Annotated in this window: 39 protein-coding genes (2 of these 39 running past the window's edge); 27 read left to right on the forward strand and 12 right to left on the reverse strand. The window is 66.3% G+C overall.

Annotation, left to right across the window (positions count from 1 at the left end; genetic code table 11):
- From ACR42D_RS04305 to ACR42D_RS04320, 4 genes are all read right to left on the reverse strand, one after another.
- Positions 1-1365, reverse strand: partial view of an amylo-alpha-1,6-glucosidase gene (locus tag ACR42D_RS04305; RefSeq protein WP_484565633.1) — the 5' portion only. Its footprint begins 594 nt before the window's first position; the window shows 1365 of its 1959 coding nt (coding positions 1-1365); the start codon lies at positions 1363-1365; its stop codon lies beyond the left edge, outside the window.
- A gap of 216 nt (positions 1366-1581) precedes the next feature.
- Positions 1582-4716, reverse strand: a complete 3135-nt coding sequence (locus tag ACR42D_RS04310; protein ID WP_484565634.1) for a transporter substrate-binding domain-containing protein — start codon at positions 4714-4716, stop codon at positions 1582-1584.
- 214 nt (positions 4717-4930) lie between these two features.
- Positions 4931-8032, reverse strand: a complete 3102-nt coding sequence (locus ACR42D_RS04315; protein WP_484565635.1) for an efflux RND transporter permease subunit — start codon at positions 8030-8032, stop codon at positions 4931-4933.
- Positions 8032-9240: an efflux RND transporter periplasmic adaptor subunit gene (locus ACR42D_RS04320; RefSeq protein WP_484565636.1), complete on the reverse strand. Its 1209-nt coding sequence runs from the start codon at positions 9238-9240 to the stop codon at positions 8032-8034. The genes ACR42D_RS04315 and ACR42D_RS04320 overlap by 1 nt, the downstream gene beginning before the upstream one ends.
- Positions 9241-9616: 376 nt before the next feature.
- On the opposite strand from ACR42D_RS04320, the gene ACR42D_RS04325 reads away from it, so the two are divergent.
- From ACR42D_RS04325 to ACR42D_RS04335, 3 genes are read left to right on the forward strand one after another with little or no spacing between them, the layout of a single operon-like run.
- Positions 9617-10540: a 4Fe-4S dicluster domain-containing protein gene (locus ACR42D_RS04325; protein WP_484565637.1), complete on the forward strand. Its 924-nt coding sequence runs from the start codon at positions 9617-9619 to the stop codon at positions 10538-10540.
- Complete coding sequence (gene nrfD / locus ACR42D_RS04330) at positions 10530-11693, forward strand: NrfD/PsrC family molybdoenzyme membrane anchor subunit (protein WP_484565638.1); 1164 nt, start codon at positions 10530-10532, stop codon at positions 11691-11693. Before ACR42D_RS04325 ends, nrfD (ACR42D_RS04330) begins: the two co-directional genes overlap by 11 nt.
- A complete protein-coding gene (locus tag ACR42D_RS04335; protein WP_484565639.1) occupies positions 11693-13855 on the forward strand; it encodes a tetrathionate reductase family octaheme c-type cytochrome in 2163 nt (720 codons plus the stop codon). Before nrfD (ACR42D_RS04330) ends, ACR42D_RS04335 begins: the two co-directional genes overlap by 1 nt.
- A 71-nt stretch (positions 13856-13926) precedes the next feature.
- On the opposite strand, the gene ACR42D_RS04340 is transcribed toward ACR42D_RS04335, so the two are convergent.
- The gene (locus ACR42D_RS04340; protein WP_484565640.1) at positions 13927-14346 is read right to left on the reverse strand and encodes a hypothetical protein; all 420 of its coding nucleotides are present in this window, start codon (positions 14344-14346) and stop codon (positions 13927-13929) included.
- A gap of 72 nt (positions 14347-14418) precedes the next feature.
- Here ACR42D_RS04340 and ACR42D_RS04345 point away from each other — a divergent pair, with 72 nt between their 5' ends.
- From ACR42D_RS04345 to ACR42D_RS04365, 5 genes are all read left to right on the forward strand, one after another.
- Positions 14419-15753: a LuxR C-terminal-related transcriptional regulator gene (locus tag ACR42D_RS04345; RefSeq protein ID WP_484565641.1), complete on the forward strand. Its 1335-nt coding sequence runs from the start codon at positions 14419-14421 to the stop codon at positions 15751-15753.
- 123 nt (positions 15754-15876) lie between these two features.
- The gene (locus tag ACR42D_RS04350) at positions 15877-16449 is read left to right on the forward strand and encodes a TorD/DmsD family molecular chaperone (RefSeq protein WP_484565642.1); all 573 of its coding nucleotides are present in this window, start codon (positions 15877-15879) and stop codon (positions 16447-16449) included.
- Between the two features lie 35 nt (positions 16450-16484).
- Complete coding sequence (locus tag ACR42D_RS04355) at positions 16485-18731, forward strand: molybdopterin-dependent oxidoreductase (protein WP_484565643.1); 2247 nt, start codon at positions 16485-16487, stop codon at positions 18729-18731.
- A gap of 10 nt (positions 18732-18741) precedes the next feature.
- Positions 18742-19302, forward strand: a complete 561-nt coding sequence (locus tag ACR42D_RS04360) for a 4Fe-4S dicluster domain-containing protein (RefSeq protein WP_484565644.1) — start codon at positions 18742-18744, stop codon at positions 19300-19302.
- Positions 19303-19304: 2 nt separating this feature from the next.
- Positions 19305-20102 (forward strand): dimethyl sulfoxide reductase anchor subunit family protein, encoded by a 798-nt coding sequence (locus ACR42D_RS04365; protein WP_484565645.1) that lies wholly within the window; start codon positions 19305-19307, stop codon positions 20100-20102.
- 138 nt (positions 20103-20240) lie between these two features.
- Here the strand turns inward: ACR42D_RS04365 and ACR42D_RS04370 are convergent, their stop codons facing one another.
- A complete protein-coding gene (locus ACR42D_RS04370) occupies positions 20241-22310 on the reverse strand; it encodes a sigma-54-dependent Fis family transcriptional regulator (RefSeq protein WP_484565646.1) in 2070 nt (689 codons plus the stop codon).
- A gap of 319 nt (positions 22311-22629) precedes the next feature.
- Here ACR42D_RS04370 and ACR42D_RS04375 point away from each other — a divergent pair, with 319 nt between their 5' ends.
- From ACR42D_RS04375 to ACR42D_RS04400, 6 genes are all read left to right on the forward strand, one after another.
- On the forward strand, positions 22630-23976 hold the full coding sequence (locus tag ACR42D_RS04375) for a dihydrolipoamide acetyltransferase family protein (RefSeq protein ID WP_484565647.1): 1347 nt from the start codon (positions 22630-22632) through the stop codon (positions 23974-23976).
- 9 nt (positions 23977-23985) lie between these two features.
- A complete protein-coding gene (locus ACR42D_RS04380; RefSeq protein WP_484565648.1) occupies positions 23986-24411 on the forward strand; it encodes a Lin0512 family protein in 426 nt (141 codons plus the stop codon).
- Positions 24412-24429: 18 nt separating this feature from the next.
- A complete protein-coding gene (locus tag ACR42D_RS04385) occupies positions 24430-25389 on the forward strand; it encodes a thiamine pyrophosphate-dependent dehydrogenase E1 component subunit alpha (protein WP_484565649.1) in 960 nt (319 codons plus the stop codon).
- 43 nt (positions 25390-25432) lie between these two features.
- Complete coding sequence (locus tag ACR42D_RS04390; RefSeq protein ID WP_484565650.1) at positions 25433-26404, forward strand: alpha-ketoacid dehydrogenase subunit beta; 972 nt, start codon at positions 25433-25435, stop codon at positions 26402-26404.
- Between the two features lie 64 nt (positions 26405-26468).
- Positions 26469-27461, forward strand: a complete 993-nt coding sequence (locus ACR42D_RS04395) for an NAD(+)/NADH kinase (RefSeq protein WP_484565651.1) — start codon at positions 26469-26471, stop codon at positions 27459-27461.
- A gap of 12 nt (positions 27462-27473) precedes the next feature.
- Entirely contained in the window at positions 27474-27782 is a 309-nt protein-coding gene (locus ACR42D_RS04400; RefSeq protein ID WP_484565652.1) for a DUF6506 family protein, read from the forward strand.
- 146 nt (positions 27783-27928) lie between these two features.
- On the opposite strand, the gene ACR42D_RS04405 is transcribed toward ACR42D_RS04400, so the two are convergent.
- From ACR42D_RS04405 to lplA, 3 genes are all read right to left on the reverse strand, one after another.
- Positions 27929-28318, reverse strand: coding sequence for a hotdog domain-containing protein (locus ACR42D_RS04405; protein ID WP_484565653.1), 390 nt, complete (start codon positions 28316-28318; stop codon positions 27929-27931).
- A 112-nt stretch (positions 28319-28430) separates the two neighbouring features.
- Positions 28431-28757 (reverse strand): carboxymuconolactone decarboxylase family protein, encoded by a 327-nt coding sequence (locus tag ACR42D_RS04410; protein ID WP_071546257.1) that lies wholly within the window; start codon positions 28755-28757, stop codon positions 28431-28433.
- 191 nt (positions 28758-28948) lie between these two features.
- Positions 28949-29926: a lipoate--protein ligase gene (gene lplA, locus ACR42D_RS04415; protein WP_484565654.1), complete on the reverse strand. Its 978-nt coding sequence runs from the start codon at positions 29924-29926 to the stop codon at positions 28949-28951.
- A 177-nt stretch (positions 29927-30103) separates the two neighbouring features.
- On the opposite strand from lplA, the gene ACR42D_RS04420 reads away from it, so the two are divergent.
- The 9 genes from ACR42D_RS04420 (at position 30104) to ACR42D_RS04460 (ending at position 46660) form a co-directional block, all read left to right on the forward strand.
- Complete coding sequence (locus tag ACR42D_RS04420) at positions 30104-30898, forward strand: MBL fold metallo-hydrolase (RefSeq protein WP_484565655.1); 795 nt, start codon at positions 30104-30106, stop codon at positions 30896-30898.
- Between the two features lie 84 nt (positions 30899-30982).
- Positions 30983-32824, forward strand: coding sequence for a sensor histidine kinase (locus tag ACR42D_RS04425; RefSeq protein ID WP_484565656.1), 1842 nt, complete (start codon positions 30983-30985; stop codon positions 32822-32824).
- Complete coding sequence (locus ACR42D_RS04430) at positions 32817-33464, forward strand: response regulator (protein WP_484565657.1); 648 nt, start codon at positions 32817-32819, stop codon at positions 33462-33464. The genes ACR42D_RS04425 and ACR42D_RS04430 overlap by 8 nt, the downstream gene beginning before the upstream one ends.
- Positions 33465-33693: 229 nt before the next feature.
- Entirely contained in the window at positions 33694-34413 is a 720-nt protein-coding gene (locus ACR42D_RS04435) for a 4Fe-4S dicluster domain-containing protein (protein WP_484565658.1), read from the forward strand.
- The gene (gene nrfD / locus ACR42D_RS04440) at positions 34406-35377 is read left to right on the forward strand and encodes an NrfD/PsrC family molybdoenzyme membrane anchor subunit (RefSeq protein ID WP_484565659.1); all 972 of its coding nucleotides are present in this window, start codon (positions 34406-34408) and stop codon (positions 35375-35377) included. Before ACR42D_RS04435 ends, nrfD (ACR42D_RS04440) begins: the two co-directional genes overlap by 8 nt.
- Positions 35370-38450, forward strand: a complete 3081-nt coding sequence (locus tag ACR42D_RS04445; RefSeq protein WP_484565660.1) for a molybdopterin dinucleotide binding domain-containing protein — start codon at positions 35370-35372, stop codon at positions 38448-38450. The genes nrfD (ACR42D_RS04440) and ACR42D_RS04445 overlap by 8 nt, the downstream gene beginning before the upstream one ends.
- A 190-nt stretch (positions 38451-38640) precedes the next feature.
- Entirely contained in the window at positions 38641-39213 is a 573-nt protein-coding gene (locus ACR42D_RS04450; protein ID WP_484565661.1) for a TetR/AcrR family transcriptional regulator, read from the forward strand.
- 236 nt (positions 39214-39449) lie between these two features.
- Positions 39450-42899, forward strand: coding sequence for an acyl-[ACP]--phospholipid O-acyltransferase (locus tag ACR42D_RS04455; protein WP_484565662.1), 3450 nt, complete (start codon positions 39450-39452; stop codon positions 42897-42899).
- A gap of 527 nt (positions 42900-43426) precedes the next feature.
- Positions 43427-46660, forward strand: coding sequence for a PAS domain S-box protein (locus tag ACR42D_RS04460; RefSeq protein ID WP_484565663.1), 3234 nt, complete (start codon positions 43427-43429; stop codon positions 46658-46660).
- Here the strand turns inward: ACR42D_RS04460 and ACR42D_RS04465 are convergent.
- Positions 46645-48528: a response regulator gene (locus ACR42D_RS04465; RefSeq protein WP_484565664.1), complete on the reverse strand. Its 1884-nt coding sequence runs from the start codon at positions 48526-48528 to the stop codon at positions 46645-46647. The two genes, ACR42D_RS04460 and ACR42D_RS04465, sit on opposite strands and share 16 nt — an antisense overlap.
- Positions 48529-48742: 214 nt before the next feature.
- Between ACR42D_RS04465 and ACR42D_RS04470 the strand changes: the two genes are divergently transcribed.
- From ACR42D_RS04470 to ACR42D_RS04485, 4 genes are all read left to right on the forward strand, one after another.
- Positions 48743-50632, forward strand: a complete 1890-nt coding sequence (locus tag ACR42D_RS04470) for a methyl-accepting chemotaxis protein (RefSeq protein ID WP_484565665.1) — start codon at positions 48743-48745, stop codon at positions 50630-50632.
- 9 nt (positions 50633-50641) lie between these two features.
- A complete protein-coding gene (locus ACR42D_RS04475) occupies positions 50642-51181 on the forward strand; it encodes a chemotaxis protein CheW (RefSeq protein ID WP_484565666.1) in 540 nt (179 codons plus the stop codon).
- Between the two features lie 50 nt (positions 51182-51231).
- Positions 51232-54147: an ATP-binding protein gene (locus ACR42D_RS04480; RefSeq protein ID WP_484565667.1), complete on the forward strand. Its 2916-nt coding sequence runs from the start codon at positions 51232-51234 to the stop codon at positions 54145-54147.
- A 62-nt stretch (positions 54148-54209) separates the two neighbouring features.
- On the forward strand, positions 54210-56147 hold the full coding sequence (locus ACR42D_RS04485; protein WP_484565668.1) for a sigma 54-interacting transcriptional regulator: 1938 nt from the start codon (positions 54210-54212) through the stop codon (positions 56145-56147).
- Between the two features lie 88 nt (positions 56148-56235).
- On the opposite strand, the gene ACR42D_RS04490 is transcribed toward ACR42D_RS04485, so the two are convergent.
- Both ACR42D_RS04490 and ACR42D_RS04495 read right to left on the reverse strand, forming a co-directional pair.
- Positions 56236-57519, reverse strand: coding sequence for an MFS transporter (locus tag ACR42D_RS04490; protein ID WP_484565669.1), 1284 nt, complete (start codon positions 57517-57519; stop codon positions 56236-56238).
- Positions 57520-57597: 78 nt separating this feature from the next.
- Positions 57598-57671, reverse strand: partial view of a nickel pincer cofactor-dependent isomerase, group 22 gene (locus ACR42D_RS04495; protein WP_484565670.1) — the 3' end only. The gene runs 1255 nt beyond the window's last position; 74 of the gene's 1329 nt are visible here — the last part of the coding sequence; the start codon falls outside the window, past its right edge; the stop codon is at positions 57598-57600.

Here is a 57671-nt window from a genome sequence, read left to right on the forward strand (position 1 = left end):
CTCCAGGAAGAAGCGCAGCGCGTTGTACCACAGGGCGTTGATCTCCACGGCCGCCCCGTGGCGCGGGGTGACCGGACGGCCGTAGGCCTGTGCGTCCATCCAGGTCAGCTGGGTGTGCTCGTTGCCCGCGAACAGCAGCCCGTCGTGGTCGAGCCCGCACAGGGGCACGCGGCCGTCCAGGTGCGCGGCCACGATGTCGCGCAGGGCCGGGTAGACCTTGTCCATGACGAATTTCCCGCTGCCCTTGGCCTTGAGGTATTCCTGCACGGCCCAGAAGAACCACAGGGAGGCGTCCACCGAGTTGTAGGCCAGGTGGTCGGAGTTCTGGTCCAGGTAGTTGGGCAGCAGCCCGTCGCGGGCCAGCCCGGCGTAGGCGGCCAGGACCTCCTCGCCGAACTCCCTGCGCCCGGCGTGGAAGGTCAGGCCGGGCAGGGCGATCATGGTGTCGCGGCCCCACTCGCCGAACCAGTGGTAGCCCGCGATGACCGAGGCGAACCCCGAGGTGTTGCGGATGAGGAACTGCCCGGAGAAATACTTGAGCCACTGCACGGACTTGCTGCGGTCCTTGCAGGCCTCGAACTCGGCCTCGCGCCGGGCGATCTCCTTCTTGCGCAGCCGTTCCAGGTTGCCCAGCGGCTCCACGGACGCGGCGAAGATCACGGGCTTGCCCTTTTCCAGCCGGGTCTCGAACATGCCGGGGCAGAACAGGTCCTCCTGGTAGTCGAAGCCGCGCGCCCGCTCCATGAGGTACTCGACGTTGTAGACCCACTTGGGGCCGGGGAAGAACTCCGAGGCCCGGTTGGTGCCCATGTACAGGGGCGGCATGGACTCGTAGGGCTGGATCTTGCGGCCGTTCTTCTCGGGGTAGGACTTGGGCCGCAGGAACATGTTCTCGCGGGTCAACGTGTGGATGTCCCGGTAGGGCATGAGCGGGCGCAAGCGCAGGGCGGGCTTGACCTTGCCCTCGAGCAGCTCGAAGCAGACCAGCACGGTGTTCTTGCCGTGGACCATGAGAAAGGATTTGCGGATGAGCGCATCGCCGATGCGGTAGGTCGTGGACGGATAGAGGCCCTGGTCGAAACCGTCCGCGAACTGGTGACCGGTGGGATGGTACACGCCCGGATACTTGTTGGACGAGAGCAGGAACTCGCGGTCGTTGGCCAGGACCGAGGTCTCCAGCTTGGAGAGCAGGACGAACCGTCCCTTGGGCTGCTTGAGGGCCGCGATCAACAGGCCGTGGTACTTGCGGGTGTGGCAGTTGATGACGGTGCTGGAGGCGTATCCGCCCAGGCCGTTGACGTCGATCCATTCCTTCCGGGTCGCCGTCTCGGTGTTGACGCAATCATCTCTGGAAATGTGCAGCATGATGACCACCTGTGAAAAAAAAAAGAGGTTGAGAAGATGGGAGCTGCCCCGGGAAGGGGTATTTCCGATTATTCAACTTGATAGAAATTCTCCGCCAGTTGCAAGGGAAAAATGGCGGCCGGAATGATTATTTTCACAATGGTACGAAAACGGACGGAACACGCGGGGCGAATCGCCCCGGATGCGTCCCGCGAAGCGGGAAAACACCGTGGAAAGCTACATGAAAGTCCGCCGGATGGCGCTTTCCAGGTCGGTCTTGTCCAGGGGCTTGGCGATGTAGTCGGTCATGCCCTCGCCCAGGAAATTCTCGCGGTCGCCCTTCATGGCGTAGGCGGTCATGGCGATGATCGGGATCGTTGTCTTGTCCGGCCCGACCTCGCCCTCGCGGATGGCCCGGGTGGCCTGCACCCCGTCCATGACCGGCATCTGGATGTCCATGAGGACCAGGTCGAAGGGCTCGCCGCGCAGGGCGGTCAGGGCCATCTCGCCGTTGTTCACGGCACGGACCCGGTGGCCCATGCGTTTGAGCAGGCCGGACACGGCCAGGCTGTTGACCTTGTCGTCCTCGGCCAGGAGGATGTTCAGGGAGGGAGGCGGCTGCGGGGTGTCGGAGAGCCGGGCCACGGTCTCGGCCGCGCTCTCCTCGGCCGAACGCAGGGGCACGCACAGGCAGAACGTCGTGCCCAGGCCGGGCGTGCTGTCCACGGCCATGGTCCCGCCGAGCAGGCCGATCATGCGCTTGGAGATGGCCAGCCCCAGTCCGGCCCCCTGGAAATGACGGGTGAAGCCGCTGCTGACCTGGGTGAAGTGCTCGAAGATGGAGCCCAGCTTGTCGTCCGGGATGCCGATGCCGGTGTCCGTGACCGAGAAGAGCACGTGGACCATGCCGGGCTGCTGCCTGGGCAGGACCGAGACCTCCACGCCCACCCGGCCTTCCTCGGTGTACTTGACCGCGTTGCCGATGAGATTGATGAGGATCTGCTGGAGGCGGGTGTCGTCGCCGAAAAGCCGCTCGGGCAGGTCGCCGGGCACGTCGAAGTCCAGGGTCAGCCCCTTGGACCGGGCGGCCACGGCGAACATCTGCTCCAGCCCGGCCATGATGTCCTTGAGGTTCAGGGGCTCCTCGCGGATGTCCAGCTTGCCGGCCTCGATGCGCGACAGGTCGAGGATGTCCGTGAGCAGCCGGGTCAGCCGCTTGCTCGCCTCGATGCCGTAGGCCGCGTACTCGGCCTGCTCCTCGGTCAGGTCCCCGGCGCGCAGGAGCTGGAGCATGCCCATGATGCCGTTGAGCGGGGTGCGTATCTCGTGGCTCATGTTGGCCAGGAATTCGGACTTCACCCGGCTGGCGGACTCGGCCAGCTCCTTGGCCTCGACCAGGGCCCTGGCCGTGTTTACCCGGTCCGTGACGTCGGAGAAGATGGTCGCGAACCGGCCCGGGGCCGGGCAGAACGCGCTGACGTTGAAGTACTTGCCCATGTCCGAGGCGTAGTGTTCGAAGACGATGGGCTCGCCGGTCAGGGCCACCTTGCCGTAGGTCTCGACCCAGTAGGATTCGATGTCCGGGAAGACCTCGCGCATGGTCCGGCCCAGGATGTCCTCGACCTTGATTCCGGTCAGCCGCTCGAAGGCCGGATTGGCCCGCAGGAAGCGGAAGTCCACGGGGGTGCCCGCCTCGTCGCAGATGATCTCGTGGGAGGCGAATCCGTCGAGCATCCTGTTGAACAGCAGTTGGTATTCCGCCTCCATGAGGTGCTGGCGGGTGACGTCGCGGTGGATGGAGGCCACGGTCTGGACCGCGCCGTCCGCGTCCAGCTCCGGGAAGAGCCGCCAGTCGAACTGGAACGACCGGCCGTTCCACTCGGCGCGGAACTCGGTCTCGATGGGGTCGCCGGTCTCGAACACCCTGGCGATGTGCTCGTCCAGGAACCGGGAGAGATCCTCGGGCAGGCCCAGCTCCCGGTTGGTCTTGCCGATGAAGTGCGAGGGGGGGAGGCCCGAGTATTTCTCGATGTTCTCCGAGACGAAGCAGCGGCGCAGCTGCCGGTCGTAGCGCATGACGATGTCCGGCATGTTGGTGATCAGGGTGCGGTACAGGTTTTCGCTCTCGTGCAGGGCCTCCTCGATGCGTTTCATCTCGGAGATGTCCATGGCCGCGGCCAGGACCACCGGGGAACCGTCCATGTCCCGGAAGGGGACGTTGTGGACGAGCAGGGGAACGCCGTCCGGGCCCCGGGTCTCCCAGGTCAGGGCCCGGCCCGACTGGAGGACCTGCTGGACCCGGCACGGCACGCACGGCACGGGTTCGCCGTACAGGACTTCGTGGCAGGGCCTGCCGGTGTCCTTGTCGTGGCTGCAGCGGAAGTGCTCGTTGGCGAAGGTGATCTCGTGGTTCCCGGTCTGCAGGTAGACGGACAGGGGCAGGTGGTCCAGCAGGGAGTGCATCCACTCGCGGCTCCTGGCCACCTGGGCCTCGGCCCGCTTGCGCTGCTCGACCTCCTCGCGCAGGTGCGCGGTCCTGCTGTTGACCTGGACCTTGAGGAAGACCAGGCCGCCCATGGCCATGAGCAGGGCCACAGGCAGGACGAAGACCAGGGACTGGCGGGCCACCTCCATGAAGGACGGCTCGGGCCGGGGCAGGATGGGGCCGAACCACTTGATGTACAGCCGGTCGTAGGTGCCGTTGCTGAAGACCGTGGCCAGCCCCTCGTTCAGCCGGGCCAGCAGGGCGTGGTCGCCCTCGTGCACGGCCAGGCAGAATTTCTGGACGAATCCGGTCATGGTCACGCCGTCGGGGCGCAGGGTCGGGTCCAGGGGGGCCGGGCGCACGTCCTCGATGTTCTTCAGGCCGAGCTTCTTGATGATCTGCCAGCCGACCACCTGCTGTACCAGGACCGCGTCGTAGCTCCCCTTGGAGAGCAGGGTCATGGCCTCGCCGTAGCTTTCGGTCAGGATGAGTTTCCCGGCCAGGTGCTTGCGTTCGGCGTATTCCTGGGCCGTGTCCCCGCGCATGACCAGGACCGTTTTGTCATGGAGGTCCGCCTCGCCCCGGATGTCTCTGGTCCCCTTGCGCACGAAGATGGAGCCGTGCATCTGGAGGTAGGGGATGGAAAAGTCGAAGTATGCGTCGCGCTCCGCGGAGTAGGAGACCAGGGGCAGGACGTCGAGCTCGCCGTCGGCCAGCGCCCGCTTAATCTCGGCCCAGGGCGCGGTCTTGAAGTCGACCCGAAGCCCGGCCTCGCTGGCCACGGCCTTGAGCAGCTCCACGGAGAAGCCGTCGGCCGTGCCGTCGGGCAGGGCCAGGGCGAAGGGGGGATAATCGAGCTCGCTGGCGGACCGGAGGATCTTGGGCACAGTGTCTCCGGACGCGGCGGCCGGGACTGCCGCAAGGCAGGCCAGCGCCGCCAGGAGAACGGTGCACAGGATGGAGCGAGAATGACCCATATGGTTGCCGCCGATACCGTTTCAAGGAGACTCTATTTATTATCTCCATAATAGGGCAACTTTCGTCGGGGTCAAATTATAATTACAGGCGGGAAGACCGACGCTCGGAAAAGGGCGGGGGATTCTATTCCTGTTCGGCCCGCCGCCCGGACCGGCCGAAGAGCCGGTTGAGCCGCTGCTGGGCCGCGTCCAGGTAGGTGTAGTAGACCGGGGTGAAGTACAGGGTCAGCAGCTGGGAGACCAGCAGGCCGCCGACCACGGCCAGGCCCAGGGGACGCCGGGCCTCGGCCCCCGCGCCCAGGCCGAGCGCGATGGGCAGGGTGCCCATGAGCGCGGCCATGGTGGTCATCATGATCGGCCGGAAGCGGATGAGCGCGCCCTCGCGGATGGCCGAGGCCGCGCCCTGGCCGTGCTCGCGCTGGGCCTCCACCGCGAAGTCGATCATCATGATCGCGTTCTTCTTGACGATGCCGATGAGCATGATGATGCCCACGAACCCGTAGATGTTCAGGTCCAGGCCGAAGAGCATCAGCGTGAGCAGCGCGCCCACGCCCGCCGACGGCAGGCCGGACAGGATGGTCAGCGGATGGACGAAGGATTCGTAGAGCACGCCGAGCACCAGGTAGATGACCAGGATGGCCATGACCAGCAGGACCCACAGGCCGCGCATGGAGTCTTGGAACGCCTGGGCCTCGCCCTGGAAGCTGGTGGACACGGACGCGGGCACGACCTCGGCGGCAAGCGTGGATACCGCGTCCACGGCCGAGCCGAGCGACTCGCCCGGCTCCAGGTTGAAGGAGATGGTCGCGGACGGCAGCTGGCCCGAGTGGTTGACGGACAGCGGCCCCACGCCCAGCCCCCACCTGGCCAGGGTCTCAAGGCGCACGAGCTTGCCGTTGCCCGAGCGCACCGAGAGCATGGCCAGGGCGTCCGGGTTGGACTGGTACTCCGGGGCCAGCTCCATGATCACGTCGTAGGTGTCGGTGGGCGCGTAGATGGACGATATCTTGCGGTTGCCGAACGAGGTGGACAGGGCGTCCTCGATCTGGAAAGCGGAGATGCCCAGCGCCGAGGCCTTGTCGCGGTCGATGTCGATGTTCAGCTCCGGGTTGTCGAACTCCATGTCCGAGGAGATGTCCTGGATGCCGGGCAGCTCCTGCATGCGCTTTTCCATGTCCGCCGCGGCCTTGAAGAGCAGGTCGGTTTCCGGGCTCTGCAGGGTGTACTGGTACTGGCCCTTGGAGCTGCGCCCGCCGATGCGGATGGCCGGGGGGTTGGACACGTAGGCCCGTATGCCCGGCACCTGCGAGAGCTTGGCCCGCAGCCGCTGCTGCACGGCGTCTATGGGGCCGCGCTCGCTCCTCGGCTTGAGGTCGACCATCAGCCGCCCGGAGTTGCCGCCCCGGTTGGGGCCGCCCCCGCCGACCACGGACATGTAGTTCTCCACGGCCGGGTCCTTGGCCAGGATGGTCATGAGCGCCTGCTGGCGCCGCTTCATGATGTCGAAGGCCACGCCCTGCTCGGCCTCGGTGCGGACGATCAGCCGCCCGGCGTCCTCGGTGGGCAGAAAACCCTTGGGGATGGCCCGGAACAGGACCACGGTCAGGGCCAGGACCAGGATGGAGGCGAGCATGGTCAGCCGGTGGTGCCTGAGGGTCCAGTCCAGGGTGCGGGCGTAGACGTCGCGCAGCCCGTTGAAGCCGCGCTCGAACAGATTGAAGAGCCTGCCGTGGCGCTGCTCTCCCGTGTGCGGCTTGATGATCAGGCCGCACAGCATGGGGGTCAGCGTCAGGGAGACCAGCCCGGAGATGAGGATCGAGGCGCAGATGGTCACCGCGAACTCGTGGAACAGGCGGCCCACGATGCCGCCCATGAAGAGCACGGGCAGGAACACGGCGGCCAGCGAGATGGTCATGGACACGATGGTGAAGGCGATCTCCCTGGAGCCGTCCATGACCGCCTCCAAGGTCGACTTGCCCATCTCCCCGTGGCGGACGATGTTTTCGAGCATGACGATGGCGTCGTCCACCACGAAGCCCACGGACAGGGTCAGGGCCATGAGCGAGATGTTGTTCAGGGAGAACCCGTAGAGGTACATGACCGCGAAGGTGCCGATGACCGACATGGGCAGGGCCAGGCTCGGGATGATCGTGGCCGACAGTCTGCGCAGGAAGAGAAAGATGACCGTGATGACCAGGGCCACGGTGAGCAGCAGGGTGAACTGGACGTCCTCGATGGACTCCTTGATGGATTCGGAGCGGTCGTAGAGCACGTTGAGGTCGATGGCTGCGGGCAGCTGGGCCTGGAAGGAGGGCAGCAGGGCGCGCACGGCCTGGACCACCTCCACGGTGTTGGTGCCGGGCTGGCGCTGGATGGCCAGGACCATGCCGGGCTGGCCGTTGTACCAGTTGCGCCGCCTTGTCTGCTCCACGGAGTCGAAGACGTGGGCCACGTCGGACAGGCGCACGGGCGCGCCGTCGCGCCAGGCCACCACCAGGGGCTTGTAGTCCCCGGCGTTCATCAGCTTGCCGCTGGACCGGACGATGTATTCGCGCACCGGGCCGGACACGGTGCCCACGGGCAGGTTGACGTTGCCCTTGCGCACGGCCTCGGCCACCTCGTCCACGCCCAGTTCCATGGCCGAGAGCTTTTCGGGCGAGAGCTGGATGCGCACCGCGTACTTCTGGGAGCCGTAGACCATGACCTGGGCCACGCCGTTGACCATGGAGATGCGCTGGGCCATGAAGTTCTCAGCGTACTCGTTGACGTCGGACAGCCGCATGGTCGGCGAGGAGAGCGAAAGATAGAGGATGGGCGAGTCCGCCGGGTTGACCTTGCGGAAGCTCGGCGTGGAGGTCATGTCGTCGGGCAGCCGCCTGAGCGCCGTGGTGATGGCCGACTGCACGTCCAGGGCCGCGTCGTCGATGTTCCGCTCCAGGTCGAACTGCAGTGTGACGCGCGTACTGCCCAGGCTGGAGATGGAGGTCATGGAGTCCAGGCCCGCGATGGTCGAGAACTGCTTCTCCAGCGGCGTGGCCACGGACGAGGCCATGGTCTCGGGGTTGGCCCCGGAGAGCTGGGCCGAGACCTCGATGGTCGGGAAGTCCACGCTGGGCAGGTCGCTGACCGGCAGCCGCAGGTAGGCCATGACGCCGAAGACCAGGATGGCGATCATGACCAGGGAGGTCATGACCGGACGGCGGACGAAGATGGCGGACGGGTTCATTATTGCCCGTCCCTGGCCGGTCCCTTGCCCGCGCCGTCGCCCTTGCCGTTTTTGATGGATACCCTGGCCCCGGGGCTCAGCCCCACCTGGCCGTCCAAAACCACCAGCTCGCCGGGCTCGATCCCGGAGTCGATGACCGTGCGCCTGCCCACGATGTGGGAGGAGGCCACTTTCCTGGCCTCCACGGTGCCGGACGCCGGATCGTCGCCGGTCTTGACCACGTACACGTACGGGCCCTCCATGCCCTGGAGCACGGCCCCGGTGGGCAGGAGCAGGGCCCCTTTCAGGGTGCGCAGGGTCAGCTCCACCCGGGCGAACTGGCCGGGCCAGAACCGGGTGTCGTCATTGGGGTAGGAGGCCAGCAGCCGGATGGTGCCGGTGGTCGTGTCCACGGCGTTGTCCACGGCGGCCAGATCGGCTTCGACCGGCGTGGAATTCGTGCCGGACGGGGTGATTGACACGCGCATGGGGCCCTGCCTGCGGCGCTCCATGATCTCGCCCAGGTAGCGCTCGGGCAGGGTGAAGGAGACGTTGATCGGCCGGATCTGGTTGATGACGCACAGGGTGCGGTCGTCGTTGGCCTTGATGACGTTGCCCACGTTGACCCGGACGATGCCCACGCGCCCGGATATGGGGGCGCGGATGGCCGCGTAGTCGCGGTCCAGGCGGGCCTTTTCCAGGGCGGCCTCGTTCAGCCGGATGGTGTTCTCCAGGGACGTGGCCTCAGCGAAAGTGTTGTCGTACTGCTCCTGGGCGACCACGTTCAGGTCGCGCAGCCTGGAGTAGCGGCGCAGGTCCTCCTTGGCCTTGTCCAGGTGGGCGCGGTCGCGGTCCAGCCGGGCCTGGGCCTCTTTCACGGCCAGGTCGAAGGACCGGGAATCCACCTGGAAGAGCAGGTCGCCCGCCTCCACGTCCTGGCCGTTCTGGACGAGCTGTTTGTCGATGATGCCGCCCACCCGCGACTTGACCTCCACCGAGGCCAGCGGGGTGACGTTGCCCACGGCGGACAGGGTCACGGGCACGTCCTCGCGCACGGCGGCCACGGCCGTGACCGGGACCACCCGTTCGCGCCGAACCTTCTTTTCGTCGCCCCCGCAGGCCGTGAGCAGGCAGGCCAGGAGCAGGCAGAGCAGCCCGGCGGACGCCGGGCCGGGGACCCGGCTTCGGGTCCGTTTTCCGGCGTGTTCAGGAAAAAGCGAGCGAGGCACGTGCCCTCCAGGTCGGCAGCCCCGCAAGCGGCGGGAGCCGGATGTCCGCCCGGCCGCCGAAGGGTGGCGGGCGGTTGTTCGGTTCACACTGTCCGCGTTTATAATTGCAAAGAATAGCAAACACAATGGGTCTTCGCGCCGGAATATGGGGCGGGGTGTTCCGCACATGTCACCGCGCGGAGAATCAGCTTGTGAATACGGCTGGTTGACGCGGTCGGGAGCGCCCCTCCCGGCCGCTTTTTTTGGGCCGGTGCGGCTCGGCGCGGACGGATTGTTTCGCCAAAAGTTGATCACGATCAATGTGAGGACCGAAAAATTCCCCTACATTATATTCGTGAATAGCCAATAACGGCTCGGAATGTAAGGAGGTATAGTGATGAAAATTTCCCGCAGAGGATTTCTGGGGACGGTGGGGCTCGCGGGGGCGGCCTCGACCATGCCCGGGAACGCGCAGGCGTGGCAATCCAAGGCCCCGCCCGATCCCTACGGCTGCCTGGTGGACCTGACCCGGTGCATGGGGTGCCGCAAGTGCGAACAGGCGTGCAAGGAGGTCAACAACCTGCCCGAACCCGCCGTGAAGTTCGATGACCTGACCATCCTGGACGCCAAGCGGCGGCCGGACCAGAACGCGTTCACGGTCATCAACCGGTACTACCCCGGCCGCATCGACGAGCGCGACAAGCTGGTGCCCACCTACGTCAAGGTCCAGTGCATGCACTGCCAGGACCCGGCCTGCGTCTCGGCCTGCATCACCGGGGCGTTGACCAAGAAGGAAAACGGGGCCGTGCACTACGACGTGAACAAGTGCATCGGCTGCCGCTACTGTATGGCCGCGTGCCCGTTCGAGATCCCGGCCTACGAGTACGACCGGCCCATTTGGCCCAGGGTGCGCAAGTGCACCTTCTGTTTCGAGCGCATCTCCAAGGAAGGGGGCAGGCCCGGCTGCGCCTCCATCTGTCCGGTGGAGGCCATAACCTTCGGCAAGCGCTCGGAGCTGCTGCGCCTGGCGAAAAACCGCATCGAGGGCGATCCCGGCAAGTACGTGGACCACATCTACGGCGAACACGAGGTGGGCGGCACGAGCTGGCTGTACATCTCGGGCGTGGATTTCAAGAAGGTCGGCTTCCAGGAGCTGCCCGCCCGGCCCATGCCGCAGACCACGGAGACCATACAGAGCGCGCTGTTCAGCTATCTGTGGTCGCCCCTGGCCCTGTTCGGGGTCCTGGGCGCGGTCATGGGCGTGACCTCGCGCAACCGCGACGCCGAAAGCCCGAACAAGGAGGACGGCCATGACGCATAAGCCGCAACCCGTTGACCGGCCGTTCTGGACGCCGGGCGTGCTGGCCATGCTGGCCCTGATGATCGCGGCCGGAGCGACCCTCATCGTCCGCTATACCTACGGGCTGGCGGCCGTGACCAACCTGAGCAACCATTACCCCTGGGGCATCTGGATCGGCCTGGACGTGGCCTCGGGCGTGGCCCTGGCCGCGGGCGGGTTCACCACCGCCTTCCTGGCCCACATCCTGGGCCGCCACTACTACGAGGCCGTGACCCGGCCCGCGCTGCTGACCGCCGCGCTGGGCTATACCTTCGTGGCCCTGGCCGTGTTCTTCGACATCGGCCGTTCCTGGGCCATCTGGAAGCCGGTCATATACCAGAACCACACCTCGGCCCTGTTCGAGGTGGCCATGTGCGTCATGGCTTACGTGACCGTGCTGTGGATCGAGTTCATCCCGGTCCTGGCCGAACGGCTGGGCGAGAGGATCAGGCTGCTGGCGTTCCTGGACCGCATCCTGGACAAGACCATGTGGGTCTTCATAATCCTCGGGGTGGTGTTGTCGTGCATGCACCAGTCGAGCCTGGGCACCCTGATGGTCATCGCGCCGACCAAGACGTCGCCGCTGTGGGCCACGCCGCTCCAGCCGCTGCTGTTCCTGACCTCGGCCTTTGCCGTGGGCTATCCCATGGTCATCGTGGAGACGACCATCGCCACCTCCTCGCTCCGGCTTGAGTCGGAGATGAACGTGCTCACGCCGTTGTCGCGGATCACCATCCTGCTGCTCGGCGTGTACATGGCCCTCAAACTCGGCGATCTGGTCTCGCGCGGGGCGTACGCGACGCTGCTGGACGGTTCGGCCCAGAGCAATTCCTTCCTGGTGGAGGTGGGGCTCGGCGTGGTCCTGCCGTGGATCATGCTCCTGTTCCCGGCGGTGCGCCGTTCGCGCCGACTGCTGTTCATGGCGGCGTTGTTGATCGTTTCGGGCGTGATGCTCAACCGGTTCAACGTGTTCGTGGTTTCGTTCAAGGCTCCGTACGCGAACCATCCATACTACCCGGCCATCGGCGAGATTCTCGTCACCGCCGGGGCCGTGGCCACGATCTTCTTCCTTTACCGGTTGATCGTGACCTGGTTCCCGGTGCTCTCCGCCCAACGACAGGAGGTGTCCCGATGATGAGTAAGCAAAGCTGGCTGTTCGCGGCAATCGCCCTGGCCGTGCTTTTGGGTCTCGCCGTGTGCGGCTCTGCCGCGCTCGCGCCATCCGCGGACGCCGGGACCGGGCCTGTCGAGAAGTCCCGCAAGGACCGGATGCCAAGGCCGGACGGGTGGACGCCCGCCGATCAGGTCAAGGCCGAGGAGGAGGCGAGAAAGGAGCATCCGTTCGTCAAGCACGTGCTCATGGAGGACCTGCCCCTGCGCCAGCAGCGTCTGCGCGGGCTCGGCCTGGGGCTCAAGGACGTCAAGCGCAGCTACATGCTCCTGGACAGCCCCTATGTGGACACCTACGCGCGCAAGTACGAACCCGTGCGCTTCATGCACGCCAAGCACGCGGCCGCCCTGGACGGCGACTGCGCGGCCTGCCACCACCTGCGCCCGGCGGACGCGAGCCAGCCCGAGACCGTGGCCTGCCGCGCCTGCCATCAGGACAACCGCCAGGAAGAGGGCAGGGAGCGCATCGGGCTCAAGGCCGCCTACCACATGCAGTGCATGAACTGTCACGAGAAGATGAAGAAGGGGCCGGTCAGCTGCGTGGGCTGCCACGCCAAGCGCCCGACGGACCACCGGGAACTGGTCATGCTCCCGGAGAACCCCACGCCCCAGCAGGTCACGAAGGAGTGTCTGCGCTGCCACGAGCAGGCGGGCGAGGACATGCTGACCACGGCCCACTGGCTGTGGCGCGGCCCGTCGCCGTACACGGTGGAGCACCGTAAAAGCGTCATGTCCGGCAAGGGTACGACGACCCTGAACAACTTCTGCCTGTCGGTCCTCAGCAACGAGAAGCGCTGCACCTCCTGCCACGCCGGATACGGCTGGAAGGACGACACCTTCGACTTCTCCAACCAGGAGAACATGGACTGCCTGGTCTGCCACGACACCACGGGCAGCTACAAGAAGGCCCCGCCCGCGGCGGGCATGCCCGACCCCAAGGTGGACATGGTCTACGTGGCCCGGAACGTCGGCCCGAGCAGCCGCAAGACCTGCGGCGTCTGCCACTTCAGCGGCGGCGGGGGCGATGCGGTCAAGCACGCGGACATGTCGGCCCAGCTCTTCTGGCCGGACCGCAACTGCGACGTGCACATGGGCGGCTACGACTTCCAGTGCGTGGAGTGCCATCAGACCCGCAACCACAAGATATCGGGCCGGTCCACTTCCGTGCCCGTGTCCGAGGGAACCCGGTCGTGCGAGGACTGCCACACGTCCCGGCCGCACTATGGCGACAGCCTGCTGGACCACCACCTGAACAAGCACTGCGAGACCGTGGCCTGCAACACCTGCCATTCGCCCATCTACTCCAAGTGCGCGGCGACCAAGACCTGGTGGGACTGGTCCACTGCGGGCGACAAGCAGCGCGAGGTGCGCAAGGACAAGTACGGCAAGCCGGACTACTCCTGGATGAAGGGCGACTTCCGCTGGAAGGAGGCGGCCAAGCCGGTCTATGTCTGGTTCAACGGGTACATGGAGCGCCGCCTGCTGGGCGATCCGATTGAACCGGCGGCCAGGGGATTCCGGCCCGGCGAACACCCGACCCCGGCGCAGAAGGCCGACATGGTGGTCACGGACATCACCCGGCCCGTGGGTTCGCTCGCGGACCCGCGCTCCAAGATCACGCCGTTCAAGATCATGTCCGGCATTCAGCCTGCGGACGCGGTAAACCGGTACCTGCTGGTGCCGCACCTCTTCCCCTATGACAAGGAGGACAAGGCCGCCTTCTGGAAGGGCACCGACTGGCAGGCCGCGTTCAAGGAGGGCATGGCCAAGGCCGACCTGCCCTACAGCGGCGAGTACATGTGGGTGTCCACCAACATGTATTGGCGGATCGAGCACGAGGTCATGCCCAAGGAGCACGCTCTGTCCTGCGTCCAGTGCCATGACAGTCTCAAGGGCGACAAGACCTGCGACCGGTGCCACCAGGACACCCGGGACGCCAGGTTCCGCGAGCTGACGGAAAAGGGCGCGGACTTCGAACTGCTCCGGATGATGGGCCGCGACGTGGGCGAACTGATCGGCAAGTCGGACTACATCGACTTCAAAAAGCTCGGCTACAAGGGCGATCCGATCCTCTACGGTGGCCGCTTCACCAAGCTGCCGCTGGGCCAGGGACCGGCCGCGAAGTAATCGGCGTCAACGTAAACAAAAAGGCCCGGAGTCGCATGACTCCGGGCCTTTTCGCGCTCGGGCCGGGCGGTCTACGGGGCCACGTCCAGGTCCAGTTCGGCCTCGATGAGCGGCTTGGCGCTGACCCCGCCGCAGCTCCCCTTGCTGATCTGGTTGAGCAGGATGAGCACGCGGTATCGGCCTGGCTCGGCAAAGGTCATGACCGTCTCGGGATAGCCGGGCCGGACCTCGGGCTTGGCCCCCTCGGGGCGGACCGGGAACTCCACGTTGATGGCCGCGTAGGCCCCGGCCGGGAGTTCGTATCCCTTGAGGTCGAAGACCGCCCTGACCGGCTGCCCGGCCTTGAGCGGCCCGGCCAGGCGGACCTCGCCGCCGGGCACGGCCGAAGTGGTCCGGTCCGCGAGGGCGGGGACGGACAGGAGCGCGGCCCAGGCAAGGGCCAGGACGGCGCAGACCGTGAACAGGGCGGACAGGGGGCGTCGGTTTCTCATGGCTTGATCATACGCCCGGTCCGGTATATTGCAAGGCATGGGTATCCACTGGGTATATACACGGGAGGGGAGATGAAGAACCGGTCCGGCGAACAGCGGCACCACTGGGACCTGCTCCTAGACATGGCCCGGGAGGAGGACTATTTCCTCGCGCGCTGGTCCGTGCGCATGGAGCAGGCGGGCTACCTGGAGCACACCACGGCCAAGCGGGCCGACTGCCTTCAGGCGCTCGACGATTTCCTCGCGCCCATGCGGCTGCACCGGGACATGGGGCTGCCCAACCCGGATTTCCCCTGGCTCCTCCGCCACGAGGGCGAGTGGGGCAAGCCCCAGATCGAGTCCGCCCGGCGTCACCGCATGCGCGGCATCACCGCCGACATGTATCTCGGCTGTTTCAAGACCTTCATCCACAGCTTGGTGGACGTGCTCGAGAAGATGGAGGGCTCGTTCGAGAGCAAGGTCCTGGCGCGGCGTCACGTCAAGCTCTACGGCGACGCCCTGGAGGTCCTGTTCGTGCGCGACTGGACGCGCATCCTGCCGGACCTGGCCGCCCGGAAGCTCGATGAGGCCAACCGTCTGCTGACGCTGGAGAAGTGCCGCTACGAGAACATCCTGGACGCCTCGTCCGAACTCATCCTGGTGGTCGACGGCGACGGCCGGGTGATCCAGGCCAACCGGGCGGTCCTGGCCGTGCTGGACCGGGCGGACGTCATTGGCGCGCCGGTCTGGGACGTTTTATCCGTGGAGGGGCAGTCCGTGGAGGACCTGCTCAAGTACTACCCGGCGGGCATGTCCTGCGAACTGAGCCCCTTTGACGAGGCCGTGGTCTACCGCATGCAGATCAATTCCATCGGCAGCGTGTCCATGGCCAGCGACGAGTACATGATCATGCTGACCAACATCACGGCCCAGGCCGTGCAGCGCGAGACCCTGGAGCGGGTGGTCTCCGAGCGGACCGAGGCCCTGCGCCTGGAAAAGGAGCAGCTCGAGGAGATGAACATCACCCTGCGCAACGTGCTCCAGTCCATCGACCGCGAGCGGGAGCAGCTGCTCGGCGAGGTCACGGCCAAGGTCAACAATTTGGTCCTGCCCGCCCTGGAACGGATCGAGAACGAGGACGACGCGGCCATCCGCCGGGGCTACCTGACCGTGGCCAAGGACCAGCTGGCCCGGCTTGCGCCCGGCAGCGGCGGCTCGGACCCCCTGCTGCTCAAGCTGACCCACATGGAAACCCGCGTGGCCCAGTTCATCCAGGCCGGGCATCCGTCCAAGGAGATCGCGGAATCCTTGAACATCTCGGTGGAAACGGTCCAGACCCACCGCAAGAACATCCGGCGTAAGCTCGGCCTGCACGGCAAGAGCGTCAGCCTGTACGCCCACCTCAAGACCCTGGGGCTGACCGCCTGATCCGGCCACAGAATGGGTAGCCGTGCCTACCCATTCTATCCCCACTTTCCCGTCTGTTGCCCTCCGGCGAGATTATCATACTGATTATTCGTGGATGCAGTATGTTTTATATGGAGGGAAATAATGACGGACCATGCACACATCCGTAACGGGGCCCGGGCCCTTCGGGATTTCTTCGCGTCCAGGGACGCCGAAGACCTGAAGCGCGCCTCGGCCGCCGTTTCCGAACACTTTCATCTGACCGTGGCGGACGGCACCGACTGGACCGGCGCGGAGTACGACTTCAATCGGCTCTTTGTCGGGCCCATGGCCGTTTTGGCCCCGCCCTACGCCTCGGCCTACCAGACCGAACCGGCGCTCATGGGCGAGCCGACCCTGGCCGTGCGCGACGCCTACCGCGCCCTGGGGCTGATGGTCCCGGACCAGGGGCGGACCCCGGACGACCATCTGGCCTTTGAACTGGACCTGGCGGCGGCAATGCCTGGGCCGGACGAGGAAGGGAACGGCGACCGCGACGGCCTGATGTGCGCGGTCCGGAACTGGCTTCTCAGCGAACACCTGCCCGGCTGGGTCCCGGCCTTCATTAAGGCCGTCAGGGCGCAGCCGGACGTGAGCGCGCCGGTGCGCATGGCCGTGGACGCGCTCGACAACTGGATCGAAACCGTCCGGCCCGCGGCAAGGGCCGGAGAGGCATAGGGGAAATCTTTCAACGTGATCTGGAGGAGGATCATATGACAGCGAAAAAATGTATGTTCAGCAGACGGCGCTTCCTGCAAGGAACCGCCGCAGCGGGCGCGGCGGCTCTGTTGCCGTGCTCCCTGCTGGTGCCGGGCAAGGCCGAGGCGGCCGCGTTCCGCGAAGGCGACTACCAGACCTTCCGCAACGCCTGCCCCCGCAACTGCTACGACACCTGCAGCATCAAGACCTATGTCCAGGACGGGGTCGTCAAGTTCATCGAGGGTGCGTCCGAATCCACCTTCACGAACGGCGGTCTGTGCGTGAAGGGCTACGCCTACACCAGACGCCCCTACAGCCCGGACCGGGTCAAGTACCCCATGGTCCAGGACGGACGCCGCTCCGGCAAGTGGCGGCGGGTCTCCTGGGACGAGGCCCTGGACATGATCGCGAAGAAGATGCTCAAGCTCAAGGAGGAGGACGGCAGCCTGCTCGGCCTGGGCATGACCAAGTATTCCGGCAACTTCGGCATTACCAATTACGGTGTGGAAGGGATGATGTCCTCGCTCGGCTACACCACCCGCTTCGTCGGCACCCCGTGCTGGCCGGCCGGCATCGACGCCCAGAACTACGACATGGGCAACATGTGGTGCAACGACCCCGAGGACATGGTCAAGGCCAAGTACGTCATCGTCTGGGGCGCGAACCCGGCCTGGTGTTCGGTCCACTCCATGAAGTACATCATGGAGGCCAAACGGCGCGGGGCCAAGGTCGTGGTCGTGGACCCGGTCTTCACCCAGACCGCGGCCAAGGGCGACGTCTACTGGCAGCCCAAGACCGCCTCGGACGGGGCGCTGGCCCTGGGCATGGCCCGGCACATCCTGGACAAGGGGCTGGTGGACCAGGACTTCGTCCACACCCACGGCCTCGGGTTCGACGAGTTCGCCGACTACCTGCGCAGCAACGTGACCGTGGAGTGGGCCGCCGAGCAGTCCGGCATACCGGCCAGGGACATCATGGAAGTGGCCGAGGAGTTCGCCACCGCCGACCCGGCGACCATCTGGATCGGCTACGGCATGCAGCGCCACACCAACGGCGGGGCGTCCGTGCGCTCCATCGACGCCCTGGTGGCCATGACCGGCAACGTGGGCAAGGAAGGCGGCGGCGCGCGCTACGGCCACCTCCAGACCTGGGGCTTCAACTACCACGCCCTGATCCAGAAGCAGCCCGAGGGCTCCAAGGGATTCATGGGCGGCGCGGCCAAGGGCGAGTTCGACTTCACCAGCGGCTCGGGCGCGAGCTACACCGACCGCACGGTGAACATCAACAAGACCGCCCAGGCCATCCTGGACACCGCGGACCCGGCCATCCGCATGCTCTGGGTCTCCTGCAAGAACCCGTTCGGCCAGGACTTCGACCGGCCCAAGCTGGAGAAGGCCTTCGACAAGCTGGAGATGGTCGTCACCGTGGACCAGTTCTTCAACGAGACCGTGGCCAACTCCGACATCGTCCTGCCGGTGACCACCCTGTTCGAGGAATGGACGGTCAACGTCTCCTATTGGCACTACTGGCTGTCGGTCAACGAGCAGGCCATCAAGCCCATGTTCGAGACCAAGTCCAACATCGAGATCGCGGCGGCCCTGTCGAAAAAGATGAACGAGCTGTCCCCCGGCTCCTGTACCTTCCCCCAGGACATCGACACGAAGGAGTGGATGGCCAAGGAGTTCAACCAGGGCATCTACGACATGTTCGGCATCAGCGACTGGACCGACCTGCGCAACGGCCCGGTCAAGGCCAGGCTCAAGTCCTCGGCGGCGTGGAGCGACAAGAAGTTCGCCACCCCGTCCGGCAAGTACGAGTTCAAGTCCGCGCAGTGCGCGGACAACGGCCACAAGGCGTTGCCCGAGTTCAAGGCCGGGCGCGAAAGCTACGACGAATTCCGCCTGCTCACTCCGCATACCAAGTTCGGGCTCCACTCCCAGTTCGTCAACCTGGACTGGATGCACGAGTACAACAAGGAGCCGTACGTCTACATGCACCCCAAGGCGGCCGCCGAGAAGGGCATCGGTGACCTGGACATGGTCCGCGTGTTCAACAAGGTGGGCGAGCAGAAGGCCCGGGTCAAGCTGACCGAAAACGTGGCCGTGGACTGCCTGCTCATGTACGAGGCGTGGTTCGGACGGGGCAACGACTACAACGTCCAGAACCTGGTGGACGACGAGTCCGCCGACATGGGCGCGTTCAAGGCCGGAGCCCCGGGCGTGGCCATCCACGACCAATTCGCCAACGTCGAGCGGGCCTAGGAGGACAGTGATGAAAAAGCAATACGCGTTTCTGGTCGATACCGAGCGGTGCATAGGCTGCTTCACCTGCGCCATGGCCTGCCGCAATTACTACCATCAGGTGGAGGGCGTGGTCTGGCGGCAGGTCCATCCGCTGAGCGAGGAGATTTACCCCCATCGCGAGCGGGCCTTCCTGTCGCTCTCCTGCAACCACTGCGAGAACCCGGCCTGCCTGAACGTCTGCCCGGTGGAGGCGTACACCAAGCGGGAGGAGGACGGCGTGGTCGTCCACCATCAGGAGAAGTGCATCGGCTGCGGCAACTGCATCCGCTCCTGCCCCTACGGCGCGCCCAAGTACAACCCGGTGGAGAAGCGGGCCGAAAAGTGCAGCCTGTGTCATGAACGGCTGGACGCGGGGCTCGACCCCGCCTGCGTGCAGGCCTGTCCCACGGACGCCCTGCGGCTGGTCGACCTGGCCGAGTTCGAGCGGACCAACGAGGTCCAGTACCCGGCGGGCTACCCCCGGATGGAGGGGCTCAATCCGTCCACCCGGTTCATCCTGCCCAAAACCCCGAAGATGGTCAGGAGGTAGTCATGCAGTCCATGGAACTCCCGCTTGTTTTGTTTACCGTATTCTCCCAGGCGGCCATCGGCCTGACCCTGATGCGCGTGGTGCGCACCACGGCCGACGGGGCCGGGGACGGCGGCGACGCCCGCCGCGAATGGCTGCTCATCGCCGGGCTGATGGTCGTCGGCATGCTCGGCTCCCTGTTCCACCTGGGCCACCCCCTGTCCGCGCCCACGGCGCTCAAGCACCTGGGCACGGCCTGGCTCAGCCGCGAGGTCCTGTTCGCCGGGCTGTTCACCGGCGTGACCGTGCTGGCCGTGCTGCTGGCCGGGATCACGGGCAGGCCCTGGCTGGCCTGGCTCGGCACGCTGCTCGGCCTGGGCGTGATCGTGTCCGCGGGCATGACCTACGCGCCCCCGGCGCTGCCCGCCCTGAACAACGCCCTGCCGTTCGCCTTCTTCCTGACCTCGGCCGTGATCCTCGGCGCGGGGTTCGGCAGCTGGTTCGCCGCTGAAGAGCGCGCGCCGCTCATGGCCCGCATCTTCACCACGGCCCTGGTGGTCGGCCTGGTCCTGAACCTGGCCGCTCCGTGCGTCTGGCTGTCCGGCGGCACGGTCATGCGCATGACCGGCCAGGCGTGGCTCGGCTCGGGCTTTTACTGGGCGCACGTGGCCGTCCTGGCCGGATGCCTCGGCGTGGTCTGGAAGTCGCGGACCGTCCCGGCCTGGCTGCCGGTGCTCGCCCTGCTGGGTGAGCTGGCCGGACGCGCCGGGTTCTTCGCCGACACCATCCACGCGGCCGCGAACATGGGCGGATTGTATTAGCCACCTCCATACAAGGCGGGATTTTCCCTATCCCGCCCGTCACCCCGGGCCGGACGTCTCCTCCTAGCCGTCCGGCATGGAAAAGCCCCGCAGCGAGCCATCGCTGCGGGGCGTCTGTTTACATGGGGCGGCCGGGGATCATGCCTGGATGTCGTAGCGCTCCATCTTGGCGTACAGGGTGTTGCGCCCGATGCCGAGCGCCTTGGCCGTCTTGCTGATGTTGCCCTCGTGGAAGTCCAGGGCCTCGCGGATGGCGTTGGCCTCGCGTTGCTTGAGCAGAAACCCCTTGTCGCGGCAAAGGTCCGCCGGGCCCACGGCCCGGCCCCTGGTCCGTTCCACGAGATAGTGGGGCAAGTGCTCGGGCAGCAGAAGGTCGCCGGACAGGTTGTTGGCCGCGTATTCCAGGCAGTTGATCAGCTCGCGGACGTTGCCCGGCCATTCGTGGGCCGCGAGCATCTCCCGGGTCTCCGCACCGATCTCCGGGCAGTCGATGCCGAAGGAGGCGCACAGCCGTTTGAGGTGGTATTCGGCCAGCAGCAGCACGTCGCCGCCGCGCTCCCGCAGCGGCGGGATGGCGATGGTGACCACGTTCAGGCGGTAGAAGAGGTCCTCGCGGAACAGCCCCTGGTCCACCAGCTCGCGCAGGTTCTTGTTGGTGGCCGCCAGGATCTTCACATCCACGGGCAGGGGGCTGGTGCCGCCCACCGGGACCACGGCCCGCTCCTCCAGCGCCCTGAGCAGGTTGACCTGCTGGGACAGGGGCATCTCGGAGATTTCGTCCAGGAAAAGCACGCCCTTGTCCGCCTTCTGGAACTTGCCCACCCGGCCTCGTTTGACCGCGCCGGTGAAGGCCCCCTCGCGGTAGCCGAACAGCTCGCTCTGGACCAGCTCCTCGGAAAACGCGCCGCAGTTGACGGCCACGAACGGGTGCTTGGCCCTGGGCCCGGCCTGGTGGATGCCCCGGGCGAAGAGCTCCTTGCCCGTGCCGGACTCGCCGGTCAGGAGGATGGTGGACGGGGTCCGGGCGGCGTTGCCCGCCTGGCGGATGACCTGGCGCATGGACTGGCTGCCGTGGAGCACGTGCTCGAACCCTTTGACCTCGGCCGGTTCCGCCTGGGGGCGGTTTGCCGGGCGCGGCCCGGCCGCGAACTGGCGCGAGTGCTGGGTTTCGCTGACCGTGACGATGGTGTCGAGCCAAGCGCCGCTGGCGCTGAAGGTCGGCATGACCCGGATGTACAGGTTCGGGTTGACCAGGCACTTGACGATGACCGGCTCGCACAGGGAGGCGCTCTTGGCCTGGGCCAGGTACGGGCCCAGATCGAAGAGCTCCTCGGCCTTGCGCCCGCGCAGGGCGTCCCCGGATTTGCTGAGCAGCAGCTCGGCGGTGTTGTTGGCGCTGGTTATCCGGCCCGACTTGTTCAGGAACAGCACGCCGGTCATGACCGAGTTGAACATGGACGAGAACAGGGAGGCCATCTGGCCTTCGAGCTCGGAGCAGTAGAGTCGGCTCAGGTTCCGCTCTAGGGCGCGGGCCGCGTGCAGGACCAGGTCCATGGTCCCGGAGTGGTCCGACCAGGTGGGCCCGGAGATGTCGAAGCAGCCCCAGACGTTGCCGCGCGGGTCCAGGATGGGCGCGGCGGTGCAGTTCCAGCTGTGGTGGGACTCGCAGAAATGTTCCGAGGCGAAGACCTGCATGGGGCGGCCCGTGGCCAGGGCGGTGCCGATGGCGTTGGTGCCCACGCAGGCCTCGGACCAGTTGGCCCCGGGGCCGAAGTTCAGCCGGTCCGCCTCGTGCAGGACGTCCAGGTCGCCGCAGGTGCGGGCCACGCGGGCGTCGGCGTTGGCGATGGTGATCAGCAGCCCCTTGCCCTTGATGGCCTCGTAGGCCGTGGATTCGATCTCGCCGCAGATCTTTTCCAGGGTGGCGGTGAACTGCTCCAGCTGATTCATGGGCAGGAAATCCCAGCAGCTGCGCGGGGCCGGGTCCACGGCCATGTCCTTGCAGCGTTGCCAGGAGGCCAGCAGGGCCGGGTCCACGTTATCGTTCTGCAGCCGCTTGCCCTCAACGAACTGCTTCCAGTTCGAATAGTCCACCTGGGCGTCGCGCTGACTGCGGGAATATGACACGGGGAGCGCCGCGTGCGCCTCGGGCGCGTGCGGATCCCTGCGTATTTCAAAACCATTTCCATCTCTGAGGAGCAGGTGCATGCCTTACCTCCGGATTGACACAAGAAACTATTTAAGACCGCATCGTTTTTGTCCTCCAAGGGTATGAAAGTGTCAAGTGTTCCATTTCCGAACGGCTCCTGCGTAACGAAATGCGGAATATCCATTTGATATCAGTGTGATGCGCCGTATCGGGCAAAATACGGGAAAACCGTTGCCAGTTGTTCGCGCACCGAACACTCGGCCCGTATATATAGTATAATATCAATATATCATACTGAAATAATTACAATATAGCTCTTGGCACCGCCGTTGCAATCCCCCTCCTGAACGTACGCAAAAAAACCAGGAGGACTTGGTTATGGCTCATGATGTGATTATGCCCAAGTGGGGCCTGACCATGAAGGAAGGTAAGGTCGCACGCTGGCTCAAGGGCGAAGGGGATCCGGTGGAAGCCGGGGAGCCTCTGTTCGAAGTCGAGACCGACAAGATCACCAACTCGGTCGAGGCGCCCGCCAGCGGCGTCCTGGCCAAAATCATCGTCCCCGAGGGGGACATGGCTCCGATCAAGGCCGTATTGGCCATCATCGCCGCACCGGGCGAGGCCGTGGATTCGTCGGCCCCGGCGGGCGCGGCCCAACCCGCCGCCCAGCCCGCGGCCGAGGGTGCTTCCGCGGCTGCCGAGGCCCCGGCCGCAGCCGCTCCCGCCGGAGACGGCTCGTTCGTCCCGGCCATGCCCGCCGCGCGCAAGCTGGCCAGGGAGCTGGGCGTGGACCTCGCCACGGTGACCGGCACCGGCAAGGGCGGGGCCATCACCAGAAAGGACGTCCAGGCCACGGCCGATTCCGCGTTCGCCGGGATCAACGCCAGCCCCAAGGCCATCGAGTTCGCCCGCAAGCAGGGCGTGGACCTGAGCGCGGTCACGGGCACGGGCGAGGACGGCAGGATCACCAAGGCGGACATCCTGCGGGCCATGAACCCGGCGGCCGACCAGCCCGCCGCCGCGCCCGGAGCCGCCAAGGACACCATCGTGCCCATGGACGGCGTGCGCAAGCTCATCGCGGACAACATGCACGCCAGCCTGCAGGGCGCGGCCCAGCTGACCGTGTTCGTGGAGCTGGACGTCACCGGTATGGTCGAACTGCGCGCGCAGCTGCTCGAGCGCAACAAGCGCGACAAGGAGTACCGGCTGTCCTACAACGACATCATCTCCTACGCCGTGTGCCGCGCCCTGAAGCGGCACCCGATCATGAACTCGACCCTGCAGGAGGACGGCATCCACCTGCACGAGCACGTCAACCTCGGCATCGCCGTGTCCATCGACAACGGGCTCATCGTGCCCAACGTCAAGGAGGCCGACACCTACGGCCTGGAGGCCCTCAAGGCCCAGGTCCGCGACGTGGCCAGCAGGGCGCGCAAGGGCGGCCTGAACATGGACGAAATCAGCGGCGGTACCTTCACCATCAGCAACGTCAGCATGCTCGGCGTGGACGGTTTCACGCCGATCCTCAACCCGCCCGAGACCGGCATCCTGGGCGTCGGCCGGGTCATCGAGAAACCCGCCGTGCACAAGGGCGAGATCGCCATCCGGCAGATGATGACCCTGTCCCTGACCTTCAACCACATGACCACGGACGGCGCTCCGGCCATGGCCTTCCTGCGCGAGTTGGGAGACATGCTGGAGAACCCGGGCATGATGATCGTCTAGGGGGCATCCATGGCGTTGAAACGGTTTGCCATCGAACTCGGCTACGCCGCCGACCTGCACGGCGAGGACATGACCAAGGCCGCCGTGCGGGCGGTCCGCGACGCCGTGTCCCGCATATGCCTGTGCGGCATCGTGGAGATTTGCGGCCGTGACCAATTCCAGGGGGTGCACGTCCACGCGGACGTGGCCGTCCCGAACCCGGACGGCGTGGACCGCGACAAGGTCCTCGCCTGCATTCCCATCGGCGAGACCAGCCTGACCCTGACCTCCGGCGGCATGAGCGTGCCGGGGATCGAGGTCCCGTGCTTCGCCCCGGGGGTGAGCAACATCGTGGTGGCCTGCGCCGCGCTGACCGTGTCCATCGAGACGGACATGGGGGACGGGGCGGACGGATCGAAAAAACCGGCCTGCGGATGCGCCGCCAAGGCCATATAACTTACAGGAGAGAAAGCAATGGCTCTCAGCAAGAAGACATTGATTCACATGTATGAAACCATGAACAGGATTCGCCTGTTCGAGCAGAAACTGCAGGAATTCTTCGCCGCGGGCGAGATTCCGGGCTTCGTGCACCTCTATCTCGGTGAAGAAGCCGTGGCCACCGGTGCCTGTTCGGTCCTGACCGACGCCGACACCATCACCTCCACGCACCGGGGCCACGGCCATCTTCTGGCCAAGGGCGGCGACCTGAAGCTGATGATGGCCGAAATCTTCGGCCGCTCCACCGGCTACTGCAAGGGCAAGGGCGGGTCCATGCACATCGCGGACTTCGACCTCGGCATCCTCGGGGCCAACGGCATCGTGGGCGGCGGCGGCCCCCTGGCCGTGGGCGCGGCCCTGGCCTCCAAGTACAAGAAGACCAAGGACGTGACCATCTGCTTCTTCGGCGACGGCGCGTCCAACCAGGGCACCACCCAGGAGGCCCTGAACATGGCCTCCGCCTGGAAGCTGCCCCTGGTTTTCGTCAACGAGAACAACGGCTACGGCATCTCCTGCCCGCAGTGCAAGTCCATGGCCGTGGTCGACATCGCCGACCGCGCCGCCGCCTATGACATGCCCGGCGTGGTGGTCGACGGGAACGACGTGCTGGCCGTGCACGAGGCCGTGGCCGAGGCGGTCAAGCGCGCCCGCAAGGGCGAGGGCCCCTCGCTCATCGAGTGCAAGACCTACCGCTGGCGCGGCCACTTCGAGGGCGACGCCTGCACCTACCGCTGCACCGAGGAACTGGAGGAGTGGTTGGCCAAGGATCCGATCCCCCGCTTCGAGGCCAAGCTGATCGAGAGCAAGACCCTGACCAGGAAGGAAGCGGACAAGATCAAGGAGAGCATCGCCAAGGACATCGACGACGCCGTGGCCTTTGCCAAGGAAAGCCCGATGCCCGCGACCAGCGCGCTCATGGACGACGTCTACGCCTAAGCGGCGGTTCACCTGAATCATCATACATTCAACGGAGAGTAAAATGTCCGAAAAAACATATCTTCAGGCGCTCAATGAAGCATTGAAGCTGGAAATGGAGCGGGATGAGAACGTCTTCATCCTCGGCGAGGACGTGGGACAGTTCGGCGGCTGCTTCGGCGTGACCCAGGGGCTGTTCGATCAGTTCGGCGAGGAGCGGGTCATGGACACCCCGATCACCGAGAGCACCATCGTGGGCGCCGCCGCGGGCGCTGCCGCCGCGGGCCTGCGTCCCGTGGCCGAGCTGATGTTCGTGGACTTCATCGGCGTGGCCATGGACCAGCTGTTCAACCAGGCGGCCAAGATGCGCTTCATGTTCGGCGGCAAGGCCACGGTGCCCATGACCCTGCGCATGCCCCAGGGCGCGGGCATCGGCGCGGCGGCCCAGCACTCCCAGTCCCTGGAGTCCTGGTTCATGAACATCCCGGGCCTCAAGGTGGTCATCCCGTCCACCCCGCGCGACGCCAAGGGGCTGCTGATCAGCGCCATCCGCGACGAGAACCCGGTGGTCTTCCTGGAGCACAAGCTGCTCTACGGCGTGTCCGGCGAGGTTCCGGACGAGAGCTACGCCATCGAGCTCGGCAAAGGCGAGGTCAAGCGCGAGGGCACGGATGTGACCATCGTGGCCACCTCCCTGATGGTCCACTCGGCCCTGGAAGCGGCCGAGCGCCTCAAGGCCGACGGCATCGAGGCCGAGGTCGTGGACCCGCGCTGCCTGCAACCGTTGGACAAGGACATCATCCTTGATTCCGTGAAGAAGACCAACGCCCTGGTGGTGGCCCACGAGGCCGTGCAGTTCTCCGGCCCCGGCGCGGAGATCGCGGCCATGGTCGCGGAAGAGGCGCTGGACTACCTGGATGCGCCCATCAAGCGCGTCGGCGCGCCGTTCTGCCCGGTGCCGTTCTCCCCGCCGCTGGAGCAGTTCTACATCCCCAACGCGGACAACATCGTCGAAGCGGTCAAGAGTATTCGCTAATCCCAGACCCTGGCGGGAGGACGGCTTTGGCCGTTCTCCCGCCGCATTGCATGAGGACGCCCCATTGAGCATCGCAGCCATACTGGCCAACCCCGCTTCCGGAAAGGATATCCGCCGCCTGGTGGCCCACGGGTCCGTGTTCGACAACCAGGAAAAGGTGCGCATGGTCCGGCGGCTCATCCTGGGCCTGGAAAAGGCCGGGGTGACCAAGATCCTGTACATGCCGGACGGCTACGCCATCGTGCCCAGGGCGCTCAACGCCATTTCCCCCTCCATCCCCGTGGAGCCGGTGGAGATGCCCATCCGCAACAACCAGACCGACACCACCGTCGCGGCGGGCATCATGGAAACCCTCGGCGCACAGTGCCTCGTCATCCTCGGCGGCGACGGCACCAGCCGTGCTGCCTGCAAAGGTTCGGTAGCCATCCCGGTCCTGCCGCTCTCCACGGGGACCAACAACGTCTTTCCGATCATGGGCGAGGCCACGGTCGCCGGGCTGGCCGCCGGGCTGGTGGCCAGCGGCCGCCTGCCGCGCGAGGCGTGCTGCTACCGGTCCTGCATGTTCGACATCCTGCTCGACCACGAGGTCGTGGACTTGGCCCTGGTGGACGCGGCGGTGTACGACGACGTCTTCCTGGGCTCCAAGGCAGTATGGCACATGGACAAGGTCCCCCAGCTGTTCATGACCCGGTGCAGCGCCGGTTCCATCGGGCTGTCGGCCATCGGCGGCCAGATGCGCTCCATCCGCCCGGAGGAGCCGCTGGGCCTGGCGCTCAGGCTGGGCGGCGGTTCGCCGGTGACGGTCTCGGCGGCCATCGCGCCGGGCATGTTCGCGGACGTGCCGATCTGCGGTATTTCGGACATGGCCCCCGGAGAAATCTTCAACATCGACACGAGTCCCGGCCTGATCGCTCTGGACGGCGAGCGCGAGGTGGAGATACCCTCCGGGTCCCGCGCCTCCATCCGCCTGAACACGGAAGGGCCGCTGGTCATCGACGTGGACAAGACCATGGCGCTGGCCAGGACCGAGGGGCTGTTTCGTCAACCGTCAAAATAGAGAGGAACCGTCATGAGTGATATTCTGAAAGCCGCATTCATCTTTGTCGCGCCCAACGCCGACCCGGCCAGCCACCGCAACTGGGTCAGGACCGAGGCGGTCGAGCTGCTGGCCGTGGCCGTGAAGGACTACGCCCAGGCCGAGACCGTGGCCAGGGAACTGGTGGAGAAGGACGGCATCAAGGCCATCGAGCTGTGCGGCGGATTCGGCGCGGCCGGTACGGCGCGCATCGCGGCCGCCGTCAACGTCCCGGTGGGCGTGGTCCGTTTCGACACCCACCCGGGCCTGGGCAACGCCAGCGGCGACACCCTGTTCGGCTAGCCGAAAGAAAAGAATCCCCCGCCGCGCCGCAGGCGCAAAAAAGGGATGGAAGGGTGCGAACCCTTCCCCGCCGGAGGCGAAATCACCCGACAACCGCCGCGAAGCGGCTTGCATCTTTTGGTTTTCCCCCTGGCAAAGGGCCGGGCCTAGCTTCCGGCGAGCACGTGCTCCTTGGTCACGAAGCAGGTGAACGTGCCGCTGAAGACCACGTCCTCTCCGCAGGAGACTTCCACCTGAACCAGGTGCTTGCGCTCCTGCGGGGTCTGGTCTTGCGCCTTGGCCACGAGCACGTCGCCCACGCGGGACGGCTTGAGGAAGCGGGTCTCGGCCGCGCCCAGGACCACGTTGGGGTGGTTCACGGAGAGCATGGCCGCGTAGTCGGCCAGGCCGAAGATGAAGCCGCCGTGGACCAGTCCGCTGGCGTCGGCGGCCATGTCGGCCGTGCAGGTCAGGCGCACGGCGCTTGAGCCCTGCGACAACTCGACCGGTTCCCCGCACAGGGACCGGTTTATGCTTTCATGGGTCTTGATTTCCATACATGCCTCGGAGAGGGGAGCGGAGCGCGTCCGCCGTTTGGGCCACGGCGGGACATCGGGACCCGGGAAGGTACGCATTGATCCCGGGCCCCGACACAAATCCGCCGGCCGTTTAATCGAAGAGGTCTTCCAGTTCGTCGAACACGTAGTGCATGTACATGACCTTGGGCGATCCGCCCATGGAGATGGCGAGCATGGCGGCCTGCATGATTTCTTCCTTGGTCGCGCCGTGGCTGGCCGCTCCCTGGATATGCAGGGAGATGCACATCTCGCACTGGGACATCATGGAACAGGCCACGTGGATCAGTTCCTGCGTCTTGTGGTCGATGGGTCCAAATTGGCTGATCTCCTTAGTGAAGGCAAGGTAATTGGGGAAGACGTTGCCCGCCCGCTGGGTCATTTTGGCCAAGGTCGTTGCTGCTTTTTCTGCTGCGTCCATGAGATTTTCTCCTGGGTTTTGAAGTTGCGATACCCCAATACAGCAAGGAGTGTGCCCCGGGGCTTTTCCCATGAAAAATCAGGCAACTGGACTAAATATCGGATGGCAGGGATAGGGAAACGGAGCCCCGGCCTGTCCCGGAGGTGAACATTGATCGGTTTTCGAACAGGTTCTCCGGGACAGGGAAAGGGCTAGAACAGGCAGTCGAGGAGCACGGGCAGGGTGACGCCGTGCAGATATTCGTCGAGGGCGACGCCTTCCAGCCGGGCCCGGATCTCGCCGCGCTCGTGGCGGGAGCCTAGCAGGCGTTTTTCGAGGGGGTCCACGTCGCGCACGCCGAAGTAGTCGCCGAACAGCCGGACCTCGAGGATGCGCCCCTTCTTGACGTAGAGGTTCACGTCCAGCAGGCCGCCCTCCGTGCGGGTGCGCTTGGTGAAGTTGTAGGCCGGGGAGGAGCCGAAGTTCCAGTCCCAGGTGCGGTAGCGCTTGTCGGCCATGGTCTCGATGGTTTCGGCCTCGGCCCCGGTCAGGGCCGTGTCGTCGGGCGATGCCCCGCCGGACACGAAGTCCATGAGCGCCTTGATGAAGTCCGTGACCTCCATGGGGGCGGGCAGGTGGCTCGATATGTTGGTCACCCGCGAGCGCACGCTCTTGACCGCCTTGTCCCGGTATTTTTCCGGGTCCACGCGCAGGGCCCCGCTCAGGTCGGCCATGTCCGAGGAGAAGAGCAGGGTGCCGTGATGCAGGATGCGCCCGCCGTGGAAGTGCTGGGCGTTGCCCGAGAATTTCTTGCCGTCGATGAGCAGGTCGTTGCGGCCGCTGAACACGCACTCCACGCCCATGGAGCGCAGGGCCCGCTGGATGGGCACGGTGAACCGTTCGAAGTCCAGCCCCTCGGAAGGGGTGCCGTTGTTGATGAAGGTGAAGTTGATGTTCCCCAGGTCGTGGAACACGGCCCCGCCGCCGCTCAGCCTGCGGACCACCGGGATGCCGCGCTCACGGGTGAAGGCTTCGTCGATCTCGGCCAGGGTGTTCTGGTTGCGGCCGACGATGACCGCCTGGCGGTTGCGCCAGAGCATGAATATCTCTTCGGCGGACTCGGTCAGCAGCAGCTCCTCGGCGGCCAGGTTGAAGGCCGGGTCCGTGGACGGGTTGTAGATGTATCGCATGGGTGCTCCTTTCCGTGAACAATGCAAAAGGCGGGCCTCGGGATTGTCGGGGGATTCGGGCCCTCCGCCCGGAGCGGCCTATACCCGCCGCCGGGCCGCCGGGCAAGGGGCGGGCGGGTGGCCTTGGCCGGGCAATGCGGGTATGACCTTTGCACTGCGAGCGGAAAAGGAGAGAGCGTGAGCGATTGCATCGACATAGACCTGGTGGCCAACGCGGGCGTGCTGGTCCGGGGCGGCGGCCTGGGGCTGCTTGTGGACGGCATGCACGACCAGGACGGGCATCCGTTCGGCCGGGTGGAGTCGGACGACATGGCCCGCATGGCCCTGCCCGAGGGAATCTTCGAGCGGCTGGACTACCTGCTGTTCACCCACGAGCACCCGGACCACTTCACCCCGGACCTGGTGGTGGAGCATTTGGCGCGCAGGCCGGTCAAGGGCGTGGTCTTGCCCGCACCGGCCAGGGAGCCGGAGGGCCGCGACCGGCTCGTCCGCGTCCTCAATGAGATGGGTGTTCCGCATTGGACCATGGGCCCCGAGCCCGGAAGCACGCGCACGGTCTCACCCGAGCCCGGTCTGACAATCACGGCCATCGGTACGCGCCACATGGGCAAGCAGTTCCAGGACGTGCGCAACGACTGCCTGCTCGTCTCCATCGGGGGCATGAACCTGCTCTTCACCGGCGACGCGGACCACGTGCCGGATTATTACGAGGCGGCGTTGCGGGGCGTGTCCCTGGACGCAACCTTCGTCAACCCGATTTTCTACCACAACCCGAGCGGCCAGGCGATCATCGACGACATCTTCCGCCCCATGGAACTGGTCATCTACCACATGCCGCAGCAGGGCAGGGACCCGTTTCATCTGGCCTTCACGGTCAAGCGCGCCCTGGAGCGGCACGCCCGCCCGGACATGCCGGTCCACGTGCTCGACGCGGCCGCTCCCCATGTGAACATCTGCCGCTCCGGGCTGTAGGCCGGGCAAAGCGCGGGCGCATTGCGGTCGTTGGCGAATGCGGCTACTGATGGGGGCAGCGCCCGGCGCATCAAGGCCATGACCATGAACGAACCCGCCACCTCCCGCACCCCGGATTCCCGGCTGTCCGAACGCCTCAAGAAGCGGCTCTTTCTCTATGCCTCCGGGGCGCTGCTGGTGCTCACGCTCGGTGTGGGGCTGTCCGTGGTGGCCACCCTGTTCGGACAGCTCAAGCAGGCCGAGGAGGCCGGGCTGGCGCACATCGCCGAGACGCGCGGCCTGGCCGTGGGCGAGTGGTACCGCAGGGCGCTCGACCTCGCCCGCCAGGTGACCAGCCGGACCCGCATCCGCGAGGAGCTGGCCGCCTACAATGCGGGGGAACGTTCATTGGAAGACCTGGCCGAGTTCACCCGGCCCAAGCTCGAAGACGCCATGAACCTGTCCGACGAGGTGGTCGGCCTGACCCGGCTGGACGCGGCGGGCCGCCCGGTGACCTCGGTGGGCGCGCCGGTCCCGGCCGCGCTGGCCGAGAGCCTCGCCACGCCGTCCGAAACCGTGCGCTTCTCGGCCCCGATCACCCTGGACGGTGCGTCGCGCCTGGTCATCGCCGCGCCCATCCTGTCCCGGACCGGGCAGCGGGTGGGCACCGACCTGGTGGTCACGGACATCTCCCGGCTGCTGGAGATCATCGAGCAGGGCAGGAGCATCCGGGGCGCGGGCACCGTGGGGCTGGGGTACGAGACAGGGCAGGGAGTCGCCCTGTTCCCGGAAGGTCCGGGCGAACCGCCCGCGCCCACGCCGAGCCAGGCCGAGGCGCTACGCCGGGCCCTGGCCGGAAAGATCGGCATCCTTTTGTCCGGCGACGAGGTCACGGCCTACACCCCGGTGTCCGGTTCGGGCTGGGGGCTGTCCGTGTCGGTCAACGAGCGGGAGCTGTACAATCCGCTCAGGCTGCGGCTCATCCAGCTGGCCCTGTCCTCCCTGCTCATCTACGCGGTCTGCCTCATCGTGCTGTGGCGGCTGCTGCGCCCCCTGACCGGGCGGCTGCTGTTGCATGCCTCGGAGCTGGAGTCCGAGGTGGACGCCAAGACCGCCACCCTGCAGTCCGAGCTGGACGCCCGGCTCAAGGCCGAGCGCGCCCTGCACCGGGCCCGCCAGGAGCTGGAGGATCGCGTGCGCGAGCGCACCCGCGAGCTGGCCCTGGCCAACGAGGAGCTGCGCGAGACCCACGCCCGGCTGGAGCGGGAGCACGAACGGCGCAAGGTCCTGTCCCGCGACCTGATCAATCTTCTGGAAGAGGACCGCAGGGAGGTGGCCCGCGAGCTGCACGACCACACCGGGCAGCTGCTGACCACCCTGCGCCTGGACCTTCAGGCCGCCCTGGAATCCCTGGGCTCGCCCGACGGGTGCTGCAAAAGCCAGCTGGAGAGCGCGGCGGACAAGATCACCCTGGTCCAGCGCGACATCAAGTCCATATCCAAGGGGCTGCGGCCCGACACCCTGGAATACCTCGGCCTGGCCCAGGCCATCGAGGCGTTGCTCGACGAGTACCGCGCGGCCACGAACCTGGACATCCATTTCTTCCACAAGGGGGTTCCCAAACGCTTTGACAGCCAAAAGGAACTGGCCCTATACAGGATCACCCAGGAGGCCCTGACCAACACGGTCAAGTACGCCGGGGCGAGCCGGGTGCACATCAGCCTGATCAACCGCGACGGGCGGCTGGGGCTGACCATCGAGGACGACGGCCAAGGGTTCGACCCGGCCGCCGTGGCCGAGGCCGCGAGCGAGTCGAGCAGCCTTGGGCTGACCCTGATGAAGGAGCGCATGGTCCAGCTCGAAGGGACCTTCCACATCGAATCCGCGCCCGGCCAGGGCACCCAGATACTGGCCGAGCTGGCCATCGGGGACGAACGCCATGCCTAAGAAGACCCTGCTCATCGCCGACGACCACCAGGTGGTCATCGCGGGCATCCGCAGCCTGCTCGCCTCCATGGCGGGCATTGAGGTCGTGGGCGAGGCGGCCAACGGGGCCGAGGCGGTCCGGCTGTCCGCCGCGCTCAACCCCGACATCGTCATCATGGACATCTCCATGCCCGAGATGGACGGGGTGGAGGCCACCGGGCGCATTCGCGAGGTCTCGCCCGAGACGCGGATCATCATCTACACCATGCACTCGGACCAGCGGTTCATCCTGGAACTGTTCAAGGCGGGCATCTCGGGCCACGTGCTCAAGGAAGGCCCGCCCGCCGACCTGTGCGCCGCCGTGGAGGCGGTCATGGCCGGGAAGACCTATTTCACGACCATCGACCCGGCCGCGTTCCTGCGCCAGCTCTCCCCGGAGCGCTCGGACCGCGAGGCCTTGTTCGAGCAGCTCAGCCCGCGCGAGCTCGAGGTCTTCCGGCTCCTGGCCGACGGGCTGTCGGTCAAGGAGGCCGCGGCCCGGCTGAACATCAGCCCCAAGACCGTGGAGACCCACAAGTACAATCTCATGGAAAAGCTCGAGGTCGTGACCATCCCGGACCTGACCAAGCTGGCCATCCGCCACGGGCTCATCTCCGTCTGACACGCCTTCGTGATCCGCTGTGGGGAAATTCCCCATGCCCGGCGGGCGATTCCGTCCGGCCTCTTCTGCGGCTGATGGCACAACTTGCCGTATTCTTAGGATAATCCGTTTGGACGCCCTTGCCCAGAGGGCGAAGAAAGGAACCGTCAAATCAGAAGGTTCCCGATTGTCGCGGTCACCGATCCGTCGCATTCTCCGGGTAAACGCGCAATGCGCATTCGGAGGTGTCATGGACAGAAGGAAATTTCTCAGGCTCGCCTGCGCCGGGGTGCCCGCCCTGGGCGCGCTCACGGCGACAACGGTCCGCGCGGAGGGCAAGGGTGCCCGCTACGCCATGGTCATCGACCTGCGGCGGTGCGTGGGCTGCCACTCCTGCTCGGTCTCCTGTTCGGTGGAGAACCGGGTCCCGGTGGGCAAGTTCCGGGCCACGGTGGGCGAATTCGTCATCGAGGACCAGGGCGTGGCCCCGGCCATCGCGCCGCTGCCCCGGCTGTGCAACCACTGCGAGGAACCGGCCTGCGTGCCGGTCTGCCCGGTGCACGCCACCTACAAGGACGCGAGCGGCCTGGTCCTGGTGGACAGCGACAAGTGTCTGGCCTGCGGTTTCTGCGTCCAGGCCTGTCCCTACGACGCCCGGTACATCAACCCGGTCACGCGCTCCACGGACAAATGCACCTTCTGCGTCCACCGGCTCCAGGCCGGGCTGCTGCCCGCCTGCGTGGAGAACTGCGTGGGCGGGGCGCGTATCTTCGGTGATATGAACGCCCCGGAGAGCCTGGTCGCCAAGACCCTGGCGGCGCACCAGGACGACGTCAGCGTCCTGGCCCCGGAACAGGGCACCAAGCCCAACGTCTACTACATCAATCTGAACGCCTTCCTGGACAGACCGGCCAACGTGGGGCTGCCCATGGCCGAAGGCGCGACGGCGGCGGGAGGTGAACATGCCTAAGGTCATCGAACTGGTCAACGCGCCCCCGGCGCTCACCTGGGAGATCCTCGAACCGCTGGCCCTCACCCTGCTCACGGCCGCGGCCTGCGCCATCCTGCTGGCGGGCGGCCTGACCCTGGCCGGCCGCGGCAGGGGCGCGCGCGGCGGACTGTTCACCACGGGCATCGCCTCGGCCATCACCGGCCTGGGGGCGCTGACCCTGTCCCTGGGCAACCCGTTTCATCTGTATATGTTCATGGTCTCGCCGTCGTTCAGCTCCTGGACGACCATCGGGACCTTCCTGCTCCCGGTCTTCCTCGGACTGTCCCTGCTGGCCCTGCACCTGGACAGCCAGGGTGACGGCCGCGCCCGGTTTGTCGCCGGGCTGGCGGTCCTCTTCGCCCTGGGCGTGCTGACCTACGCCTCGCGCGAGATCGGCTACCTGCGGGGGCGGGTCATGTGGAACTCCACGGTGCTGCCCCTGGGCTTCGTCCTGGCCGGGTTGTCCGGCGCAACCGGCCTGGCCGCCTTGCTTTGCGGGCTCAAGCGCAGGGTCGCGCCCATCTGGCTGTTGCCGCTCATGAGCGGGGCCTCCGTGCTCTGCGCCTGGGCTGGCTTTCTGCTCACCCAGCCCGAGGGATATGTCCTGTCCGCGCCCATGGCCTGGACCGCGCTTTCCCTGATCGGCGCTGCCGGGGGCGTGCTGGGCCTGATCGGGCTCAAGGCGCGCGGCCTGACCCCGCTGGCTGGGCTGGTCGCCTATGGCGGAGCGCTGGGCTTCTACATCCGGCTCATCTTCCTCGGCCAGTCCATCCCGCGCAATTCCTATACCGCCGTGGACGCGCAGGCCGTGGCCCATCTCGTCTCGGCCCAGTCGCTGCTGATCCTGGCCGGAAGCCTGGTCTTCCTCCTCGGCGTCGGCATGGTTCTGGGCGGTCTTTTCAGCAACCCCGGCATGGCAAGGAGGGAGCACTCCCATGGATAAGAACAGACGCGAGCTGGTCAAAGGCGGCCTTGCGGCGGCCGGGCTGGGCGTACTCGGCGCGGGAGCGCTCATCAAGGGGACCCGCGCCGACGCGGCTCCCGAAGCCATGGCCGAGGACCCGCAAAAGGTCTCGCCCGAGTCCCTGACCCCGGAATACCGGCGGACCCCGGACGGCAAGATAGAGCTCGGGGAGGGCCAGCACATCGCCTTCAACCAGTGTTGGGGCTGCACCACCTTCTGCGGCGTGCGTCTGCACATCGACGACGCCACCGGCGACGTGGTCCGGGTATCGGGCAATCCCTACAACCCGCTGTCCCACGAAAAGCACTTCCCCATGTCCATGCCGGTCAAAGAGGCGCTCGACCGGTTGTCCGCCGACAAGGACCAGGGCTACGCACAGCGGTCCACGGTCTGCGGGCGCGGGGCGGCCATGTTCGAGGCCGCCGACAGCCCGTTCCGCATCAAGCACTGTCTGAAGCGGACCGGCAGACGCGGCGAGAACAGATGGACGCGTATTTCCTTCGAGCAACTGGTGGAAGAGGTGGTCGAGGGCGGCGACCTGTTCGGCGAGGGCGAGGTGGAGGGGCTGCGGGCCATCCGCGATCTCAAGGAACCGGCCAATCCCGGCCATCCTGAGTTCGGGCCCAAGAGCAACCAGCTCCTGCTGACCTACGCCGTGGACGACGGGCGCAGCGACTTCTTCTTCCGCCGGTTCGGCATGAAGTCCTTCGGGACCAAGAACTTCGGCAAGCACGGGGCGTACTGCGGCCTGTCCTTCCGCATCGGCTCGGGCATGTTCATGGACGACCTGGCCAAGAACGCGCACATCAAGCCGGACTGGGCCAACTGCGAATTCGCCCTGTTCTGGGGCACCGCACCGTCCCAGGCGGGCAACCCGTTCAACCGCTCGGCGCGCATCCTGGCCTCGGCCCGGACCGACGGCGACCTGCATTACGCGGTCATCGACCCGGTCCTGCGCATGCCCGCGTCCGACGCGGCCAAAAGCCGGGCCAACTGGGTGCCCGTCAAGCCGGGCATGGACTCGGCCCTGGCCATGGGCATGATCCGCTGGATCATCGAGAACGAACGGTACGACCGGAACTTCCTGGTCCGGCCCAACACGGCGGCGGCCGAAAAGGCGGGCGAGATCAGCATCTGCAACGCCACCTACCTGGTGGCCCGATCCGGCCCGTCCAAGGGCAAATTCCTGCGCGCGGCCCAACTCGGCCTGGGCTCCGAGGAAGCTTACGTGGTCGTGGACGCGGCCACGGGCAAGCCCGCATCCCATGACGCCAGCGACGAGGGCGTGCTGGAGTTCTCCGGCGAGATCAAACTGGCCTCGGGCGAGACCGTGGAGGCGGCCACCGCCTTCATGCTCCTCAAGGAACAGGCCATGGGCGTGGGACTGGACGAGATGGCCGAACTGTGCGGCGTGCCGGTCGAGCGTATGGTCGAGCTGGCCCGCGAGTTCACGGCCCACGGCAAGAGGGCAGCGGTGGACGTGCACGGCGGCATGATGTCCACGTCCGGGACCAACGCCACCTTCACCATCCTGACCCTGAACACCCTGATCGGCAACATCAACGCCAAGGGCGGCATCTCGGCCACGGCGGGCAGCTTCCACGGCCCGGCCATGAAAGGACCGAGGTACGACCTGAACACGTTCCCCGGTCTGGTCAAGGCCAAGGGATTCCCGGCCGTCCGCTGCCGCGCGCCGTACCAGAAGTCCACGGAATTCAAGCGGAAGAAGGCCGCCGGGGAGAACCCGTACCCGGCGCGCTATCCGTGGTACCCGTTCACCCCGCCGAACATGCCCGCCGAGCATCTGCTCAGCCACGTCAACGGCTACCCGTTCCGCTACAAGTGCTGGATCAACTGGACCGGCAACGTCATCTACGGCCACGGCGGCCTGGAGCGGGCGGTGGGCGAGTCCCTCAAGGATCCGGGGAGCCTGCCGCTGATCATCGGTATCGACACCTTCCACAACGAGACCAACGCCTACGCCGACTACCTGGTGCCAGACCCGTGCATGTTCGAGGGATGGGGCGGGTTCTCGGGCGCGTGGTCCGGGGTGCTGACCAAACTGTCCACGGCCCGCTGGCCCGCCGTGGAACCCAAGCAGGACAGGACCGTGGACGGGCATCCCGTGTGCATGGAGCAGTTCCTCATCGCGGTGGCCAAACGCATGGACCTGCCCGGTTTCGGGGATCAGGCCATCCCGGCCATGGACGGCACGGTCGCCCCCCTGAACGTGCCCGAGGATTACTACCTGCGCCTGGCGGCCAACATCGCCTACTTCAAGGATCAGGTCCTGCCCGCCCCGAGCGGGGAGGACATCAAGCTGTCCGGCATCGGCCGCATCCTGCCCGACATCGAGCGCACCCTGAAGCCGGACGAGCGCGGTCCGGTGGCCGCGATCTACAGCCGGGGAGGGCGGTTCGCCCCGTACAAGAAGAGCTACGACGGCCAGTGGCTGGGCGGGCAATGGAAGAAGACTTTGCAGATATACAACGAGCAGGTGGGCACCGCGATCAATTCCCAGACCGGCAAGACGCACCTGGGCGTGGCCGCGTTCGTGCCGCCCCGGCTGACCGACGGCCGCGCGCTGCGCGAGGTCTGGACCGAGGCGGATTATCCCTTTGTCATGACCTCGTTCAAGTCCAACCTGATCAACTCCTACGGGGTGGTCCTGGACCGGCTGCGGGCCATCAAGCCCCTGAACATGGTCATGGTCAACGATCAGGACGCGGCCGGACTCGGCCTGGCCCACGGCGACGAGGTCAAGATCACGAGCCCGGCGGCCTCGGCCCGGGCACGGGTGGTGGTCGGCGACGTGGTCGCGCCGGGCGTCATCGCCGTGGAACACGGTTTCGGCCACCGGGCGCTCGGGGCTGCCGACGTCGAGGTGGACGGGCAGGTCGTGCGCGCCAACCCCGGCGCGGCAAACGGCTTCAGCCTGAACGACCTGGTGCCCAACGACCCCACCCGCCGGGGCGCGTCCACCCTCCAGGAATACGAGACCGGCTCCGCCGCCCGCCAGGGCATCCCGGTGCGCATCAGCAAGATGGGCTGACATATCCTCTCCATATAGGACAAACTCCCTAACCCGCAGGCCCCCGTGAAAACAGTGTTTTTCACGGGGGCCTGCCCTTAGGCAGAAGAGGGGGCGCCGGAATTTCTTGACCGGGCCCATCATTTGTGTTGACAGGTCGGAGCGGCACGGCTAGTTAGTGAGTGACCATTTACTTACAAACGGAGACAGCATGGCTCGACCGGTAGTGAAAAAACAGGACATTGAAGACGCGGCGATCCACCTGTTCGCCACCAAGGGACTGGCTCAGACCACGGTCAAGGACATCGCGTCCGAGGCCGGGGTGACCGAAGGGGCCCTGTACCGGCACTATCCGGGCAAGAACGCCATGGCCTGGCAGCTGTTCTGCCGCGAGATCGGGAAGTTTTCCGTGGAACTGGGGCGGCGGATGTTCGAGCCGGGCGCACCGCTTGCCGCGCGGGTGGAGGCGAGCGTCCGGTTCATCTTCGAATACTACGCCGACTACCCGGTCCAGTTCGCCTTCATCCTGCTGACCCAGCACGGATTCCCGGAGGAGCGCATCCTGGACGTGGCCTCGAACCCCAACGACATGGTCGAGCGGTTCGTGGAAGAGGCGGTCCGGGCGGGCGATATCCCGGCCATGAACACGACGCTCGCCTCGGGCCTGATCCTGGGGCTGGTCCTCCAGGTCATGGTCATGCACCGCTACGACCGCATCGAGATCGACGACGCGGTGGTCGGCGACGTGGTCGGCGCGGTCAAGCGGGTCCTGATGGTCGCTTGATTTTCCTCGGCGCGCACTTTTTAACGGCGTAATTAATAAGTAAATACTTACGCACAAAAAAGGAGATGGACATGGGCAAGGCAATGCAAACAGCGGCGGAAGGAGTCCGGCGGAACCGGCAAGTCCCCGCCACGGTCCAATTCCATGCATATTGTTGTGTCGGCGGTTTTGCCGTACGGTCCATCCTCTCCGATTCAAACCATGCGCCCCGCAAGCGGGCTTAACAGGAGCGTCTCATGCGGTCTTTACTGAAGATACAAGGATTTACCCCGTATATCCTGGTGGTCCTGCTCAACGCCATGACCGACCTCGGTCACAAGATCATCATCCAGAACACGGTCTTCAAGAGCTTTGACGGGCCGCAGCAGATCGCCCTGACCGCCGTGGTCAACGCGCTGATCCTGCTGCCCTTCATCCTGATGTTCACCCCGTCCGCATTCATCTCGGACCGGTTCGCCAAGAACAAGGTCATCAAGATCTGTGCGGCCGCGTCCATCCCGCTGACCATGCTCATCGTGGTCTGCTACCACTCCGGGCTGTTCTGGCCCGCCTTCGGCCTGACCTTCCTGCTGGCCGCCCAGAGCGCCATCTACTCCCCGGCCAAATACGGCTATATCAAGGAGATGACCGGCAACGACAAGCTGGCCCAGGCCAACGCGGCGGTCCAGGCCGTGACCATCGTGGCCATTCTGGCCGGGGCGGTGATCTTCTCGGTCTTCTTCGAGCACTATCTCGCGGGCGTGGTCGGCACGCCGGGCGAGATCCTCCAGTCCATCGCGCCGTGCGGCTACATCCTGGTGGCCGGGGCCGTGCTCGAGACGCTGATCACCCTGACCCTGCCCGAGAAGCGGCCCGGCGACGCGGAGTTGACTCTGGACGGCGGGAAGTACCTGCGCGGCGGGTACCTGAAGTCCAACATGAAGCTGGTGAAAAAGAGCGAGGTCATCTGGCTGTCGATCATCGGCCTGGCCATCTTCTGGGCCGTGAACCAGGTCCTGCTGGCCGCCTTCGGCGCGCACCTCAAGGACGTGGCCGGGGAGACCAATACGGTCATAGCCCAAGGCATGCTCTCCCTGGGCGGCGTGGGCATCATCATCGGCTCGGTCATGGCCGGAAAGGTCTCGCGCAACTACATCGAGACCGGGACCATCCCCCTGGGCGCCATCGGCATGACCCTCTCCCTGTTCCTGCTCCCCGTGGTCGAGAGCCGGTGGATTCTGGCCATCCTCATCTTCGTCTACGGCATCTTCGGCGGCATGCTGATCGTCCCGCTCAACTCGCTGATCCAGTTCACGGCCCGGTCCAAGGACATGGGCAAGGTCCTGGCGGGCAACAACTTCATCCAGAACATCTTCATGCTCGGCTTTTTAGGGCTAACCCTGGTCATGTCCCTGGCCGGAGTGGGCAGCGTGCCGCTGTTCTACTTCCTGGCCGTGGTGGTCTTCTGCGGCATGGTCTACACCCTGTACAAGCTGCCCCAGTCCCTGCTGCGCTACGTCATGCACCTGGCCTTTTCCCAGAAGTACAACCTGACCGTGTCCGGCCTGAACAACGTCCCGGCCGAGGGCGGGGTGCTGCTGCTCGGCAACCACGTCAGCTGGATCGACTGGGCCGTGCTCTCCCTGGCCGTGCCGCGCAAGCTGCGCTTCGTCATGGAACGGTCCATCTACGAGCGCTGGTACCTGAAGTGGTTCCTGAGGCGGTTGGGCGTGATCCCCATCTCCTCGCGGGCCAGCAAGACCGCCCTGAAGACCATTGCCGAAGCCTTGGAAAACGGCGACTGTGTGGTCCTGTTCCCCGAGGGCGCCATCAGCCGCAACGGACAGCTCGGCGAGTTCAAGCGCGGCTTCGAAGGCCCGGCCCGCGCCTCCGGCTGCACCATCATTCCCTTTTACCTGCGTGGACTGTGGGGCAGCGCTTTCTCCTTCGCCACGCCCCGGCTGCGCGAGATGTCCCGCATCCGCAGGACCCGCGACGTCACGGTCTGTTTCGGCGCGCCCCTGCCGTCCGGGGCCTCGGCCCTGGAGGTCAAGCACGGCGTGACCCATCTGTCCATCGACGCCTGGAAGCGCTACGCCGAGACCTTCGACCCCATCCACGTGGCCTGGCTCAAGACGGCAAAGCGGCGCATGAACCAGCTGGCCGTGGCCGACTCCACCGGGGCCGAACTGACCCACGCCAGGCTGCTGACCACCTGCATGGCCGCCTCCCGTCTGCTCGCCGGGCGGACCCGCTCGGCGCAGAACGTGGGCGTGCTCCTGCCTGCGGGCGCGGCCGGGACCATCGCCAACATGGCCCTGCTCATGCGCGGCAAGACCGTGGTCAACCTCAACTACACCGCCGGTCCCGAGGCCATGCGCAAGGCCATCGAGCGCGCCGGTATCCGCACCGTGGTCACCTCGGAGCAGTTCCTGGTCCGCCTCAAGGCCAAGGGGTTCGACCTCGCCGCCATCCTGGACCGCGTGGACGTGTTCCCCATGGAGAGCCTGCGCCAGAACATCTCCAAGGCCGGTTTCCTGCGGACCATGATCCTGGCCCGCGTCCTGCCGGTGAGCCTGCTGCGGCTGCTGTACTTCCGCAAGGTGGAGCTCGATTCCACGGCGGCCATCCTGTTCAGCTCCGGGTCCGAGGGCATGCCCAAGGGCGTCATGCTGACCCATGAGAACATTGTCGGCAACGTCAAGCAGGTGGCCAGCCTGTTCAACGCCAAGGACGACGACGTGTTCCTGGGCGCGCTGCCCCTGTTCCACGCCTTCGGCCTGACGGCCACGACCTTCATGCCGCTCATCGAGGGCATCCCCCTGGCCTGCCACCCCGACCCCACGGACGCCCGCAAGATCGGCATGACCGTGGCCAAGTACAAGGCCACCTTCCTGTGCGCCACGCCCACCTTCCTCGGCCTGTACGCCCGCAATCGCCGGCTGCACCCGCTCATGTTCGCCTCCCTGCGCCTGGTCGTGGCCGGGGCCGAGAAGCTCAACGAGGACATCCGCGCCGCGTTCAAGGCCAAGTTCGGCCTGGAGGTCTACGAGGGATACGGCACCACCGAGACCACCCCGGTGGCCAGCGTGAACATGCCCGACGTGCTCAACGTCCGCGACTTCACGGTCCAGGTGGGGGCCAAGCCCGGCACCGTGGGGCTGCCCCTGCCCGGCAGCGCGTTCCGCATCGTGGACCCGCAGACCCTGCGGGACCTGCCCGAGGGCGAGGCCGGACTGATCCTCATCGGCGGGACCCAGATCATGAAGGGGTACCTGGACGACGAGGCCAAGACCGCCGAGGTCATCGTCGAGCAGGGCGGGGCGCGCTGGTACAAGTCCGGCGACAAGGGCCGGATCGACGAGGACGGGTTCCTGGTGATCATGGACCGCTACTCGCGCTTCGCCAAGCTCGGCGGCGAGATGGTCAGCCTGACCGCCGTGGAGGAGGCGCTGCTGCGGGTCGCGCCCGAAGGGACCGACGTGGCCGCCGTGGCCATCCCGGACCCGAAGAAGGGCGAGCGCATTGTGGCCCTGGTCAGCGGCATGGACGACCCGTCCGTGCTCAAGGGGGCGTTGCTCGAGGCCGGGACCGACGCCCTGTCCGTGCCTTCGAAGTTCTTCGGCGTGACCGAAATCCCCAAGCTCGGCACCGGCAAGAAGGACCTGGCCGGGGCGCGCAAGCTGGCCCTGGAGTACGCCGCCTAGACACGGAAACAATTGAAGTGGGCCCGCGCCGACCCGGCGCTGGCCGGACCGAAGGATATACGGCCCCCGCGATGCCCTGTGCGTCGCGGGGGCCTGCTTTTCGGCATGAAGAGAGAGGTGGGGAAGCCGGCAAAGCCCCACCCTTGTCCGGAATAGCCCTTGGCAAGGGTGGTCGCGGCGTGTATCTAATTATATGCTGGCACTTGTTGCGGCAGGCGGATGGCTATAGGGGTTTCCCGGTTTCGCCGGTTGGCCGGACACTGTTACTCTCTTCGCGAGGCTTGGTGCGGTGTTGTCTTTGTTTCTAGATTCAGAGGTGCAAGATGAATTGCCGGGCAGATCGGGCGCACGCCGTCCGGCCATGCGTACGGTGCGGGCTCAGGGCCATGGCGGTTGTCGCCGCGGCCCCGGCCGGATTGGTGCTTTGCCTGACGGCCGCTTTTGCCGCTGGAGCGGAGACCTCCGGGCCGCCGCAGGGGGCGGGTTTGGCAGGGGCCTCGTCGGTCCTTCTCTGGGCGGTGTCGTCCATGGCCCTCGCCGCCGCGTTGTCCCTCGGCGTCCGGGCCAGGCTGTTGCGTCAACGTCTCGACCGCCGCGCCCGGGAGCTGGCTGAGAGCGAGGGGCGGTACACCATGCTGGCGGCCGCGTCCTCTTCCGGGGTGGCCATCACCCGGTACGGCGTGCTCCTGGAGGCCAACGACCGGTACTATGAAATGTTCGGCTACTCCCCGGATGATTTGCTCGGCAGGGACGTCCTGTCCCTGACCGTGGTTCCCGACCATCAGGCGGCCGTGCGCGAGGGGGACTGCCTGAATCGGGCCTGTTCCTTCGAGTCCGTGGGGCTGCGCCGGGACGGCTCGACCTTTCCCATGGAGTTCCGGTCGAGGCCCTTTCCCTACCGGGGCGAGCCAGCGGCCGGGGTTGTGATAACCGACATATCGGCCAGGAAACGGCAGGAGGACGAGCGGACCTGTCTTCAGGAGAGGCTCCAGTCCCTGTGGAACGTGGCCCGCATGACCGAGGCCAGCTATGACGAATTGTGCGAGATGGTCCTGGCCGAGGTCCTTCGTCTGACCGGGAGCGAGTATTCCTTTTTCGGGTTCTTCGACGAGGCCGAGGACGCCATGGTCGTCTACGCCTGGTCGTCCGAGGTCATGGACGTCTGCTCGGTCAAGTCCGGGTCCAGGAAGTTCCCGGTGAGCTGCGCCGGGTTGTGGAGCGAGGCTGTGATCCGGAAGAGGAGCGTCATCCACAACGACTACGGGCGGGAGAGCGAGTGGAAGAAGGGGCTGCCCGAGGGGCACGTGCCCATCCGGCGGCTGATGTCGGTCCCCTATATCCGGGACGGCAAGGTCCATGCCCTGGCCTCCGTGGCCAACAAGCCGACCGACTACACGGAGGAGGACGCGGCCCAGGTCGAGGCGTTCGTGGCCAGCGTCATGGTCCTGGTCGACCGGCGCAGGGTGCTGGAGGACCGGCGGATATGCGAGGAGCGCATGGTCATGGCCTTCGAAGCCGCCAGCGACGCGGTCTGGGACTTGCGTCTCGACAGGGACGAAGTCTACGTATGTCCGCGCTGGTTCACCATGCTCGGCTATGAGCCCGATGACTTCCCCCTTTCCCTGGAAGAGATGCAGGCGCTTATGCATCCCGACGACAAAAGAGGGGTTATGACCCTGCTCCAACACCACTGGGATACCGGGGAGGCGTTCGGCGCGGAGTACCGCATGCGCACCAAGGACGGCGGCTGGCTCTGGGTCCTGGCCCGGGGCGAGGTGGTCGAGCGGGACTATCTGGGCAATCCGCTACGCATGCTCGGCACCCATGTCGACATCTCCTGCCGGAAGCGGCTTGAGGAACGGCTGCGGCGGCGGGAGCACGATCTGAAGAAATCCCAGAGCATCGCCCGTCTCGGGAGCTGGCACCTGGAACTCGCCAGCCGGTCCATGGTCTGGACCGAGGAGCTGCGCAAGATGTACGGGCTTTTCCCGCACGCCGAGCCCCTGCCGTATACCGAACTCGGACGGCTGTTCATCCCGGCCGACGCGAAACGGCTGTCGGAATTCCTGGACCGGACCGTGGTCACGGGCGAACCCTACGAATTGGAGCTGCGCACCCGTGGGGGCGACGGCGGCCAGGGGTGGATGTGGGTCCGGGGCGAGGCCGAGTTGGACGCGGCGGGTGGGATCATCGGCCTGTGGGGGGCGTTCCAGGACATCACCGCCAGAAAGCGGCTGGAGCTGGAGCGGCAACGCAAGGACGAGACCTACCGCAAGATTCTCGAAAGCCTGGGCGCGGGGGTGGTCGTTGTCGACAGCGACGCGACGATCCGCATCGTCAATCCGGCTCTGTGTTCCATGATCGGCATCCCGGCCGAGAAACTGATCGGCATGAAGGGCGACCGGGTGATGGCGCGGTGGTCGTTCCTCCGCGAGGACGGGAGCGCCATGCCGGATGAGGAGCGTCCCCTGTTCCGTGCATCCACCTTTGGCGTCTCTTCGCACCGGCTGGTCGTGGGCGTGCGCCAGTCGCCCCTGGATGGCGTGAGCTGGAGGCTGTCCAACGCCGTGCCCTTGTACGAGGGGGACCGGCTGGCGCAGGTGGTGGTCAGCTTCGTGGACATCACCGAACAGAAGAGGGTGCAGGATGCCCTCAGGGAAAGCGAAATCCGCTACAAGACCCTGCACGAGGCGTCGCGCGGGGGCATCGCCATCCACGACAACGGGCTGATCCTGGACTGCAACCAGGGGCTCTGCGATATGACCGGGTATTCCCACAGTGAGATGATCGGGGTGGACTCCTTGGCTCTGGTCGCCGAGGGGGTTCGGGAGGCGACCAGGGAGAAGATGGCATCCGGGTTCGAAGGGGCCTACGAGACCGTCGGGGTCCGTAAGGACCGGCAGGAATATCCCGTGTGTGTCGACGTGCGGAACATCCCCTACAAGGGGCGGACCGTCCGGGCCGTGGAGTTTCGGGACATCTCGGACAGGAAGCAGGCGGAGCGCGCCCTGATCGACGCCAAGGAGGCCGCCGAGGCCGCCAACCGGGCCAAGTCGGAATTCTTGGCCAACATCAGCCACGAGATCCGCACGCCCCTGAACGGGCTCATGGGCATGCTGCAGCTGCTCGAATCGTCCCGGCCCAACCCGGAGCAGGCACGGATCATCGAGATCGCCCAGTTCTCCGGGGAGCGGTTGACCCGGCTGCTGACCGACATCCTGGATATTTCGGCCATCGAGGCGGGCAAGTTCGCCCTGGCCCCGGCCCTGGTGGACGTGCACGATCTGGTGGATTCCGTGGTCGGCCTGCTGGCCGTGACCACCGGGCAGACCGGGGTGTCCCTCGACGCCGTCCTGGGCCCGGACGTGCCGGAGAGTGTCTTCGCGGACGAGATCCGGCTGCGTCAGATCCTCTTCAACCTGGTGGGGAACGGGCTCAAATTCACGGAGCGGGGCTCGGTCTCGCTGCACGTCTTGGCGTTGGGCACGGACAACGGGCGGGGCGGGCTGCTTTTCGTTGTCTCGGACACCGGCCCCGGCATGGCCGACGAGGAACTCGGGACCGCCTTCGAGACCTTCGGACAGGTATCGCAGGGGCTGGCCCGATCCCACCAGGGGGCCGGGCTGGGGCTGCCCATCGTCAAACGGATCGTCGATCTGATGGGCGGCACCCTGTGCGTGGACAGCGCGCCGGGGCAGGGGACCTCGGTCTACGTCTCTCTGCCGCTCGGCCCCGCGTCGTCCGGTCAGTCGCCGAGATAGCTTTCGATCATATCCCTGAGGGTCGCCACCTTGAACGGCTTGGTAATGAGTTGGTCGATCCCGGCCTCCTCGTAGCGCTGCCGATGCTCCGGGGTGGCGTGCGCCGTGACCGCGATGATCGGCGTCCGGGCGTTGAGCGCCCCTTCCTGGCGCACGGCCCTGGCGATGGTCAGGCCGTCCACGTCGGGCAGCTGGATGTCCAGGAGCACGAGGCTGAACCGCGCCTCCTCGAGGCGGGCGAGGGCGTTCCGGCCCAGGGCGATGGCCTCGACCCGGTAGCCTTCGCCGAGGATGATGGTTTCGGTGAAGAAGCGGCTGGGGGCGTCGTCCTCCACGACCAGGATGGGCAGCTTGGCGTCGATATGCTCGCGGGCGGGCTCGGCCTCTGGCCGGGCCGGGATCAGGATGGATACGGCCAGGCCGCTGCCCGAGAGGCGGTCCAGCGCCACCGTGCCCCCCAGGGCCTCGACCATGGGCCCGACCGTGGACAACATCCAGGCCGCCTTGCCGAATCCGTCGCCGGAGTTCGGGAAAAGGGATTGCTCCGTGACCTGTTCGCCGACCGCCGGGCTCGACGCCGTCAGGCTCAGCACGCCGTCCCCGGCCATGTAGTCCAGGGTCAGGCCGACAGTGCCCCAGGTGGTGGCCTTGAGCAGGAATCCGACCACGCTGACCACGATCTGTTGCAGCCGTTGCGGGTCGCCCACGATGCGCTCGGGCAGGTTGGGCGAGATCGTCAGGGCCAGCCCGATGTCCGGGTTTATCTGGGCGCGGCCGAGGTCCCCGGTCCAGCTCTCGGCGGCGTCCCCCGGCGAAAAGGACTCGGTCAGCGGGCTCAGGCCCGACGGCATCTCGAAGAAATCGTTCATGTTGTCGATGGCCGTGGAGATGAGGCTGAGGGTGGCGGACAGGGTGTCCTCGCCCAGGTCCTCCTTTTCGACCACCAGCCGGTTGACCAGCGAGCGCAGCTCGTAGGCGCTCTGCTTCATGTACTCCCGCTGCACGTCCCGCTGGTGCGCGATCTCCTCGTTGACCGCGCGCAGCTTGCCTTCCAGTTCCTTGCGGGCCGCGATCTCCCGCTTGAGCTCCTCGATCCCCTGGGAAAGCTGTTTGCTCTGCTGCCTGACCGTGCCGCTCAGGGCCTGCTGGGCCATGCGCAGCTCCTCCCGCGAGGCCACCTCCCGGGTGACGTCCTGGATCAGGCCGACCCGGATCACTTCGCCCGGACCGGAGGCCTCGAAATCCCCCCAGATGCGGATGTGCCGGGGGTGTCCGTCCCTGTCCTCGATGCGCAGCTCGCAGGAGTAGGGCGTCCGCAACCGGCAGGCCTCCCGCTCCACCTCGATGAAGCGTTTTCGGTCGCCCGGCTCCAGCGCCCGGACCACGGCGTCCAGGCTCGGCGGGGTATCCCCGGGCAGTCCGAGTATGGCCGGGGTGTGCGTGGACCACATGGAGCGGTCCGGTCCTTCCTCCAGGTGGAAGAAGCCCAGGGCGGCGAAATCATATATCCGGTTCATCCGGGACTGGCGCCGCTTGAAATCGTGGTCCGCCTCGATCACGTCCTCGGACATGTGCTTCATGTCGCGGACCAGGCGGGAAAACAGGCGCGGCCGCTGCTTGATGATGGTCAGCACGTCGCCCGAGACCTTGCCGCCCAAGGCGAGCAGGTAATCCGGGTCCTCGCCCAGTATCTCGGCCAGGGCCACGATCTTCTCCTCGGAGAGCTTCGTGGTCACGCCGCGTTCGACCTTGCTCAGGTAGGACTGCTCGATGCCGATGCGCTTGCTGACCTGCAGCTGCGAGAAGCTGCGGTCCGTCTTGAGCAGCTCCTCCCGCTTTTGCCTTATTACTGTGCCTAGTTGTCTCATATTATTATAACAGTATCGCACTTTACATAAGAAGCAAAGTATGCAAGGTAGGCAATACCTAGTACCCATACGTACTAATGTAAGGAATTGACCAATAACTGTTCGGGGGGACACTGCTATGTTGAAGAACTTGAAGCTGGGCCTGAAGTTGGGATTGGGGTTCGGTTGTCTGATTCTTATCGCGACCTTGCTAGGCGGACTGGCCGTTTACAATATGCATACTGCGAGCGAAGGGTCCACCCGTCTCGCCAACGCCTATGTGCCGGAGGTCGGCATTGCGACGGACATCGAACGCGCGTCGCTTCTGACCATGTACGCCATGCGCGGGTATTCCTTCAGCCGCGAGGAAGGGTTATGGGACCAGGCTTCCGGGCATCTGGACGGCGTGCACAAGGCGTTGAAGGACGCCGAGGGTCACTATGGGCTGTACCCCTACCTGGTCAAGCTCAAGACCAACACCGAAAAGGCAAGGGTCGACGTGGAAGCCTACACGGCGCTGGCCGCCAAGGCCCACGGGCTGGTCCAGGCCCTGACCGCGAGCCGCGAGGCCATGAACGGACCGGCCAGGGAGTACATGGCGAACTGCCAGGCCTTCCAGGCGCTGACCGAAGAGTCCATGAAACAGGAGATCTTTTCCGAGGCCGAGGCCGATGCGCTGCTTGAGCGGCTCGACAAGGTCCACATGATCAACGCCGTCATCGCCCTGGGCTATGAGACGCGCCTCAAGAATATCCTGGCCCAGGCGGACAGGAACCCCGAGGTCATGCACGATGGCCTGGAAAACATGCAGCGGATCGACTCCATGTTGACCGAGCTGGCCTCGATCACCCGCCGCCAGGACAACCTCGAGCAGATCGAGAACATCCGCAAGGCCGCCAAGGCCTATGGCGCGGCCATGGAGGCATACCTCGAGAACTTCATGGCCCTCGAGAAACTGACACAGGAAAGCGAAGCCCTCGGGAACAAGATCATCGAGTCCGCCAAGCACACGGCTCTGGCCGCCTCCCAGGCGTCCAAGTCCCGGGCCGACAAGGACGTGGAGGACCTGGAAACCGCGTCCTGGGTGATGATCGTCGGCTTGGCCGCGTCCCTGCTTCTGGGCATCGTTCTGGCCGTGATCCTGACCAAGGCCATCACCGGGCCGGTCATGTTGGGCGTGGCCTTTGCCCGGAAGCTGGCCCAGGGCGACCTGACCCAGACGGTCGATGTCCACCAGTCCGACGAGATCGGCATTCTGGCCGAGGCCCTGCGGGACATGAAGGACAGGCTGACCGGCGTGGTCTCCGACGTCCAGGAGGCCACCGAGAACGTGGCCGCTGGCAGCGAGGAGCTGTCCGCATCGGCCGAGTCCCTTTCCCAAGGGGCCACCGAGCAGGCCGCGTCCATCGAGGAGGTCTCCGCGTCCATGGAGGAGATGGCCGCCAACATCAGCCAGAACGCGCAGAACGCGAAGGATACGGACGTCCTGGCCACCAAGGCGGCGGCCGACGCCCGCAAGGGCGGCGAGGCGGTCTCCCAGACCGTGAGCGCCATGAAGAGCATCGCCGAAAAGATATCCATCATCGAGGAGATCGCCCGGCAGACCAACCTGCTGGCCCTGAACGCGGCCATCGAGGCCGCCCGGGCGGGCGAACACGGCAAGGGCTTCGCCGTGGTGGCCGCCGAGGTCAGGAAGCTGGCCGAGCGATCGGGTTCCGCCGCCTCGGAGATCAGCGAGCTGTCCTCGACCAGCGTGGCCGTGGCCGAGGACGCCGGACAGATGCTCCAGGCCCTGGTTCCGGACATCGAGAAGACCGCGTCCCTGGTCCAGGAGATCGCGGCCGCCAGCAACGAGCAGAACGCCGGAGCCAAGCAGATCAACCAGGCCATCAGCCAACTGGACTCGGTCATCCAGCGCAACGCCTCGGCGTCCGAGGAGATGGCCTCCACGAGCGAGGAGCTGTCCGGCCAGGGACAACAGCTCCAGCTGACCATGTCCTTCTTCACTGTGGCCCAAGGCCTGCCCGAAGGGACGCGAAACCGGGTCTCGGTGGTCGGCAAGGCGTCTTCCGCCCTGCCTCCGGCCGAGGGCAAGGACTCGGGCGTCGATTTCGAGCGGTTTTAGGGGGCGGGCATGGAGACAAACGCCGTATCCCCCGGCCAATTCCTCACCTTCGCGCTGGGCGGCGAGGTCTTCGCGGTGGAGATCTTCAAGGTCCGCGAGGTGCTGGAATCGACGGGGATGACAGATATCCCGCGTACGCCCGCGCACATGAAGGGTGTCATCAACCTCAGGGGGCGCGCCGTCCCGGTGGTGGACATGCGCCGGAAACTCGGCATGCGCCCGGCCGAGCCGACCGTCGACACCTGCATCATTATCCTGGAGGTGGCCTCCACGGCCGGTGAGAACGTCATGGGCGCCCTGGTCGATTCGGTCAGGGCGGTATCCGAGATCAACGAGGCGGACATCGAAGCCGCGCCCAGGATGGGACCCGCGGTCCGGGACGCCTGGATCAGGGGAATGGGCCGCGACGGAAACAAGTTCGTCATCATTGTCGACGTGGACGAGATCCTTGCCGACGAAGGGCGGTGGATGAGCGAGGCGGCGGGCGGCGGGCCGCCTCGTCTTTCAGGGGAAGAAAGGAGCATCGGGGGGACAATGGCCTTCGGATAACGGCGTATCGCCGGTCGTATTCCCAAAAGCGCAGGACAGGAGGTCGAGCGATGTGCGGGAACAAGCTGGAGCGTTCATTGTGTGCCGATGAGGGGCGGATTCCCCTCCCGGCCCGGGCCGAACCGCCGGGTGATGAAGCGGGCGGGGAGGGTGGCTGTGGCGCGCCCGCCGGCACGGACGACCGGTACCGCCGGTTGGTCGAGGAACTGCCCGTCCTGATTCTGGAGATGCTGCCCGACGGCGCGATCTCCTACGTCAATGCGGCCGCCTCGGATTTCTTCGGCTTTTCGGCCGTGTGCCGCAACGGCGGCCAGCCCGAACCGAGCTTCTGCGCCCGCCATCTGGAGGCTATCTGCGGCCTCTTGCCCACCCTCACCCGCGACGCGCCCCTGGCCGCGCTGACCTCGCGGGTCGAGTTCGGCGGCAACACCCACTGGATCGAGTGGAGCCTCAGGGGCAAGTTCGACGGCAACGACACCGTCCAGCGCTTCCTTGTCGTCGGTTTCGACATCACCGACAAGAAGTGCCGCGAGGAACGCCTGCTGGAGAGTCGGGAGGTGGCCCTTGCCGCCGACAAGGCCAAGTCCGAGTTCATGACCAACATGAGCCACGAGATCCGCACGCCGTTGAACGGCATTCTGGGCTCGATGCAGCTGCTCCAGGATTCGGGCCTGAATCCGGAACAACGGGAGTTGGCCGACACCGCCGCGCAGTCGTGCGACCGGCTCGCCAACCTGCTCACCGACATCCTGGATCTTTCCCGGGCCGAGGCCAGCAAGATGCCGCTGGCGCCGACGCCCTTTTCCCTCAAGGGGCTGGTGGCGGACGTCCGGTCCCTCTTTGACCTGACCGCGCGGCAGAACGGCATGCGCCTGTCCACCTGGGTGGACGAGGCCATCCCGGACATCCTGCTGGGCGACCGGCTGCGCATCCAGCAGGTGCTGAACAACCTGGTGGGCAACGCCCTGAAATTCACCCGCTCGGGAGAGGTGCGCATCGAGGCCTTCAGGCAACTGCCCGAAGACCACGAGCGGTTCCGGGTCCTGTTCATGATTTCCGACACCGGGATTGGCGTGCCCGACCGGATGATCCCGTCGCTCTTCGCCTCCTTCACCCAGGGCTCCACCGGGTATTCCCGGCTGTTCGAGGGCGCCGGGCTGGGACTGGCCATCTGCCGTCGGCTGGTGGAGCTCATGGGCGGCAACATCGCCATGGAATCCGAAGAGGACGCGGGCACGACCGTGGCCGTCAGCCTGCCGCTGACCCCGTTGAAGAAGGGCGCGCCCGGCAAGGGCGGCGAAAGCGGGAAGACCCGCGCCCTGGATGCCGGTTTGCGCGTGCTGGTGGCCGAGGACGATTACGTGGACAGCTATTCGGTGCGCGTCATGCTGGAGAGCGCCGGGTTCACCGTGCACACGGCCGAAAATGGCACGGAGGCCCTGCGCATGCTTTCGGAGCGGGACTTCGACGTGGTCCTGATGGACGTGCAGATGCCCGGCATGGGCGGCATCGAGGCCACGGCGGCCATCCGCAGGGGAGAGGCCGGACAGGGCAACGCGGCCATCCCGGTGGTGGCCATGACCGCCTACGCCCCGCCGGGCGATCACGAGCGGTTGTTCCAGTCCGGCATAAACGGTTTTGTGTCCAAGCCCGTGGGCAAGAGCGCGCTGTTGGCGGCCATGCGGGAGGCCTTCGACGGGGACGGCGGCGATGGCCTTGAGGCGGACGGACGGCCCGTGGCGGCGTCGGGCGACCGCCCGCCGGGAGAGGCCGCGTGGCGGCCCGAGCCGCAGGCCGGGGTGGAGCTGGACACGCGGTTCGCCCCTGCCTACAGAAGCCCGCGCGACGAGGTCGAATGCGATTTCCTCGAGATTTCCCAGAACTCCTGCTCGGTGTACTTCAGCTTTTTCCCCCTGCCCCTGCTCGTTTTGAACAACCATCGCCAGCTCGTGTTCGCCAATCAGGCCAGCCTGGACATGCTCGGGCTGTCGAGCGTGGAGGACTTCCTGGGACACCGTCCGGGAGAGGCCATGCAGTGCGCCTATTCCGGGCTGGAGCCCGGAGGGTGCGGGACATCCCGGTTTTGCCGGGAGTGCGGCCTGACCAGGGCCGTGCTCGGATGCATGGAGAGCGACGGCCCGTCCACCCACGACACCCGGATCATCCGGTCCGCGGAGGGCGGGTGCCAGGCAATGGATCTCCGCGTCCACGCTGCGCCGTTTACCGTCGGCGAATCCCGGTTCGCCGTGGTCACCATCCAGGACATCAGCGACCTGAAGAAGCGCGAGTTGCTGGAATGGACGTTCTTCCACGACATCATCAACACCGCCGGAGGGGCGCGGAGCCTGGTGGAGCAGTTGCAGGGCGAAGGGGACGAGGAGTTGTGCGAGGTCAGCGGCCTGCTCTACATGGCCCTGAACGGGCTGGTCGATGAGATCATGAGCCATCGGGACCTGATGATGGCGGAGAGGGGGGACTACCCGTCCAACGAGTCGCGGGTCATGTCCGGGAAGCTCCTCGGCGACGTGGCCCGGGAGATGCGCACCCAACCCCTGGCCGAAGGGCGGAACATCCGGATTTCGCCGGCCTCGGAGGACCGCGCGGTCTGGGCGGACCGCTCCCTGCTGCGCCGGGTCCTGATCAACATGCTCAAGAACGGGCTGGAGGCCACGGACACGGGCGGCACGGTCAACGCGGGCTGCTTCGTCGTCAACGGCCGGGTGATCTTCGAGGTGCAGAACGACGCGGTCATGGAGGAGAGGACGCAGCTTCAGGTATTCAAACGGTTCTATTCCACCAAGGGCACGGGACGCGGGGTGGGCACCTATTCCATCAAGCTGCTGACGGAAAACTACCTGGGGGGCAAGGCCGAGTTCGTGTCCAACGAATCGGTCGGGACCGTGTTCAGGGTCTCCATTCCCGAGCTGGCCGATAGGGGCGTCCGTCTGGACAGGCGGGGCGCGTAACGCTACTCTCGAACCGGAAGATGCAATTGTCCTCCAGCGCGCAACCCCTCCCCGGAGAGAATATGGCCTGTGACATCGGCGTGATCGCGACCGACAACTACCTTATGGAGATGTTCCAGCAGATTCGGGACGAGTCCGTGCTCGATTTCGACCTGCGCACCGGGCTTTTCGACGACGCCATCATCGAGGCCCGCGACCTGGTCAGCCGGGGCGCCAAGGTCCTGGTCAGCCGGGGCGAGACCACCCTGCAGATCCGCTCGGCCATCACCGTGCCGGTGGTCGACATTCCGATCACCGTGCACGACGTCATCCCGCTCATCGACCAGGCCCGGGCCTACAGCGACCGCATCGCGGTCATCGGGTTCGGCGAGATCGTCAAGGCCGCCAGGGTGGCCGCGCCGATCCTGTCGGTGGAGCTGACCTTCTTCCAGCTGCACTCCACCCAGGAGATCCCCGAGGTCGTGGACGAGGTCTGCCGTCAGGGATTCACCACCGCCATGGGCAACCCGTACTCCGTGTCCCTGGCCGAGAAGCGCGGGCTCAAGGGGTTTCCCCTGCGCACCCAGCGCCCGGTGCTGCTGACCACCCTGGACGAGGCCGCCCGGCTGGTGGAGACCTCCCGCCGGGAAAACGAGTGGCAGCTGCGCCAGCAGGTGTTCATCGACTCCACCCGCGAGGGCGTGCTCGTGCTCGACGGGAAGGGGCAGCTGCTGCAGGCCAACCAGCTGGTCAACCTGGACCCGGCCGTGGAGGCCGAGCTGTTCCACTGCGCTGGAGATACCCGCCAGCTCAAGAACGGCGAGATGCTCGACGCGGTTCGCCAGGGCGAGCCCTGGAACGGCGTCATCCGCGCCCGCGAAGGCGGCGGGGACTACCTCTGCCGGATTCACCCGGTGGCCCGGGGAGGCATGAACTTCGGCGCGGTCATGCTGCTCGAGCCCGCCCATCAGCAGGATCACCACCAGCGGTTCCTCTCGGAACGGGGGCTGGTGGCCCAGCACCACTTCGAGGACATCGTCCACGACGGCCGGGCCATGCGCGACCTCATCGCCCGGGCGCGGCAGTACGCCATCGCCGACTCCACGGTCCTGATCATGGGCGAATGCGGCACCGGCAAGGAGCTCATCGCCCAGAGCCTGCACAACGGCAGCCGCCGCAGCAAGGGGCCGTTCGTGGCCGTGAACTGCTCGGCCCTGCCCGAAAACCTCATCGAGAGCGAGCTGTTCGGCTACGAGGAGGGGGCGTTCACCGGGGCTTCCAAGGGGGGCAAGAAGGGTCTCTTCGAAATGGCCAACCAGGGCACGGTATTTCTGGACGAGATCGGCGAGATGCCCCTGACCATGCAGGTCAAGCTGCTCCGGGTGCTCGAGGAGCGCCAGGTCATGCGGCTGGGCAGCGAGCGGCTGATCCCCCTGGACGTGCGGGTCATCTGCGCGACCAACCGCAACCTGGCCCGCATGGCCGCCACCGGACAGTTCCGCCGGGACCTCTATTTCCGCATCAACGTCCTGCGCCTGACCCTGCCGTCCCTGCGCGAGCGCGGCTCCTGCCTCGACGCGCTGATCCGCTACTACAGCCGGGAGATCGGCTACCGGTTGGGCGGGCCGCCGCCCGAGCTGACCGAGGCAGGCCTGGACGCCCTGCGCCGGTACTCCTATCCGGGCAACGTCCGGGAGATGAAATCCATCCTGGAGCGGATCATGGTCGAATGCTGGGGCAGGGAGGCGGACGAGGAGGACATCCTGAACAATCTCGAGACCAGCCAGCCGTCCTGCGGACCCGAGGAGGCCGGGCGGTCCGAGTCGCTCGAGGGGAGCCTGGCCGCCCCTTCCGCGCCGGGTTCGACCGGTTCGCGCGGCCGCGCGTCCCTGCGCGACGAGGAGATTCGCCTGATCCTCCGCACCCTGGAGGAGTGCGACGGCAACCGGGCCGAGACCGCGCGGCGGCTGGGCATCAGCTCCACCACCTTGTGGCGGCGGTTGCGGGCTTACAGCCAGTAACGACTCCGGGACGGATAAAAAACGAACGGGAAGCCCGCCAATGGTCGCGGGCTTCCCGTTTTTTGCGGGGTGATTCCGTTGTCCGGGATCAGGCGCGATCCGGCACCGGCGCGGCCATGGGTTCCCGGACCAGCAGGGCGCCGCAGACGCCCAGGCAGGCCACCACGGCATACAGGGCGCAGGACATGGCGTAGCCGTCCATGGTGAACCCGCCGTCCGGGGTCTTGCCGTAGGCCTCGAGAATCCAGCCGGTCAGGGGCTGGAAGACCGAGACGCCGAAGGAGGGCAGGGTATTGAGCAGCCCGCTGCCGGTCCCGGTGGCCTTGTCGCCGAAGATGTCGCGGATGGAGGCGAAGCCCACGGACAGGGAGCCCATGCCGAAGGCGGCCAGCAGGAAGAACCAGACGTACATGGCCCAGTCCGGGAGCTTGTCGCCGTGCATGCCGAGGACGACGAACAGGGCCACCGTGCCCACGGCGTTGAGCAGCATGACGGGTTTGCGCGCCCGGAACACGGAGTCGGACAGCCAGCCCGTGAGCGGGCCGCCGGCCAGCATGCCGATGCCCATCATGTTCAGCACGCCGCCCGCCTGCGCCTTGGTCATGTGGTGGGTGTCCATGAGGAACGGGCCGCCCCACAGGCCGCCGAAGCTCATGTGGATGGCGAACTGGCAGAAGAACCAGGTGGCGATGAACCAGAAGGAACGGCTGGAGCAGATCTCGCGCACGGATTGCCACAGCTCGGCCGGGGTCTGTCCGCCCGACTCCTTGCCGTGGGTCGGGAAGGGGGATTCGAAACCGGCCTGCTCCGGGGTGTCGCGCACGAAGAACCACAGGGCCACGGCCACGGCCACGCCGACCACGCCGCTCAGGATCAGCCCGTTGCGCCAGCCCAGGGCGGAGCAGAGCGAGGCCATGGGGCCGGACCCGAGGATCAGCCCCAGGCCGCCCATGCCCAGGTAGATGCCGCTCATGCGCGCGAACGCGTCGGGCGGGAACCAGCGGCTGAACAGCTTGATGCCGCAGATGAAGACCACGGACACGCCGAATCCCATGCACACGCGGGCTATCATCAGTCCGGCGACCGAGTCGGACACGCCGAAGATGATGGCCCCGATCCCGGCCAGCCCGAAGAACAGGGGCAGTGTCAGGCGCGGGCCCAGGGAGTCGGCCATGAGCCCGCTGGGCAGCTGCATGGCGCCGTAGGAAAAGAAGAAGGCCGAGGCCAGGATGCCCATGGTCGGCGCGTCCAGATGCATGTCGGCCATGATGTCGACGGCCATGATCGCCGGGCTGACCCGGTGGAACGGGACAAACAGATAGGCCAGGCAGAGAAGGGCGAAAATCAATAATGCTGTGTTGTTACGATTCATTCGTGGCATAGGGATATCCTTTTTCCCCGGCACGGGGCGTGCCGGGGATGGTGGAAGGAATGTATGGGCGGTGCGGGGTTACAGGGCGCTGACCAGCCTGCCCTCGGCATCGAAGGCGAGGGGCGCGGCGTCCCGCCAGATCTCGATCAGCC

This window comes from Pseudodesulfovibrio sp. lm2024, from assembly GCF_051175575.1.
Lineage (GTDB): Bacteria > Desulfobacterota > Desulfovibrionia > Desulfovibrionales > Desulfovibrionaceae > Pseudodesulfovibrio > Pseudodesulfovibrio caledoniensis.

What these genes read in the sequence shown, in the direction of transcription:
- ACR42D_RS04315 (WP_484565635.1), bottom strand. Translation starts at nt 8,032, where the DNA reads ATGAACCCGTCCGCCATCTTCGTCCGCCGTCCGGTCATGACCTCCCTG.
- ACR42D_RS04360 (WP_484565644.1), top strand. Translation starts at nt 18,742, where the DNA reads ATGAAAAAGCAATACGCGTTTCTGGTCGATACCGAGCGGTGCATAGGC.
- ACR42D_RS04355 (WP_484565643.1), top strand. Translation starts at nt 16,485, where the DNA reads ATGACAGCGAAAAAATGTATGTTCAGCAGACGGCGCTTCCTGCAAGGA.
- nrfD (WP_484565659.1), top strand. Translation starts at nt 34,406, where the DNA reads ATGCCTAAGGTCATCGAACTGGTCAACGCGCCCCCGGCGCTCACCTGG.
- ACR42D_RS04380 (WP_484565648.1), top strand. Translation starts at nt 23,986, where the DNA reads ATGGCGTTGAAACGGTTTGCCATCGAACTCGGCTACGCCGCCGACCTG.
- lplA (WP_484565654.1), bottom strand. Translation starts at nt 29,926, where the DNA reads ATGCGATACATCTACAACCCGTCCACGGACCCGGCCTTCAACCTGGCC.
- ACR42D_RS04450 (WP_484565661.1), top strand. Translation starts at nt 38,641, where the DNA reads ATGGCTCGACCGGTAGTGAAAAAACAGGACATTGAAGACGCGGCGATC.
- ACR42D_RS04335 (WP_484565639.1), top strand. Translation starts at nt 11,693, where the DNA reads ATGAGTAAGCAAAGCTGGCTGTTCGCGGCAATCGCCCTGGCCGTGCTT.
- ACR42D_RS04405 (WP_484565653.1), bottom strand. Translation starts at nt 28,318, where the DNA reads ATGGAAATCAAGACCCATGAAAGCATAAACCGGTCCCTGTGCGGGGAA.
- ACR42D_RS04460 (WP_484565663.1), top strand. Translation starts at nt 43,427, where the DNA reads ATGGCCCTCGCCGCCGCGTTGTCCCTCGGCGTCCGGGCCAGGCTGTTG.
- nrfD (WP_484565638.1), top strand. Translation starts at nt 10,530, where the DNA reads ATGACGCATAAGCCGCAACCCGTTGACCGGCCGTTCTGGACGCCGGGC.
- ACR42D_RS04340 (WP_484565640.1), bottom strand. Translation starts at nt 14,346, where the DNA reads ATGAGAAACCGACGCCCCCTGTCCGCCCTGTTCACGGTCTGCGCCGTC.
- ACR42D_RS04410 (WP_071546257.1), bottom strand. Translation starts at nt 28,757, where the DNA reads ATGGACGCAGCAGAAAAAGCAGCAACGACCTTGGCCAAAATGACCCAG.
- ACR42D_RS04325 (WP_484565637.1), top strand. Translation starts at nt 9,617, where the DNA reads ATGAAAATTTCCCGCAGAGGATTTCTGGGGACGGTGGGGCTCGCGGGG.
- ACR42D_RS04345 (WP_484565641.1), top strand. Translation starts at nt 14,419, where the DNA reads ATGAAGAACCGGTCCGGCGAACAGCGGCACCACTGGGACCTGCTCCTA.
- ACR42D_RS04400 (WP_484565652.1), top strand. Translation starts at nt 27,474, where the DNA reads ATGAGTGATATTCTGAAAGCCGCATTCATCTTTGTCGCGCCCAACGCC.
- ACR42D_RS04470 (WP_484565665.1), top strand. Translation starts at nt 48,743, where the DNA reads ATGCATACTGCGAGCGAAGGGTCCACCCGTCTCGCCAACGCCTATGTG.
- ACR42D_RS04490 (WP_484565669.1), bottom strand. Translation starts at nt 57,519, where the DNA reads ATGAATCGTAACAACACAGCATTATTGATTTTCGCCCTTCTCTGCCTG.
- ACR42D_RS04375 (WP_484565647.1), top strand. Translation starts at nt 22,630, where the DNA reads ATGGCTCATGATGTGATTATGCCCAAGTGGGGCCTGACCATGAAGGAA.
- ACR42D_RS04445 (WP_484565660.1), top strand. Translation starts at nt 35,370, where the DNA reads ATGGATAAGAACAGACGCGAGCTGGTCAAAGGCGGCCTTGCGGCGGCC.
- ACR42D_RS04350 (WP_484565642.1), top strand. Translation starts at nt 15,877, where the DNA reads ATGACGGACCATGCACACATCCGTAACGGGGCCCGGGCCCTTCGGGAT.
- ACR42D_RS04430 (WP_484565657.1), top strand. Translation starts at nt 32,817, where the DNA reads ATGCCTAAGAAGACCCTGCTCATCGCCGACGACCACCAGGTGGTCATC.
- ACR42D_RS04475 (WP_484565666.1), top strand. Translation starts at nt 50,642, where the DNA reads ATGGAGACAAACGCCGTATCCCCCGGCCAATTCCTCACCTTCGCGCTG.
- ACR42D_RS04370 (WP_484565646.1), bottom strand. Translation starts at nt 22,310, where the DNA reads ATGCACCTGCTCCTCAGAGATGGAAATGGTTTTGAAATACGCAGGGAT.
- ACR42D_RS04390 (WP_484565650.1), top strand. Translation starts at nt 25,433, where the DNA reads ATGTCCGAAAAAACATATCTTCAGGCGCTCAATGAAGCATTGAAGCTG.
- ACR42D_RS04435 (WP_484565658.1), top strand. Translation starts at nt 33,694, where the DNA reads ATGGACAGAAGGAAATTTCTCAGGCTCGCCTGCGCCGGGGTGCCCGCC.
- ACR42D_RS04455 (WP_484565662.1), top strand. Translation starts at nt 39,450, where the DNA reads ATGCGGTCTTTACTGAAGATACAAGGATTTACCCCGTATATCCTGGTG.
- ACR42D_RS04480 (WP_484565667.1), top strand. Translation starts at nt 51,232, where the DNA reads ATGTGCGGGAACAAGCTGGAGCGTTCATTGTGTGCCGATGAGGGGCGG.
- ACR42D_RS04385 (WP_484565649.1), top strand. Translation starts at nt 24,430, where the DNA reads ATGGCTCTCAGCAAGAAGACATTGATTCACATGTATGAAACCATGAAC.
- ACR42D_RS04485 (WP_484565668.1), top strand. Translation starts at nt 54,210, where the DNA reads ATGGCCTGTGACATCGGCGTGATCGCGACCGACAACTACCTTATGGAG.
- ACR42D_RS04425 (WP_484565656.1), top strand. Translation starts at nt 30,983, where the DNA reads ATGAACGAACCCGCCACCTCCCGCACCCCGGATTCCCGGCTGTCCGAA.
- ACR42D_RS04465 (WP_484565664.1), bottom strand. Translation starts at nt 48,528, where the DNA reads ATGAGACAACTAGGCACAGTAATAAGGCAAAAGCGGGAGGAGCTGCTC.
- ACR42D_RS04365 (WP_484565645.1), top strand. Translation starts at nt 19,305, where the DNA reads ATGCAGTCCATGGAACTCCCGCTTGTTTTGTTTACCGTATTCTCCCAG.